This window comes from Stenotrophomonas sp. C9D9, from assembly GCF_056491205.1.
In genome coordinates, this window is the sequence record NZ_JBSZIF010000003.1 from 1 (window position 1) to 53,334 (window position 53,334).

General features: G+C 65.3%; 66 protein-coding genes and 1 tRNA gene (1 of these 67 only partly in view). 14 read left to right on the top strand and 53 right to left on the bottom strand.

Features of this window, described 5'->3' with window-relative positions; genetic code table 11:
* From ACXI0D_RS01915 to ACXI0D_RS02145, 47 genes are all read right to left on the bottom strand, one after another.
* Positions 1 to 651: hypothetical protein (locus ACXI0D_RS01915; protein WP_479642210.1), on the bottom strand; the 651-nt coding region annotated here is incomplete at its 3' end.
* Complete coding sequence (locus ACXI0D_RS01920) at positions 644 to 1,927, bottom strand: hypothetical protein (protein WP_479642211.1); 1,284 nt, start codon at positions 1,925 to 1,927, stop codon at positions 644 to 646. The genes ACXI0D_RS01920 and ACXI0D_RS01915, both read right to left, overlap by 8 nt.
* Positions 1,924 to 2,613: a hypothetical protein gene (locus ACXI0D_RS01925; RefSeq protein WP_479642212.1), complete on the bottom strand. Its 690-nt coding sequence runs from the start codon at positions 2,611 to 2,613 to the stop codon at positions 1,924 to 1,926. The genes ACXI0D_RS01920 and ACXI0D_RS01925 overlap by 4 nt, the downstream gene beginning before the upstream one ends.
* Entirely contained in the window at positions 2,603 to 3,355 is a 753-nt protein-coding gene (locus ACXI0D_RS01930; RefSeq protein WP_479642213.1) for a hypothetical protein, read from the bottom strand. The genes ACXI0D_RS01925 and ACXI0D_RS01930 overlap by 11 nt, the downstream gene beginning before the upstream one ends.
* Positions 3,356 to 3,365: 10 nt before the next feature.
* A complete protein-coding gene (locus ACXI0D_RS01935) occupies positions 3,366 to 4,004 on the bottom strand; it encodes a hypothetical protein (protein WP_479642214.1) in 639 nt (212 codons plus the stop codon).
* A gap of 93 nt (positions 4,005 to 4,097) precedes the next feature.
* Entirely contained in the window at positions 4,098 to 5,267 is a 1,170-nt protein-coding gene (locus tag ACXI0D_RS01940) for a hypothetical protein (RefSeq protein ID WP_479642215.1), read from the bottom strand.
* Positions 5,264 to 8,566 (bottom strand): hypothetical protein, encoded by a 3,303-nt coding sequence (locus ACXI0D_RS01945; RefSeq protein WP_479642216.1) that lies wholly within the window; start codon positions 8,564 to 8,566, stop codon positions 5,264 to 5,266. Before ACXI0D_RS01945 ends, ACXI0D_RS01940 begins: the two co-directional genes overlap by 4 nt.
* A 2-nt stretch (positions 8,567 to 8,568) precedes the next feature.
* Complete coding sequence (locus ACXI0D_RS01950; protein WP_479642217.1) at positions 8,569 to 9,423, bottom strand: carboxypeptidase-like regulatory domain-containing protein; 855 nt, start codon at positions 9,421 to 9,423, stop codon at positions 8,569 to 8,571.
* Between the two features lie 15 nt (positions 9,424 to 9,438).
* Entirely contained in the window at positions 9,439 to 9,738 is a 300-nt protein-coding gene (locus ACXI0D_RS01955) for a hypothetical protein (RefSeq protein ID WP_479642218.1), read from the bottom strand.
* 10 nt (positions 9,739 to 9,748) lie between these two features.
* Complete coding sequence (locus ACXI0D_RS01960) at positions 9,749 to 10,162, bottom strand: hypothetical protein (RefSeq protein ID WP_479642219.1); 414 nt, start codon at positions 10,160 to 10,162, stop codon at positions 9,749 to 9,751.
* A 15-nt stretch (positions 10,163 to 10,177) separates the two neighbouring features.
* Positions 10,178 to 10,852 (bottom strand): phage adaptor protein, encoded by a 675-nt coding sequence (locus ACXI0D_RS01965; protein WP_479642220.1) that lies wholly within the window; start codon positions 10,850 to 10,852, stop codon positions 10,178 to 10,180.
* A 3-nt stretch (positions 10,853 to 10,855) separates the two neighbouring features.
* Positions 10,856 to 11,356: a hypothetical protein gene (locus ACXI0D_RS01970; RefSeq protein ID WP_479642221.1), complete on the bottom strand. Its 501-nt coding sequence runs from the start codon at positions 11,354 to 11,356 to the stop codon at positions 10,856 to 10,858.
* A 53-nt stretch (positions 11,357 to 11,409) separates the two neighbouring features.
* A complete protein-coding gene (locus ACXI0D_RS01975) occupies positions 11,410 to 11,793 on the bottom strand; it encodes a hypothetical protein (RefSeq protein WP_201116952.1) in 384 nt (127 codons plus the stop codon).
* A gap of 75 nt (positions 11,794 to 11,868) precedes the next feature.
* Positions 11,869 to 12,000: a hypothetical protein gene (locus tag ACXI0D_RS01980; RefSeq protein ID WP_479642222.1), complete on the bottom strand. Its 132-nt coding sequence runs from the start codon at positions 11,998 to 12,000 to the stop codon at positions 11,869 to 11,871.
* Entirely contained in the window at positions 11,946 to 12,986 is a 1,041-nt protein-coding gene (locus ACXI0D_RS01985) for a phage capsid family protein (protein ID WP_479642223.1), read from the bottom strand. Before ACXI0D_RS01985 ends, ACXI0D_RS01980 begins: the two co-directional genes overlap by 55 nt.
* Before the next feature lie 217 nt (positions 12,987 to 13,203).
* Entirely contained in the window at positions 13,204 to 14,328 is a 1,125-nt protein-coding gene (locus ACXI0D_RS01990) for a hypothetical protein (protein ID WP_479642224.1), read from the bottom strand.
* Between the two features lie 18 nt (positions 14,329 to 14,346).
* The gene (locus ACXI0D_RS01995) at positions 14,347 to 16,437 is read right to left on the bottom strand and encodes a portal protein (RefSeq protein ID WP_479642225.1); all 2,091 of its coding nucleotides are present in this window, start codon (positions 16,435 to 16,437) and stop codon (positions 14,347 to 14,349) included.
* A 3-nt stretch (positions 16,438 to 16,440) separates the two neighbouring features.
* A complete protein-coding gene (locus tag ACXI0D_RS02000; RefSeq protein WP_479642226.1) occupies positions 16,441 to 17,877 on the bottom strand; it encodes a terminase large subunit domain-containing protein in 1,437 nt (478 codons plus the stop codon).
* Positions 17,878 to 17,880: 3 nt separating this feature from the next.
* Complete coding sequence (locus ACXI0D_RS02005; RefSeq protein WP_008268771.1) at positions 17,881 to 18,576, bottom strand: terminase small subunit; 696 nt, start codon at positions 18,574 to 18,576, stop codon at positions 17,881 to 17,883.
* Between the two features lie 16 nt (positions 18,577 to 18,592).
* Positions 18,593 to 19,174: a head fiber protein gene (locus ACXI0D_RS02010; protein WP_479642227.1), complete on the bottom strand. Its 582-nt coding sequence runs from the start codon at positions 19,172 to 19,174 to the stop codon at positions 18,593 to 18,595.
* 9 nt (positions 19,175 to 19,183) lie between these two features.
* Positions 19,184 to 19,477, bottom strand: a complete 294-nt coding sequence (locus tag ACXI0D_RS02015) for a hypothetical protein (RefSeq protein ID WP_164085148.1) — start codon at positions 19,475 to 19,477, stop codon at positions 19,184 to 19,186.
* Positions 19,478 to 19,480: 3 nt separating this feature from the next.
* The gene (locus tag ACXI0D_RS02020; protein WP_479642228.1) at positions 19,481 to 19,783 is read right to left on the bottom strand and encodes a hypothetical protein; all 303 of its coding nucleotides are present in this window, start codon (positions 19,781 to 19,783) and stop codon (positions 19,481 to 19,483) included.
* Positions 19,780 to 20,463, bottom strand: a complete 684-nt coding sequence (locus tag ACXI0D_RS02025; RefSeq protein WP_479642229.1) for a Gp49 family protein — start codon at positions 20,461 to 20,463, stop codon at positions 19,780 to 19,782. Before ACXI0D_RS02025 ends, ACXI0D_RS02020 begins: the two co-directional genes overlap by 4 nt.
* On the bottom strand, positions 20,460 to 20,639 hold the full coding sequence (locus ACXI0D_RS02030) for a hypothetical protein (protein ID WP_479642230.1): 180 nt from the start codon (positions 20,637 to 20,639) through the stop codon (positions 20,460 to 20,462). Before ACXI0D_RS02030 ends, ACXI0D_RS02025 begins: the two co-directional genes overlap by 4 nt.
* Positions 20,636 to 21,010, bottom strand: a complete 375-nt coding sequence (locus tag ACXI0D_RS02035; RefSeq protein WP_479642231.1) for a hypothetical protein — start codon at positions 21,008 to 21,010, stop codon at positions 20,636 to 20,638. Before ACXI0D_RS02035 ends, ACXI0D_RS02030 begins: the two co-directional genes overlap by 4 nt.
* The gene (locus ACXI0D_RS02040) at positions 21,007 to 21,234 is read right to left on the bottom strand and encodes a hypothetical protein (protein ID WP_157635931.1); all 228 of its coding nucleotides are present in this window, start codon (positions 21,232 to 21,234) and stop codon (positions 21,007 to 21,009) included. Before ACXI0D_RS02040 ends, ACXI0D_RS02035 begins: the two co-directional genes overlap by 4 nt.
* 5 nt (positions 21,235 to 21,239) lie before the next feature.
* Complete coding sequence (locus tag ACXI0D_RS02045; RefSeq protein ID WP_479642232.1) at positions 21,240 to 21,992, bottom strand: lysozyme family protein; 753 nt, start codon at positions 21,990 to 21,992, stop codon at positions 21,240 to 21,242.
* The gene (locus ACXI0D_RS02050; protein WP_479642233.1) at positions 21,956 to 22,312 is read right to left on the bottom strand and encodes a hypothetical protein; all 357 of its coding nucleotides are present in this window, start codon (positions 22,310 to 22,312) and stop codon (positions 21,956 to 21,958) included. The genes ACXI0D_RS02045 and ACXI0D_RS02050 overlap by 37 nt, the downstream gene beginning before the upstream one ends.
* 166 nt (positions 22,313 to 22,478) lie before the next feature.
* Positions 22,479 to 22,555 (bottom strand) — tRNA-Met (locus ACXI0D_RS02055).
* Positions 22,556 to 22,676: 121 nt separating this feature from the next.
* On the bottom strand, positions 22,677 to 22,964 hold the full coding sequence (locus ACXI0D_RS02060) for a hypothetical protein (protein ID WP_479642234.1): 288 nt from the start codon (positions 22,962 to 22,964) through the stop codon (positions 22,677 to 22,679).
* A complete protein-coding gene (locus ACXI0D_RS02065) occupies positions 22,951 to 23,145 on the bottom strand; it encodes a hypothetical protein (RefSeq protein ID WP_479642235.1) in 195 nt (64 codons plus the stop codon). Before ACXI0D_RS02065 ends, ACXI0D_RS02060 begins: the two co-directional genes overlap by 14 nt.
* Before the next feature lie 267 nt (positions 23,146 to 23,412).
* Positions 23,413 to 23,847 carry a hypothetical protein gene (locus ACXI0D_RS02070; RefSeq protein ID WP_479642236.1) on the bottom strand — a complete coding sequence of 145 codons (435 nt, stop codon included), beginning with the start codon at positions 23,845 to 23,847 and terminating at the stop codon, positions 23,413 to 23,415.
* The gene (locus ACXI0D_RS02075; protein WP_479642237.1) at positions 23,844 to 24,041 is read right to left on the bottom strand and encodes a hypothetical protein; all 198 of its coding nucleotides are present in this window, start codon (positions 24,039 to 24,041) and stop codon (positions 23,844 to 23,846) included. The genes ACXI0D_RS02070 and ACXI0D_RS02075 overlap by 4 nt, the downstream gene beginning before the upstream one ends.
* A complete protein-coding gene (locus tag ACXI0D_RS02080) occupies positions 24,041 to 24,226 on the bottom strand; it encodes a hypothetical protein (protein WP_479642238.1) in 186 nt (61 codons plus the stop codon). Before ACXI0D_RS02080 ends, ACXI0D_RS02075 begins: the two co-directional genes overlap by 1 nt.
* A complete protein-coding gene (locus ACXI0D_RS02085; RefSeq protein WP_479642239.1) occupies positions 24,219 to 24,917 on the bottom strand; it encodes a hypothetical protein in 699 nt (232 codons plus the stop codon). Before ACXI0D_RS02085 ends, ACXI0D_RS02080 begins: the two co-directional genes overlap by 8 nt.
* Complete coding sequence (locus ACXI0D_RS02090; RefSeq protein ID WP_479642240.1) at positions 24,914 to 25,330, bottom strand: hypothetical protein; 417 nt, start codon at positions 25,328 to 25,330, stop codon at positions 24,914 to 24,916. The genes ACXI0D_RS02085 and ACXI0D_RS02090 overlap by 4 nt, the downstream gene beginning before the upstream one ends.
* Entirely contained in the window at positions 25,327 to 25,716 is a 390-nt protein-coding gene (locus ACXI0D_RS02095) for a hypothetical protein (RefSeq protein WP_479642241.1), read from the bottom strand. Before ACXI0D_RS02095 ends, ACXI0D_RS02090 begins: the two co-directional genes overlap by 4 nt.
* 155 nt (positions 25,717 to 25,871) lie before the next feature.
* The gene (locus ACXI0D_RS02100) at positions 25,872 to 25,997 is read right to left on the bottom strand and encodes a hypothetical protein (RefSeq protein WP_479642242.1); all 126 of its coding nucleotides are present in this window, start codon (positions 25,995 to 25,997) and stop codon (positions 25,872 to 25,874) included.
* Entirely contained in the window at positions 25,997 to 26,347 is a 351-nt protein-coding gene (locus tag ACXI0D_RS02105) for a hypothetical protein (RefSeq protein ID WP_479642243.1), read from the bottom strand. The genes ACXI0D_RS02100 and ACXI0D_RS02105 overlap by 1 nt, the downstream gene beginning before the upstream one ends.
* On the bottom strand, positions 26,347 to 26,835 hold the full coding sequence (locus ACXI0D_RS02110) for a hypothetical protein (protein WP_479642244.1): 489 nt from the start codon (positions 26,833 to 26,835) through the stop codon (positions 26,347 to 26,349). The genes ACXI0D_RS02105 and ACXI0D_RS02110 overlap by 1 nt, the downstream gene beginning before the upstream one ends.
* A gap of 115 nt (positions 26,836 to 26,950) precedes the next feature.
* On the bottom strand, positions 26,951 to 27,694 hold the full coding sequence (locus tag ACXI0D_RS02115) for a hypothetical protein (protein ID WP_479642245.1): 744 nt from the start codon (positions 27,692 to 27,694) through the stop codon (positions 26,951 to 26,953).
* Positions 27,691 to 28,080 (bottom strand): Ref family recombination enhancement nuclease, encoded by a 390-nt coding sequence (locus tag ACXI0D_RS02120; RefSeq protein ID WP_236494369.1) that lies wholly within the window; start codon positions 28,078 to 28,080, stop codon positions 27,691 to 27,693. The genes ACXI0D_RS02115 and ACXI0D_RS02120 overlap by 4 nt, the downstream gene beginning before the upstream one ends.
* A 28-nt stretch (positions 28,081 to 28,108) precedes the next feature.
* Entirely contained in the window at positions 28,109 to 28,456 is a 348-nt protein-coding gene (locus ACXI0D_RS02125; protein WP_479642246.1) for a VRR-NUC domain-containing protein, read from the bottom strand.
* A 71-nt stretch (positions 28,457 to 28,527) separates the two neighbouring features.
* Positions 28,528 to 28,809: a hypothetical protein gene (locus ACXI0D_RS02130; protein WP_040007336.1), complete on the bottom strand. Its 282-nt coding sequence runs from the start codon at positions 28,807 to 28,809 to the stop codon at positions 28,528 to 28,530.
* 67 nt (positions 28,810 to 28,876) lie between these two features.
* On the bottom strand, positions 28,877 to 29,440 hold the full coding sequence (locus ACXI0D_RS02135; RefSeq protein WP_479642247.1) for a hypothetical protein: 564 nt from the start codon (positions 29,438 to 29,440) through the stop codon (positions 28,877 to 28,879).
* Between the two features lie 25 nt (positions 29,441 to 29,465).
* The gene (locus ACXI0D_RS02140; RefSeq protein WP_157635924.1) at positions 29,466 to 30,275 is read right to left on the bottom strand and encodes a hypothetical protein; all 810 of its coding nucleotides are present in this window, start codon (positions 30,273 to 30,275) and stop codon (positions 29,466 to 29,468) included.
* A gap of 237 nt (positions 30,276 to 30,512) precedes the next feature.
* Positions 30,513 to 30,806: a Cro/CI family transcriptional regulator gene (locus tag ACXI0D_RS02145; RefSeq protein WP_040007332.1), complete on the bottom strand. Its 294-nt coding sequence runs from the start codon at positions 30,804 to 30,806 to the stop codon at positions 30,513 to 30,515.
* Between the two features lie 32 nt (positions 30,807 to 30,838).
* Here ACXI0D_RS02145 and ACXI0D_RS02150 point away from each other — a divergent pair, with 32 nt between their 5' ends.
* From ACXI0D_RS02150 to ACXI0D_RS02215, 14 genes are all read left to right on the top strand, one after another.
* Positions 30,839 to 31,306, top strand: coding sequence for a helix-turn-helix domain-containing protein (locus tag ACXI0D_RS02150; RefSeq protein ID WP_479642248.1), 468 nt, complete (start codon positions 30,839 to 30,841; stop codon positions 31,304 to 31,306).
* 157 nt (positions 31,307 to 31,463) lie between these two features.
* The gene (locus ACXI0D_RS02155) at positions 31,464 to 32,279 is read left to right on the top strand and encodes a PD-(D/E)XK nuclease-like domain-containing protein (RefSeq protein ID WP_479642249.1); all 816 of its coding nucleotides are present in this window, start codon (positions 31,464 to 31,466) and stop codon (positions 32,277 to 32,279) included.
* Positions 32,276 to 33,160: a hypothetical protein gene (locus ACXI0D_RS02160; RefSeq protein ID WP_479642250.1), complete on the top strand. Its 885-nt coding sequence runs from the start codon at positions 32,276 to 32,278 to the stop codon at positions 33,158 to 33,160. Before ACXI0D_RS02155 ends, ACXI0D_RS02160 begins: the two co-directional genes overlap by 4 nt.
* Positions 33,161 to 33,210: 50 nt before the next feature.
* Positions 33,211 to 34,878: an AAA family ATPase gene (locus ACXI0D_RS02165; protein WP_479642251.1), complete on the top strand. Its 1,668-nt coding sequence runs from the start codon at positions 33,211 to 33,213 to the stop codon at positions 34,876 to 34,878.
* 27 nt (positions 34,879 to 34,905) lie between these two features.
* The gene (locus ACXI0D_RS02170; RefSeq protein WP_157635919.1) at positions 34,906 to 35,262 is read left to right on the top strand and encodes a hypothetical protein; all 357 of its coding nucleotides are present in this window, start codon (positions 34,906 to 34,908) and stop codon (positions 35,260 to 35,262) included.
* A gap of 13 nt (positions 35,263 to 35,275) precedes the next feature.
* A complete protein-coding gene (locus ACXI0D_RS02175) occupies positions 35,276 to 35,842 on the top strand; it encodes a 3'-5' exonuclease (RefSeq protein ID WP_479642252.1) in 567 nt (188 codons plus the stop codon).
* 21 nt (positions 35,843 to 35,863) lie between these two features.
* Positions 35,864 to 36,766, top strand: coding sequence for a recombination-associated protein RdgC (locus ACXI0D_RS02180; protein ID WP_479642253.1), 903 nt, complete (start codon positions 35,864 to 35,866; stop codon positions 36,764 to 36,766).
* A gap of 48 nt (positions 36,767 to 36,814) precedes the next feature.
* Positions 36,815 to 36,982 carry a carbon storage regulator gene (locus tag ACXI0D_RS02185; protein WP_479642254.1) on the top strand — a complete coding sequence of 56 codons (168 nt, stop codon included), beginning with the start codon at positions 36,815 to 36,817 and terminating at the stop codon, positions 36,980 to 36,982.
* Positions 36,979 to 38,172, top strand: a complete 1,194-nt coding sequence (locus ACXI0D_RS02190) for a phiTE_072 family protein (RefSeq protein ID WP_479642255.1) — start codon at positions 36,979 to 36,981, stop codon at positions 38,170 to 38,172. Before ACXI0D_RS02185 ends, ACXI0D_RS02190 begins: the two co-directional genes overlap by 4 nt.
* Positions 38,173 to 38,291: 119 nt before the next feature.
* Positions 38,292 to 38,609: a hypothetical protein gene (locus ACXI0D_RS02195; RefSeq protein WP_479642256.1), complete on the top strand. Its 318-nt coding sequence runs from the start codon at positions 38,292 to 38,294 to the stop codon at positions 38,607 to 38,609.
* Entirely contained in the window at positions 38,602 to 38,850 is a 249-nt protein-coding gene (locus tag ACXI0D_RS02200; RefSeq protein WP_479642257.1) for a hypothetical protein, read from the top strand. The genes ACXI0D_RS02195 and ACXI0D_RS02200 overlap by 8 nt, the downstream gene beginning before the upstream one ends.
* Complete coding sequence (locus tag ACXI0D_RS02205) at positions 38,843 to 39,352, top strand: SAM-dependent methyltransferase (protein ID WP_479642258.1); 510 nt, start codon at positions 38,843 to 38,845, stop codon at positions 39,350 to 39,352. Before ACXI0D_RS02200 ends, ACXI0D_RS02205 begins: the two co-directional genes overlap by 8 nt.
* Positions 39,345 to 41,264: a DNA cytosine methyltransferase gene (locus tag ACXI0D_RS02210; protein ID WP_479642259.1), complete on the top strand. Its 1,920-nt coding sequence runs from the start codon at positions 39,345 to 39,347 to the stop codon at positions 41,262 to 41,264. The genes ACXI0D_RS02205 and ACXI0D_RS02210 overlap by 8 nt, the downstream gene beginning before the upstream one ends.
* Positions 41,261 to 41,503: a hypothetical protein gene (locus ACXI0D_RS02215; RefSeq protein WP_479642260.1), complete on the top strand. Its 243-nt coding sequence runs from the start codon at positions 41,261 to 41,263 to the stop codon at positions 41,501 to 41,503. Before ACXI0D_RS02210 ends, ACXI0D_RS02215 begins: the two co-directional genes overlap by 4 nt.
* 268 nt (positions 41,504 to 41,771) lie before the next feature.
* On the opposite strand, the gene ACXI0D_RS02220 is transcribed toward ACXI0D_RS02215, so the two are convergent.
* The 6 genes from ACXI0D_RS02220 to ACXI0D_RS02245 form a co-directional block, all read right to left on the bottom strand.
* Entirely contained in the window at positions 41,772 to 41,987 is a 216-nt protein-coding gene (locus tag ACXI0D_RS02220; protein WP_049445590.1) for a hypothetical protein, read from the bottom strand.
* Positions 41,988 to 42,076: 89 nt separating this feature from the next.
* Complete coding sequence (locus ACXI0D_RS02225; RefSeq protein ID WP_479642261.1) at positions 42,077 to 50,365, bottom strand: host specificity factor TipJ family phage tail protein; 8,289 nt, start codon at positions 50,363 to 50,365, stop codon at positions 42,077 to 42,079.
* Positions 50,356 to 50,751: a hypothetical protein gene (locus ACXI0D_RS02230; protein WP_049445594.1), complete on the bottom strand. Its 396-nt coding sequence runs from the start codon at positions 50,749 to 50,751 to the stop codon at positions 50,356 to 50,358. The genes ACXI0D_RS02225 and ACXI0D_RS02230 overlap by 10 nt, the downstream gene beginning before the upstream one ends.
* Positions 50,751 to 51,212, bottom strand: coding sequence for a DUF1833 family protein (locus ACXI0D_RS02235; protein ID WP_014037987.1), 462 nt, complete (start codon positions 51,210 to 51,212; stop codon positions 50,751 to 50,753). Before ACXI0D_RS02235 ends, ACXI0D_RS02230 begins: the two co-directional genes overlap by 1 nt.
* Positions 51,209 to 51,562, bottom strand: a complete 354-nt coding sequence (locus ACXI0D_RS02240; protein WP_014037988.1) for a hypothetical protein — start codon at positions 51,560 to 51,562, stop codon at positions 51,209 to 51,211. The genes ACXI0D_RS02235 and ACXI0D_RS02240 overlap by 4 nt, the downstream gene beginning before the upstream one ends.
* Positions 51,559 to 53,334, bottom strand: partial view of a phage tail tape measure protein gene (locus ACXI0D_RS02245; RefSeq protein ID WP_233490794.1) — the 3' portion only. Its footprint extends 600 nt past the window's final position; only the last 1,776 of its 2,376 coding nucleotides appear in the window; its start codon lies beyond the right edge, outside the window; it ends in the stop codon at positions 51,559 to 51,561. Before ACXI0D_RS02245 ends, ACXI0D_RS02240 begins: the two co-directional genes overlap by 4 nt.

Sequence of the window (53,334 nt, forward strand, 5' to 3'; positions counted from 1 at the left end):
ATCCACCAGCGTTCCGCGAGGCCGTCCAATTCCCGTGAACTGGTCAGCCAACACGCCGCGCTCGCGGATGAACACGATCGCATTGGCCTCCGCCGAGAGGATCTCACCGAGTCGCCCAGCATCGGCCAGAAGCGCGCTACGCGTTGCAGTGAAGAGCTCGTCCCAATGACCAAGCTCGGCCAAGCCTCCGGTGCGGGCGCTTGAGTACCGCTCTACCCCCTTGGCGATGTCCGCAAGCATTGCGGACGGCGATCCGGTCGGCATGTATTGCTCGGAAAATGCACCGCGCTCCTGCATCGCCAGCCGGCTGTTGCCGCCGTACGATTCTCCCCAGGCACCGGCGTCCGACATCGTGACCGACCGCCGCGTCGTCCACCGCTCGCCGATCCTTCCACGGTCCAGCAGCACAGCTTCGGGCAAGGCGACCGGTCGGTAGACCTCCTGCCACGTCCCGGCCTCAGCAAGCCCCAGAGTTCGAATTCCAATGTAGCTCTCGAGCACCAAGGCAGAGTCGCGCAGCGACACGGACAGGCCGAAAGAGTATGCCTCTACCACGCTCCCAGCGTCGGCCAGCAAGTCATTCCTCGCGATCAGCCACTGCTCGGAATGGTAGATCCCGTCTTCCAGCATGAGGCACTGATGTTCAGCCACCGTCGATTACTCCGATGTAGGTGAGGGGGCGGCTCTCCATGCCTGGGTACTGCGGTACACCCACCGCTCGGCTTCCGCCGTTGAGATTCAGGCCATACCGCGCAGACGTGGCCTCGCCCAGGCAGTTGTAGGTCGCTTCGATGTACTGGGTCAGGTTGGTATCCACCGTCGGTGACGGGGTAGCCCAAAGGCCGAACCCCAGCTCCTCCTCGCGGTGCGTGCGTATCTGCCCCAAAGTCGAGCTGCTGATCCACCACACCTCGTACTCGCCTCCCGGCGGTGACAACTCCCTAACCGGCGCGGGGAGCGGGGGTTCAGGGACGGAGTACGCCAGTGAAGTCGCATGCTCGCCGCCCGAAAGCCACGGTCCCTCATCGGCGGCATCGCCGCAGTCGTAGGGGCTGTAGCTGTTGCCGTCGTGCCAGGCCGTGCCGGCGAGCCAGTTGTAGTGCGCGTGGCGGACGCCGGGCGTGCACACAGTGCGCTGAGTCACCGGGCCGTAGCCGGTTGGATGCTGTTCGAGGCGTATCCAGTAGCTGGTACCGGGTTCCTCACCCTCGCTCGGTGGCCAGCCTACGCCGCTTGACCACTCTCCGCCCGACCACGGAGCGCGGTTCCGCCAGTGCTCGTAGTGGTGTGGGTCAAGCAAATAGCGATACTCGTGCTGAACCTCACGCTCGGTGCCGGCGTGGCTGCGGCGCCAGGCGTAGTAGTAGCTCTCGCGATCGCCGAAGGGTACCGCCACGCCGCTACCGAGGTCCGGCGATGAAACCCGCCTCACATCGGTACGGCGAAGGAATCGTTTGGTACGCGTCACTGTGCCCTCATTCGCGTAGGGCGGCCCGAAATCAATCACGTCGACGCTCGAGTAGCCAAGATCCTTGCTCACGATGTCGGTGTCTGCGGTCCCGGCAGGCAGCTCGTCGCGGTGGTCGAAATCATTCGTGTAGAACATCATCGGAACACGCCGCGTGCCCACCTCGTCGTGCGCACTCCACTGACCGACGTACATGCAGTCTTCAAGGTCGCTGGTGTTCTGTGCAGGAGCGTTTGAGTCCCGCACCCAGTAGAACTTGACCCATTTCAGGTCATTTCCGGCGAAGAAGACGTGCATGGTCGTGTGGCAGAGGGCCGGCTGCTCCGCCAACCGCGACGCAGGCTGCATGGAGTGGGAGACCAGGTGGCCCAGCAGCGTTTCGGGGAACCTGATGATGTTCCCGTTGTCCTGTTTGGCCGCCGGGGAGAACCACAGGAAGCCCTCGCTTACCCTGCTCACTCGAGCGCCCCCACGGCGATCGGCTCCAACACCAATGCGTCGACATAGCGGAACACCGCCTCATCGGTACCTGTCGCCAAGGCACGCTGCTTTGCCGTCATACGCGCAGCCTTCCAGATTGCCGCGTCGATTCCATCTGGGAACAAGCCAGCGTCGCGCATGCGCTCGAGGCGCTTCAACAACAGACTGTCGGCAGTCTCTATGACTGGCCGAACAGCGCCGATCTGCAGGCTGATCGCGTAGTGCACGCCCCGCTGCAGATCATCATCCCCAAAGCGCCATGCTGTGTTGTGCGCTTCGTCGCCACGCAGATTGAACGCCCAGCCCATGTCCGATGAGTAGGGACTGTGACGATAGAAGTCAGCGAGGTCCGCTCGCGCCGCGAGGCGCACAACTCGCCCCGCGCGGATCCATGATTCCAATGATCCTGCTTTTGGAAACGGCTCGCCTGTCGGGAAGCCTCCGAACTGCTCGAGGAGGTGGAGCGCGTCAACGTCTCCGCGCTGCTCGAGCAGCTCACGGAAGGTGCTGCTCAACGTGGCGTCATGCAGCGGCAGCGGCATCGCGATCACTCCCGCACTGCCACTGATCTCCACCAACCACCAGCGGCCATCCGCTGCCCGCGTCAGACCGTGCGTGCGGTAGAACTTCCAATCGTAGCGAACCTGCAGCCCCTCATTGGCCACCTCCCTGAGGTATGTGGACTTGGAGCGGGATGATGGCGGGGTACCGCCGTCCACGTCGGTCTGCGCTGGCTCGCTGCGGATCTCCTCGTACAGGCTGACTTCCCGCCCGCGTGCCTGTCCCTCTTTTCGCGGGCGGCTGACGGCGCTGGCGGCCGAAGCCCATCAGTGCCTGCACAAGCCCCCGCATCGCACCGGAGTACATCGTCGGACGCAGCAGCGTGTACTGCGAATAGACGCGCTCGGCCGCCTGTCCGCTTGTTGTAGGGTTGCGCAGTTCGGGAAAGCCCTGCAGGGGCTCCACAGCCAGGCGCTCGAGCTCCTGATAACCGTAGGAAGGAACCTCCACCTTCTTCCCCCACAGGCTGTAGGTTTCCGCGCAACGGAAGGTGGGATGAAATTGAGAGAGCACCTGTCGACTGTCACCCTCCCAGCGCGAAGCGGACTCGATGTACCCGTTGCGAATGACCCCGGAAACGAAGTCCGGGATGACATTGCGCTCCACCTCGACTTCGCCCACCGAGGGTGCGTACCCGGCGACGATATGCACTGCGGCCATGCCGCCGCCCAGTATCACGTAGCAGTAGCTGTCGTCGTCCAGAACCTGGTAATCGCGCAGGACGTTCAATCCACCCAGCCGCTGGCGCTCCTGGGCATTGCGCAGGAGCTGCAGGCCCTTCGGCAGAAAGGCCTGCGCACGTTCCTTGTCGCCGCTGTACACGACGCGGGCGGGCCCGTAGCGCATGGGGATCACATCAACCGGTCAGGCTGGTCTGGTAGCCCAGTTCGAACACCTCGCCGTTGTACAGCTCGCGCTCGTTGCTGAATCGCGCCGCCGACCACAACGTGCCATCAGTTCCGCCCCGTACATCGCTGGAAACGAGCATGCCGCACGTGACCTTGATGCTGGTCGCGCAAACGATGTTGAACTGTGCCTTGTTGGCCACGTTGCTGATGACGTTCGCGGCCGGCGCAGCAGGGTTCCACTTCGGTCGAGTGGTATTGCTCCAGCCTTCCGTCGTGGAGGTGATCTCGCCCAGTGTCGAGGCGAAGTTGGCAGCGGTCAGGCCCGCACCCGGATTGGCCGCGCCGTTGCCCATGGTCAGATACCAGGCCGGAATTTTGGCATCGGTGAAGAACATGACACCCAGCGCCTTCATGATTCCCTGATCAACAAGCAGGTTGTGGTCAACCGTGTAGTCGTCATCACGCCCTACAACCCGATGGAAGTAGGCGTTACACAGCACCTTGTCATCGAAGACCACGATGCCCTCGGGCGTGACACGGAAGTTGCCCTGGCGCAGAGCGTCGGCAAGGTGGCGATCCCAGCGCCGCAGCCAGTTGCGCATCTTCTTGGTGGCGGTATGGATCAACGGTTCGAGCTTGGAAGTCATGGCGGTTTCCTTGGTGGATTGATGGTGTTACATGTGGAACCTTGCAGCCACAACAATGGCCGGGCCTATGCCCAGCCATCGACTGCAATCGTACTACGCGACTGCGGCGACGACGCGCCGTCCGTGAACGCACAGGGCGCCCCCAGCGTGGATCAGACCGGTAATCCGATCTGCCTGCAGCTCGATCACGGTCCCATCCTCAGTGCCGAGCACGTAGCCGTTGGGCGCCAGCCACACGGCCATCCGTTGGCCTGGCTGCTCAGTGCGTAGTGCCCCGGACGCGACGACAGCAACAGCGCCCTCGATCGGCGCCAGCGCGCCCGTCATGTCCTGGGACCACTCGCGAGGGCGGGGCCCTCGCAGGACTATGACACCTGCGCGCGTCCCTACAAACACGGCCCTCCCGACGGCAGCAAGCATCGTGATTCGGTGCGGGAATTGCACGAAACCGTGCCGCGGCGAATGCAGGCCGTAGCGGAGGGGTTCGCTGAACCGGAGCACGTTTCCGTGCGCTACCAGCAGATAGCCTTGGAACGAGGCGACATGCTGCCCTGGGGGCATGCGACGCAGGTTTCGGGTGTCTGCGGCGGCGTCCAGCCCCCCGTTGCCCAAGTGGTAGCGGGGGAAGCCGAGAGGGATCTCAGCCGCTCGGTACAGCTCCTCGCCGTTCGGATGGGTCCGGTAGATGCGCAGGGCCGTAGCATCGCCCGCAGTCGGCAGCGCGGTCAGGATGATTCCGCCTCCGTCGGGCACGTCTACGAACCGCAGCGATGAAAGGCCCCCCTCACCCTGATCGGAGACAAAAGCCACAGCGACGCCGTAGCGCCCCATGCGCATGCCTCCGCCCTCACCTGCAGAAGCTGCCGGCGGAGGCGCATCAGGGACGCCGAGGGGCGCTGCGCGGCCGTTTTTGACGCGCAGCAATGTCGTCCGATTTCCCACAATCACCTCCCCATTGACCTCTGCATAGGTACATGGGTCGGCACTGTTCAGCAGCGCGATCGGTTGCAGGTCGGGGGCAGAAAGTAGCTCTGCCCCAGCGGCCGCGAACGCCCCGGCGTTTCCGGACCAGATGCTGTGGAGGTCCGCGCGCGCATGCACCAAGCGTGCGCCGCGGCGCCGCCCAGGCCTGCCGTCTCGGTCAATGTCGACATTCGCGGCATCGGCCAGCGCAACCTGCCGCCCCTCCTCGTCTCGCTTGAGCGTGCTGGACGCGCTCACGTTGTCCATCCCCAGCGGCCACGGGCCGAGCGGAGTAGTCATGGGCTCACCTGTCCTGTGTCAATTCTCGGAATCCCTACTCGGCCGTGTGCGCTTCCCTGCGCGGCCATTGCTTTGTTGCCGCACCAGCGTGCGACGGCGGTCGGCACCCCCACTGCGTCGGCCCGGAATGTGTGCGGCGCGACGGGACGGCCAACTCTCGGCGCGCCGACCGTCCCGGCAAACCCGGCGGTGCGCACCCCGCGCAGAATGATCGCGTTCCCGCTCGCTCCCATATCGGTACCGTGCACCTTGGCGCGTCCGGCCTCCCACCGATCGATGTCTCCGAATTCGCCGGCCTGCAATCCACTCGGGCGCAGAATGGAGGTGCTCGCCAGCAGCGGAACCCCGCTTCCACCTGCCGCCAGCGCTCGGGGCCAGACGTAGCGTGTACCCATGCTTATCGACGGCCAACCCGCGCTGCCGGCAGGCCCGACCGAAGCGCCGACAACCCGCCCGGTACGGCGCACACGCATGCGCGCCGCGAAGTGGCCTGGCGTGTACTCAGCTACCGCCCCGTCTCCAAATCCGGCTGGCGAAACGGAGCGAATCGCGTTGCTGACCCATGGCAATCCGTAAACCGCCATGTCCGCGCCCTGCGCGTTGAACGGCGGGTATGCGTGGCTTACCCAGTGCGACCTCCGCGGCCATGATGGCTCCGCCGGCGAGCTGATCGTGAAGCTGTCCCAGCCGCGCGCCAGCAGTTGGCGATGGAAGAGCTGGACTTCGGAAAGCCCGAAGCTGAGCCCGTCGATCCCAGACGGCTTGGCCGTTCGCGGCCCATAGTCGGCCTCGATGATGATGGCCCTGCCAAACTCTGCCTGGTCCTTGCCAACGGCTTCCACGACACCACCCGCGTTCACCTTCGGGAATCCGAAACGCTGGAATCGGCTGCCCTCCATCCGGATGTACTGGGGATTGACCCGAAGCGCTGGGAATCCCAGCGCCCCCGCATTGACACCTACAGCAGTGACCGCCCGATGGAAATGGCTCACGCCAGCCTGGCCCCACACCGGACGCTCCGTGGTGAGCTGGCCGTTGGCATTGAAAAGACTGTAGAAATCCATGATGTGGCCCAGCTCGTTCCAATAGCCGGTGTTATAGGGATAGCCGCGCGGAGCCCACACGTAGCGCGGCCCAACGTCTGCAACAGGAGGAACCGGCGCGACCACACCCACCGGCGCGATGGTCCGCCAGGCATTGAGGGAAGGAGTTCCGAACTGGTTACCACCGATTTCGCGCGGCGGTGGGATGCCAATGGGCGCTATGCCCATGTACTCGAGCAGTTGCATACCGTGCTGGGTAGCGATGAAGCCCTCCGGCCGGATCGCATTTTCGCGCACGATCGGCGTACCTACCTTGCGCTCACCGCTGTCCCACCCAACCACACCGAGCGTTCTCGTTGCAGGTGGATCCGGAAGCACATTGCGGACAGCATGCGTTTGCGAAATCGGCCGCGGTGCAATACCACCGGGTAACACTGGCTGCCGCCGGTCCTTTACGACATGCGTACCGAAGGCCTGGGCGTTGAATCCCTGCATGTCGAAGGAACGCCACCGGTGATAGACCCGTGCGTCGCCCCAAAGAGTGGCCACTGCCCCCATCTGTTTCAGCTCTGGGGTGACGTTGCGCACGGTATTGCTGCCCATCTGGTTTGCCGGCGGCAGAACTGCCCAGGCAGCGATGATGTTGAAGCGCTGATGCAGCGTGGCCAACCCGTGACGGAACGACGCCCAGCCTTCAGCCTTCAACGTTCGCTGTAGGTGCTGCACAACCGTCGCTCCGAAAGGCGGCGGGTTGGGCAGTGAAAATGCGGCGACAGCACGAACCCGGAACGACACCATTCCCCTGCCGAACGCGGATTGGTCTACGCCCATGTGGCGGAACCACTGGCGGTTGCTCCACACCGGCCCGTGCTGACCGAAGGCCTCAGACCGCCAGCCTGCAGGAGCTATCACGCGCGCCGCGTTGTAGACGATGTTGCCCAGCGGGCTGCCCCACGCCAGAGAATCCCCACCTCGCGGCCTAACACTGCGGATCCGGTCCGCTACCAGCGTCACGCCCCACCGCGCCATGTCCTGATCCGGCAGGGTCCGGACGACCCGCGCCTTGTTGACCACCGAGGGTCCACCCATCACCGCGTGATTGCGCCCCTCCGTGCGCACGAGCTTGTTCCGGTTGTCCACGCGCGTGAAGGATCCGAACACTCCACCATCGCTGGGGGAAGGCGCGAAGAGCTGCAGGATCAACTGCAGCCTGTTGATGACCTCGCCGCGGCCGAAGCGTTCCGGTTCACTGGGGCCGCCATCCATCCAACCGATCGGCTGCGCACGCTGGACGAAGTTGTCCAACCGGTGCATCGGAATGGGTGGCGGCGCCATACCTCGTCCAGCAATGTCCACGATCACGCGGGGGACGTGCACCTCGTGGTTTCCCACGCTGCCGGGCACGATCCCTTCGGGGATCACGTCGTGGTTGAAATCCAATCGTGCATTGCCATACCGCGTCGCAACAAACCACAGCGGAAACACCTGCCGCTCGAAGAACCAGGCAACTGCACTGCCAAACGCAGCCGAATTGATACCGCGATTGGAAAGGTCGATCCAACGCACCCCACCCGCGAAGGCATGCGTGCCCCACAGCGTGGCCACCAGCCCCGCCGGTGTGACCCGTCGAATGCCCAAGCTGACCCAGTGCTCACCGAACCCACGGAAGGCGCTCAGGCCAGCCGGTCGCACCTCTTGATTGAAGTTGAATACCGTCGGCCTACCGGTGCCGCTCGGCGGGATGCCTACCGGAAATGCCTGCGGGAAGCCGTTGACTACCAACGGCCGGCCGTAGCGGGCCTGATCTGCGCCTGCAGGTCGCACATAGGTCAGATGGTTCCGCACCACACCAGTGCCGACAGCGCCTGCGAGGAACCCTGCAGGGCCTACGTGCATCTGCTGGTTGCGCACCAGCGGCTGCCCCAACACGGTGAAGACCTCACCGCCAGGGAAGATCCCCAGGTCTACCCCACCGATGGGCTGGAACGACAGCGGAACGTCGGTGCTGGGCGGACCGATGTAGCCGGGCAGCGTAGTGCCGAAGTCGAGATCAACTCGAACCTTCGGATCCGGTAGGACCGTACGCACCACAGTCGCGCCACTCGGCAGCGGCAGTCGCCCAATACCCCACGGGGAGACTGTGCCAGGCGGCGGATTCGCCAGCGGGCCGCCGCCACCGAGATCGAGCACACGGCTATCCGCCGGGATGTACCCGGTCGGCAGCCTGTCAAATCGGAGTTCGACCTCGGTGGGCATGGCTACTGCAGCACGACGCGATCAGCGATCACTGCGTTGGTCAGAGGCGCCACCTCATCGTCCAGTGCAATCACATACATCACCTTTCCAGGCAGGAGCGAAACGTCGATCGAGTAGCGGCCATCCGCGCCGCTCATTCCTCGACCAACGACGCCCCCGGTCTCGCGATCATGTATCACTACCCGGCGCGCCGCTGGCGCACCGGCCTGGTCAACGACCGTACCGGACACGGTTCCGCCCCGAGTCGTCACTTGAATCAGATAGCGTGAGCCTCGAGGGATCGTGCCAACGTTCACCACTGAAACAACGGTGGTTCCATCAAACACAATGGCCTTCACTGTGACCCCAGCAGCGGCAGCAGTGTTGTCAACCGCAATCTCCATTCGCTGACCACGTACCACTCGCGCAACGAACTTGACGCCCTCTCCGGTGCGGTTGTGGGCGCCACGGAACAGCGCCGCGCCGGAATTGTGAATGCCAGAGAATTCGGAAAGACCTGAGTCGACACCTACGGGGTGATAGATCAGCGCAAGCCTGCGCCCGGTGTTCATGCTCTGGTATCGGTCAATGCCGTTTGAGGCAAGGTTCGGCGTGAACGACGAGCTCGAGCCAAAGTACAGCGGGGTAATCTCGATGCCCCCTTCGTACGCAACAGCGATGGTATCTCGACCGCCCGACCACAGTGCCGGAGCATCTACCAACGCAATGCCGTCGTCGCCGCCCACCGCAGGATACGGAGTCGTCGGCTCCACCACATCCACCGCCCACTGGCCATAGATGGCGTCCAGCGTGCGCTCTTCGGTCTTGAAGTCGACCATCGTGAAATGCTCGTCGCTGATGGACACCACCACGGCCATAATCAGTCTCCTCTATCACGTCAAGCCGAACGGACTTTCGCCCCACCAGCAGCCTTTCTCCGCATGCCAGGCAACATAGCGATCCAGCCACCAGTGCAACTCCCCCCGAGCCTGCGCGTGTGCGGTGCGATCCAGGGCGTAGCGCTCCGCGTCTGCGCCTGCGTGATTCGGCTCCCGCTCGGCCACGTACATCTGATATGGCGGCAACCGGCAAAGGGCCGCCAGATCAATCGCAGGAGCATGCTCTGTTCCCATTGCGCCAAAGGCGGCGATGCCGCCTGGCGCGAGTGACTGGGTTTGGGGTTTCTGGCTCATCGCCGAACCCTCACAGCTTGAAGATGCGGTTAGTACCGTTATCCCAGGTAACAATGATGTCGCCACCGTTGGGGGTGATGGGCAGGCCGGTGGCGGTGTCGATGTAGGCGATCAGGGGGCTGGTGCCTTCGGTACCGGTGTCGGAGTAGAGCACCAGCGCCTCAATGCTCGGACCGGTCACACTGGAGAACGTGATGTCCGCCGCATCTGCCGCACCACCGGTAGTGGTCTTGCTCGTCAGCGTCACGCCGCTGGCGGTGCCTACACGCGCCGAGGTCGGGATGTCCGACAGGAACTCATGCGTGGTGAAGTTTGCGGTGTATGCGCCGGTGTCCACCAAGATGCACTTGATGGTGTCGCTCAGCCAGTTGAACTGGCCTTCGAGGAAACGCTGCCGGCCCTTGTCGTAAAGGGTATTTGCCATGGTGATGCTCCAGGTTTAGCGGATGCCGCCGTAGGTAGTGGTTACGCGCTTGCGTTCGCGGTGCTTGCGCATCACGTCCGCAGTGTCTCGGGTACCGAATGTGCGCTCGAACTGTGCGAGCGCCAGGCCGGCCTTCTGCTGGTCTTCGGCGTCCGCCTCCGGCCGCGACCACTGCCGATAGAGCATCCAGTCCACCAGTCCCGCGTGATGGATAGTGCTGATCTCAGGAGTGTCATCGTCGGCTGCCATTTCCTTCACCGGGAAACGGTAGACCGCGAGCTGCAGCGTTCCTTCGCCGCTGGGGGTGGGCCACATACGCAGGCGATCGCGCCCGTCATCAGCCAGCACCTTCGGCCGGCTCGCCGATTTCCGTCGCCAATCAGGGTGGGCACGGATCCAATCCAATCCGGTCAGGTCAAGCTCGAACTCGCGGCCGTCCGCGCGGATGAAACTGGCCGCATCAATCCAGTGCACCAGCTCGCCCAGCTCCACCCGCTCCTGTCCGGGCTGAACGTCGTAAGTGGTCACGCCGGGCCGCGGCGCGTCATCGAACAGGAGGCGCGCGCGAACGCATGCCTCCCGCACGGCCTCGTTGGCGTATCCGATCAGGGTGGCGCCCTCCGCGAAGAAGGGCGCCACCTCGTCATCGGCCCGCCGCCGGTATTCGGCGATCAAGGCAGCCAGGTTCATGGCTTACTGGCCAGCGCCCGGCGCGCCGTCGGCACCAGCATCAGCTTCACCCTGCTGGCCAACCTGCGCAACACTGCCGTCCGGGCCTGCAACACCGGCCGCCTCCGCAGCCTTGCGCGCAGCTTCTTCCTGCTGGGCCTCTTCCACCATGGAATTCCATTCCTCGAGCACGAGGCCCTTGTCCGCGCGGAAGCCGCATTCCTTGCTGACGATGTTGATGTTCGGGGCGCCGCTGCCGGTGAAGTCGCCCTCGCCGTTGCGCTCCACCATCAGGATCAACGCCTTCCGGATCTTGGCGCGCTCATCCAGCGGGGTGACGGCATTCGGACCGGCGACCGCCGGCTCGAGGGTTCGCGTCCGGATCGTGGTCTGGTCGCATTCGCAGCCCTTCGTCAGCGCTTCCTGGTGGAACATCTCCTGCAGGGGCTGCCAGTCGGGACCGACAAGGGTGACGTGTCCGCTGGACAAGGCCAGGCGCACGCCATCGGGGTGACGGAATTTCATGGTGGTGACTCCGAAGTGATAAAGAGAGGGCCGCCCGAAGGCGGCCCCGTGGATCAGCCGTAGATTTCGTCGCCGCCGCCGACGACGACGTACTCGGCGATGGCGAGTGCGCGGCCAGCGGTGGCAGCGGTACCGGTCTGCGCCAGCGAGAAGGTCAGCGTGCCGCCTTCTGCGTAGTGCTTCGGAGCGTTGGCGGTCGTTTCGCTGCCGATGGACTTCACGTCCACGGCATCAGCGAACTTGGTCGTGCCGTCGCTGATGGTGGCCGTCGCGGTGGTGCCGCTGTTGAACGCGACCACGGTCAGCAGCGCCACCGCGGTGATGATCGCGCCCTGCGGCAGCTTGACGGTGATCTCGTTGCCGGCGCCGATGTTCTTGACGCCCAGGTCGATCACGACCTTGCGCCCGAACTGGGTGTCGCTCTGCGTCTTGCTCATTGGATGTACCTCTCAGACGTTGGGATGAAGCATCGGCCCTTGCGGGCCGATGGTGTCTCATGTGGAACCTTCAGATCACAGCGCGTGGTCGATCGCCATGATGCCGAAGTCCTCGACGCTGCCGCCGTCGTAGGAGCTGGGGAACTGCGGCTTCAGCCAGCCACCCATCTTGGCGATGGAGATACCCTGGCGATTGCCGTAGTCCATGGTCTCCTCGTCCAGTCCGGTGCACCCAGGTCGGCCAATGCCAGGCCCTGCGCGCCCAGCAGCAGCGAGCGGGTACCGTCGACAGTGCCCGAGCTACCCCACTTGTTGCTGTTGGCTGCACCGGTGGTGCTGAAGGTGCGGGTGTACGGGTGGATCACCAGCCCGTTCATGGTCACGACGGCGCCCGAGAAAATCTTGTTGGCCTCGCCGCGCACGTCGCCACCGACCAGGCACTGGCGGAAGTCGGCATCACGGTACAGGTGCGCCATCGTCTCTTCGTGCACCAGCAGGATGTAGTAGTCCTTGCCACCGATGTTCAGAGGGGTGATGCGCTTCATCTTGGCCTTGGCCTTGATGGACGGCAGCATGGCGTAGGCCGGCTTGTCGTCGGCCACGATCGCGCTGGTATCGCCAGCCACCAGGCCCAGCGTCTTCGAGTAGCGGAAGTGGCGGTTCTTGCTCGGCGGGCGGATGTCGGCCGCATAGTCCAGGTCGGTCCACGGATCCTGGCCTTCCGGGGTGACACGCGGGCTGCCATCGGTGTTCAGGCCGTAGCTGATACCGGAAGCGGTCAGGATGGCCTGGTCTTCCCACGAATCGGCCAGCCACTCGGACAGCGAGCGACGCGCCGGGCGGCGGAACTGGATCACCGACTTCTGTTCGGCCAGCTTGCCCTTGTTGACCACACCATTACGGATCTGGTCGAAGTTCACACGCTGCCAGTGGGCCTCGAGGGTGCGCTCGCGACCCTTCAGGCGGTTGTCACCGACGGTACCGCCGCCGGTCATGCGCGAGATCAGGTGGAAGAACGCGCCGGCCTCACCCTTGCTGTTCTTGGACAGCTCGGTGATGTGCTCGATCGCGCCCGAGCCTTCCTTGCCAAGCAGCTTGGTGAAGAAGAACTTGTCGGTCATCTCCTCGTACGCCTTCAGGCGGTACGCGAGCTTCTTTTGCGGCTCCATCGAGCCAAAGTCAGTTGCACCCATGGTGGGTTCTCCCTGCGGGGTTCATCAGTCGGAATGGGGAAATGTCTGGACTGACCTGTTCGCCGGTCGCCGCGAAGCGCAGCCATGGATCGGGGCTGCGAGCCGTGGGGTACCCACCCTGGGGACGCGATTGGTAACGCAGCTCGCGTGCTGCGAAGCACCTGCTCGGTGAGCGAGCCGCGCGTGGGGCGCGGCGCCCTTCTTCCACTGCTGAACCCTACAGCTCGCCGTCCAGCAGCTCGGCACGCTGAGCTGCAGACAACTTTTTGAACTCCCCCGGCTTCAACTCTTCCAGATTAACCTTGCCGGCCAGCGCGCCGCTACCCATACCGCCGGCCGGCAGAGGCGGCGTCCCCGATGCAGCCGCCGCGGCTCGCGCAGCAGCGACTGCGCGAGGGTCGACGCTGGCCGCGCCAGCGCCTGCGGAACTGCCAGCACCGCCTGCGCCGGCCGGGGCCCAGTTGAATGCCTCGTGCGCCTGCTTGCGCACGGTATCCAGCAGTGCATCGTCGCTGAGGCGCTTCGTCGGATCCTGTTCGGCATCGAGCTGGGCCATCAATGAGGCCACCGCCTGACGACGGATCGGGTTGGCCAGGAAATCCGAATTTTCGGCCTCCCACTTCTGCACCTTACCGTTCCAGGACTGCAGATCAGCTTCCTGCTGCTGGCGGATCGTGTCCTGTCGCTGCGCTTCCTGCAGCTCATGGAAACGCAGGGTGGCGCGGTGCTCGGCCTCGGCGACCACCAACGCGTCACGCTGCTCGTTGTACTCGTCCGTGTCGATGTCACCGGCATCCCACTTCTCCCGCAGGCCCTGCTTCTCCACAGCGAAGTCGCGATCTGCCGGCCGCTGGCCGACGGATGGTTTCTGCGCCTTGAGCTGCTTGAGTTCTTCGCGTGTCTCGCGAAGATCCTTCAACACACCGTTGAAGGCCGCGCGGTCGACCGGCTTCGAGTCGTCCTCCTGACCGGCAGCGCTGGCGTCGCCGCCTTCACCGCCACCGGCACCGGCACCGCCCTCGGCGCCTCCGGCAGCCGCACCTGCGGCGGCGCCGGAACCGGCCTCCCCGCCACTGCCTTCGGCACCGGCTGCGCCGGCTGCTGCATCGCCACCACCAGCGCCCTCGCCGCTGGTAACGCCAGCAGCGGCGGCGGCCGCCGCCGCCTCGGGGTCACCAGCGCCAGTACCGGCAGCGCCGGCGGCGCCTTCGGTCCCTGCAGCGGTCTGGCCGGCGTCGTCGGTATCGCCTGCGTCGTCATCGATGGAGGCCAACAGGTTCTGGCGGGTAGCCTCGTCCATGTTGTTCGGGTGAGTGCTGTCGTCGGGGATCTGCGTGCTCATAGGGTGGTGACTCCTGGGTTACTGGATCGGCTGCTGGGACTGCATGCCGGCGGTGATGCCCGCCTCCGGGTTGTCCGGGGTGAGCGGATGGGTGGATGCCGGCGGCAGCGCCTCGGGCTCAGGCAGGGCGCCCGGCGCCGGCTGCGGCACGATCGGCGCCGCGTCCTGGTCTTTGAAGCCGCTGGAACGCAGCAGCGCATCGGCAATCTCGGCGGTCTGCGGGATCGCAGTGATGATCTCGGCAGTTCGCAGCGCGCTGAACTGCGCCTCGACGGCCTTGCCAACAGCCGTGTTGTCGGCCAGGCGCGCCTGCGCCCGCTTCAGCTCGGCCTCGGCCTCGGCAACTGGATCCGCCTTGCCCTGCGCCTCGCGCAGAGCGTTGGCGATCTCGGTCTTGTCCGCCAGTGTGGACGCCTTGAGGATGAACTGCGGTGGGATCTGGACGCCCATCTTCGACACGATCCGCTCCATCTGCTCGAGCTGCCCATTGTCGAAGGTGACCGCATAGGGCTGCTCGCTGACCTCTACGTCGTACTCGCCGATGGTCAGGTCGTTGAGGATTGAGCCGTCGTCCTGCGGCATGTTCAGCATCAGCGGGATTCGGCGTTCCACACCGTATTCGTCGGGCTCCGCGATCCGGATGACACGCGGCGCGGTGTAGAAGCGCTGGACCAGTTTGAGAGCGCGCTCGGCCAGCATCTGCCGGGTGCGGCTCAGGTTGTCCAGGGCAATACCGAGCGCCTGCTGTGCGGCGAATTGGCGCGACTGGATGGCGATGCCGCTCATATCCGCGCTGCCCTGCCCCATCGCAGACTCATTGACCGCCGTGACCGTCTGCATGTTCCGCTGCAGGAAGTCGATCATGTTCTCGATGCCGCGCGGCGGCTGGTTGGGCTCGATCTTCTGGAACGGCTGTGTTCCTTGCTTCCGCAGCAGGACCAGGCCCGTTTCGCCGCCGCGCGCGGTGAACTCATCGTCGGTCATGTTCTCGAGCGAGTTGGCCTCGCCCTGCCAGCCACCATTGGCGCTGGCGTTGACGATGTGCGCGTACTGGCTCACGAACTTGTTGATGAGATCCTGCACCTGCGCGGCGTTGTCGAGCATGCCGACCGTCTTGCCCCGACGGAAATAGGGGAAGTACGGGATCACCGTGAAGTGGTCGTAGGGCGACAGCTTGTCGTAGACGCACACCTCTGGTGCACATACCTGCCACCGCACACGGCGGATGCGCCGGCGCATCACGTGCACGCCCTGCTCGATCAGCCAGCCGATCAGTTCGGGCTCGAAGCCTTCGATGATGCGAAGGTCACCGGTCGCTGGCCACTTCGCCACCAGCGTCTGCTGGTACTCATGGCTCTGGCGGTCCACAACCCTGTAGCGGCGCCAGGTTCCCTCCTCGCCGTACCAGCCCATGTTCATCGCGTAACTCGGCGGCATGTTGCCGAACGCGTCGCGCATCATCCCCTGCTCATCGCCCCAGTTGTTGTGGACGTAGGCCATGGATGAGTCGCGGATCTCGTCCGCCGCGTCCTTGCCGTAGTTCTGCTCGATCTGCGAGTGCGTGAGCCAACGCGTGATGCTGCAATCGGCCCAACTGTCCGGGTCGTAGGACGTTGCATCAGGATCCGGCAGCACGTCGCGCGGATCGAAGGTGGTCAGACTGACCTCGCCCTCGTCGTTGTCGTCGTAGTTCATGCGCAGGTCCAGGTACCCGCGCTGCTGGATCAGACCGTCGAGGAACGAGTCTGTCTCGTGGAACCGGTACTTGGTATTGCCCAGCGCGTGCTTGATGACCTTCGAAATCACCTTGGCGCGCTGCTCATCGGCCTGGCCGCCCTTGGGCAGGTAGGCCATGTCCACACGGTTCTGGATCTGGTAGCCGACGGCGGCGTTCACCGCCTGCATGCACATGTTGACCTCAACTGCAGGCCGGCCATCGGCCTCGACCTCCTGCCGGATGGCTTGATCCCACTGCCGCCCCGCGCCGAGGTAGTAGTCGTCCAGCCGCGTTGCGGTGGCCATGAAGTCCTCATGCCCGCGCTTGTAGCACTCGTCCAGCCGCCAGAACACGTCGCGGGCGGTGTCGCGGTTCGTCGTTACGTCGCTCATCGGTCAGCGGCTCATGTAGCTGCGGCCCTTGGTCTTGGCCGCGAGTAGGCGCCGCTTCCAGTCGCCCGAATCCTTCGTGATGAGCGCCGCAGGGTTGTAGCCCTGCGCGTACTGACGGAAGGCGTCGGAGTAGTTGGAATGGCTGTCGTGGATCGGCTCGTCGGTGAACGCGCCGATGGCTTTGTTGAAGCGCTTCCGGTATGCCGCCAGCGAGGCCAGGCCATCGGCGCATTCCTCCTCATCGAACCAGCAGCCCGCGAACGCGGCGCGGGTCTGGTTGATGCCGACCAGAACGTGGTCAACGCGCGGCACGATCTCGAAGCTCTGCCCGGCCATCTGCTCGCGCAAGAGCTGAATCATGGTTTTGCCCGTCTGCAGCGAGGTGTTGGCCGCGTCGTGGGGCACGTAATGCTTGCCGTAGACGTACCCGCGCTCGGTGCCCAGCGCCTGTAGGTACCGGGTGTAGTGCGAGATGTCGTAGCCGCTGTTCTGGTACGCGTGGATGAAGCGGTTGGTCAGCCCGATCTGCTGGTGGAACCAGATCGAATTGAAGTCGTTGTAGCCGAGATCCCAGAACGTGTTGACCGGAACGCCTGGTACGAACGGCACCTTGCCGATGCGCTGCTGCGCGCGTGCTGCCTGCAGCTCGCGGAAGTAGAAAGCACCTTCGACGCGGTTTCCGCTCCACCGACCGGCCAGCAGCGCATCGCGCTCCTCCGGCGGCAGCATCATCAGCGTCTCGCGGTAGCCGGTGCCGCGCAGGTGCTTGTTGTCGGCCAGCTTCGCCGGGATGAATCGACGGGTGAAGGTTCTCGGCACCTCGCGGTAGCCGCCCTCGCCGTCCTCCTCTTCGAACATCATGGAGACCGGCAGGCACGTCGGCCCGCCGTCCTCCTCGATACCCCACCGTTCCATCACCCAGCGCTGGCCCACGCCATCGGGGTTGGTGGTGCCACGCATGTACCTGGGCAGATCCCGCGCCGTGGTGCGGTTGCGGCTCATCAGGTAGAGGTAGCAGGTCGCGGTTGGCCACAGCGTCAGCTCATCGAACCCGATGTAGTTCCACGCGCGGCCTCGATACTTGAACCGGTCGTTGTCGGCGTTGAGATAGCCGAACTCGACCATGCCGCCCCACGGCGTCTTCCAGCGGTGCTCGATCTTGTCGTAGTAAGCGCCCTCGATGAACTGCGGGTACAGCTCGTGTGACCGGTCGATGAGGTCTTTCAGCTCCGGGAAGCTGCGGCGGAACAGGATGCCGCGGTGCTGCGGGTGCTGGGGGCCGTTCCAGGGCAGGCACCATGCGTCGATCAGCAGCGAATCCGACTTGCCGCCACCGGCAGCGCCGCCGTACAGCACCTCGTAGTCGTCGCAGGCCAGAAAATCGGACTGCTTTGGCGTGGGCTGCCACACGATGTCCTCGGCGGGGTAGTCGAGGCTCACGGCTCAGCCCTGCTGTGCCAGCGACTGCACCCGGCGAACCATGAACGCCGGCGCGTTGCCCTTGCGCTGCGGCTGCTCGAGGCGCTGCGCGGAGCCCTCGATCGCATCCTGCAGGCCTGCCGACTGGCCCTGCCCCGTCTTCGCCGGCACCACCACCACGCCGACGCGGTGGGTGTGCTCCACCTTCTTCTTCTTGTCCGGGAATGCATCGATGAGCTGCAGCGCTGTGCGCAGCGCCGCATGCTTGTCGGCGAACTTGATCTTGTTGGTGACGCCGATCTTCTCGCGCGCGTCGCCCACGCCGGCGTACAGGTCGATCTGCTGCACCTCCGCGATCATCGCGCCCGCATCCTTGGGCCACTCGTGGGGCGGCAGCAGCGCGCCATCCTCACCGAACAGCGCTGCAGGGTCGCCGAATGCCAGCTTGGCCAGCTCCGCCATGCAGCGCTCGAAGGTGATCTCCGCCGTCCGCACCACGGAGCCGACCAGGTAATCGTGCACGATCCGGACATCCGGGTTCGCGGCGAACTGCGAAGCGTTGGCCTTGGCCGTCTTCTCGGCATACCCGGCCTTCAATGCTGCCTCCGTCTGGCTCCCTGCCATCGGCAAGGCGAGCGCGAACGCCTTGAGCTTCCCGCCCAGCCGCTTGTACGCCTCGATCACCTGCGCAGGTGCACCGGCCAGTACGTCCGTGCTCACGTCGATCCTATGCCGATCAGGTCGCCAGCGCGCCCGACCCACGCAGAGACGCCATCAAGGCCTTGACCTGCGCCACGACATCCGTCTCGCTCGTGGGATCAGCAACAGCCACGCCCTGCTTTACGCCGCCGATGGCTGCGCCTGCAGCCGGCAGTGAGTAGGCGTTGGCATTCGCTGCGATGCCATCCAGCTTGGCCTTGTCGGCGCCGGACATGAAGCCGGCAGCAGCGGTGGTGGCGGCACCATGGGTGTGGTTGCCAGCCGCTGCAGTGGTCGCAGTCGCGCCGATAGCCAGGTTGGACGTGCCGGTACCCGCACCAATGGCCGTGCGCGCTGCGGCCTGGTCGGCGGCCGTCAACACCTGCTTGCCGACCAAGCTGGCGTCGGTGATGTTGTCGGCAGTGATCGGCAGAGTGGCACCTCCACCGCCGCCACCAGCAACGTCGCCCTTCACCATGGCCTGGGCGAAGTGCTTCTGGCTCACGTCAACGGCAATGCTGCCGAACGGCAGCAATCCGGCGGCCGCAGCGCCCTTCACCTTGGCGGCCAAGCCCTCGGGGGTGTCCGATACCAGGATCGTGTAGTCGTCAAGCGCCATGGGGTGTCCTCATTTCAGGTGGATGATTCCGGCCTTGTCCAGCCGCTGCAGGCACTGGACGCATGCGCCGCGGCGGACCTCGCAGGTCTGCAGCTTTCCGATCAGGGTGGGCACAACCTCCCCACCCAGCTCGTCCCACGCCTCGGCGTTGTTGGGGTCTGCCTCCCACCGCACACCGGCGTCACCGTTAACCGTGCACGGCAGGAGGCAGATTTCGTTGCACTGCGCCGGCACCGGGCGCGTGATCCGGCCGCAGCCGGCCAGCAGCGCCGCGACGGCGATGGCGATAAGCGCAGTGCGCATGGCTCAGCCCTGGCTCTCGCCGGTGGCACCGGCGGTGATGATCGGGGTGATGGTGGCCACCTGCCGGTCGATCTCGGCCAACACGTCCTGACCGAGCATGCTGATGCTGATTTCGTCGGGCTCGTCGCCCTCCTCCACCCAGCCAAGGTCCGCCAAGCGCTGCACCTGCTGGGCGCTGAGCGTGGTTTCCCCGCTCTCGGCGAACTGGGCGTCCAGCGTCACCAGCGCTACTACGTCCTCACGGCCGGCGCTGATGCCGGCGGCTGCGAGGGATGGCGGCGCGCACGGCGGCGAGGGAGCGCTCACGCGTCACCTGCCTTCTTGGCCTGGCCAACCTGGTAAGGCATCCACTCGGCGCGGTGGCCGGCGGCGCAGCACTCGTCGCCCGGCTGCATCATCTGCACGGCACGGACGGGGAAGGCATGGCCGGCGTGGTCGATCACGCGCAGGTTCACCAGCCGGTCGCCGTGGACGTAGACGATGGTTGCATCCATGGGCTGCTGCCGGCCGGCGTCGTAATCGCTGGTCGGGAACGCCTGCATGCCGGCCGGCCACATGCCGCCGCCTGGGTAGAACCACACCTTGCGGCCCACGGTCGGCTTGATGACCTTCGGCATATCAACGTCGCCGGAGAAGCTGTAGCCGGCGCCAGCAGCAGCCATCGTGCCCGCTGCGAGCGCAGCACTGCGGACAGAGGTGAGTTGATCGCGTCGACGGAACCCCAGCAGCGGCCAGCACTGGTCGATGGCCTCCTCGCGCGCCGCTGCGCGCCCGATCTCTGCATCAAAGTCCGCCGGATCGATGGCCCCGTAGTTCACGCCGATCACCTTGCATCCGTTGCGAAGGATCAGCACGCACAGCGTTACCTGGTTGAGCGCACTGTAGTGCTCCTTCGCCAGGTAGTTGTTGCTGAAAGCGCCGGCGCCGCTGGCGTAGAACTCGCCAACGATCTCGGCCTCGATCTCGGCCAAGGTGATGCGGCTCACAGCAGCACCTCGAGTGCCAGCACGAAGGCCAGCAGTGCGAGGGAGCGATAGAACCATGCCTTTGCCTTGGCTTCCTTTGCCTGCGCGGCCAGGTTGGCAACGCTGGCTTCCGTGCGGGCGATTTCCAGTTCCTGCTCGAGGTATTGGGGTTGGAACTGACGGGTCTTCGGGGTCACGGTGACGACTCCTGGTTGGTTGCGCCGCTGAGGGCGCGGTTGATCGCGTCCACACGCTGCTGGCCGGGAGCGCACTGCTCCGGCAGCGGCTGCTTGGCTGCGATGGATCGGTACTCGATGCGGATGCGCTGGCCTCGATCAGCGATGCGCTCGAGGTCGGCCATCAGCTTCGCGTCGTCGCGTGTGCGCTGTTCGGCAATGCCGGTGACAGCGCGCAGGCTGGCCGATAACGCCTCGTTCTCGAACCGCATCGGTGCCGTCACGGCGCGGTAGGCCTGCCAGACGTTGAGCGAGGCCAGCACCAGACTCAGCGCGGCGAGGATCGCCACCCACTTCCATGCAGCCCACCAGGCCTCGAGGCGCGCAATCATTTGCTGAACACCGTGGCGATCTTGAACAGCAGGCCGGTGATGAACGACGACAGGCCGCCGACCATCAGCAGCGTCTTCCAGCTCCCGCGCGCCTCGGTGAGCACGTCGTGGATCTCCTGCACCTGGGCCTGCATTTCCTTCTGCTGCTGCACCAGCGTCGTGATCTGCTCTCCCTGAGCCTTGATCGTCGCTTCCATTCGGCCCATGTCGCGGTGGATCTGCATGTCGCTCATCGGGCGCGGCCCTCTGCAAGCCGGGCCGCATCTTCATAGCGGTTGCACAGCCCGGTTTCGTTGACGGTCCCACGCCACAGGCGGCACATGGAGCGGTATTGGCGCGCCATGCAGGCCACGTCGGCCGCAGGCACGCACACGTCGCGCAGTGCGCGCATTTCGCTGCGGCGGCTGCCGGCCATGCTGGCGCCACGGTTGTAGACGGTTGCCGTCAGGCTGCCTTGCGCGTCCGGCGGCAGCCGATCCCAGCCGTTGGAGAACGTCCGCTTCGCCAGCCGGTGGTACGCCGGCAGCGTCACCGCGCGGAACACCTGCTCGCAGTAGCTGTACGGCGTGGTGATGTCGCGGTAGCGCGGCAGGACAGCCCGTGCATCCTGGCCGGTGATGCCGGCGGTGGTGCTCAGGCGCTGCACCGCGTAGTGCTTTGCCCAGTCGCGGCCGATCACTGCCGGTGTCTGGTGGCCGCCGTCGTAGCCCACGCACCAGGTGATGCCAGACGCACCGCCCGGCCACACCGGCCAGCGCAGGCGCTGCTCGTAGTGACGTGCGCTGGTGATCTCCCAGCGGATTATGTGGGCCACGGCCGCGTCGGACACCTGCTCCGGCACCAGCGGCGCCGGCGGGACGATGGACTGCACCGCTTCCCGCGCACGGACCATGGCCGATGGCACCTCATCGAGCACCCGCTGCGCGCCGTGCGCGCTGCCCAGGCTCAGGGCGAGAAGAAGTGCAGCAGCAGAACGACGCATGCGATCCACACGATGGTGTCGGTGATGTAGACGATCAGCGGACCGCGACGGCCGGCGACGATGCCGGCCCACAGCTCCTGGCCTTCTTCCTTGGTGAGCTGGCGGCGCTGGCGGCGGCGAGCCAGCCAGGCCAGCCCGAGCGCAGCGATCGCGTACGCGGTCTGGATCGGAAGCTCGATCAAGCGAGCTACGACATCGACGGTGGAGGCCGGGTCCAGTGCGCCCAGCACCACCCATGCAGCGATAGCGATCACGGCCAAGGCCGGCAGCCAGACGACCGGCTCCTGCCAGCGCCGCAGCCAGGTTGCGATGGATTTCATGTGGACCTCGAGGAAGTTCGGCCAGCGCCCGGCACGGTCCGCTGCGTCAGCGGAGCTGTGCATCACCTTGCGAGTGGAGAGAGGCTGGACCCACGCGGCGCGTCTCACGACGGCCAATGCGCGGGTATCGCCGCGACCGTGACTACCGGGCGCTGGCCGAAGAACGTGGTAGCGGGAGGTGGATTCGAGCCACCGACCTACGGCGTATGAAACCGTCGAGCTGCCGGGCTGCTCTATCCCGCTAATAGAAAAACCCCCGGCCAGCGCAGACTGACCGAGGGTTGGGGAAGCTGGCAGCAGGGGGAACTACGCCAGCGTGGGGAAACGTAATGGATAGGGGTGCGCCAGGTCAAGCATGTTGAACCTACCGGCCAAGCAAACCGGCCAGCGGGTGCGCCTTGCGGGCCGGTGCGCCCTTGGGCAAGCGTGCTGCCTTCTTCGGCTTGGCGACGCGGCGGTCGGCCAGACACTCGAGCAGGTAGTGCTCGGGATACGGGATGGACCCGCCTTGCCCCGCCCATCGCTCGAGCGACCGCACGCTGCAACCGAGGCGCTGTGCCACCGCTGCGTAGGTGAGGCCCGTCCGCTGGATCAGGTCGCGAGTGTGAGCGCTGCTCGAGTCGTAGCCTTGGCGGGCGTCAGGCTTGTTCATCGGCGGCCTCCTCGCGCACACGTGAGGTGGGCACCAACGGTTTACCTGTGTCGGCGCGCGCCGGGGCGAGCGGCATCACCATTGGAATCCCGTCAAAGAGTCGGGCGCCATTGGTCAAAGCTCCAATGAAATCAACGTCGTCGGCATCCTGTAGCGGTACACCAAGGGTGGTCTTACCCATAGCGAGCGGCCTCCGCTACTCGGTCCAAGAGGGCCGGATGAACTACTACGGTGTCAGGGGAGGACAGCACCCCCACCTGGTGGGAAGCCACCATGTAGAGACACGGCACCTGCTTGGTACCGAACCGCTTGAGCCACTTCTTGCTGATGCGTCGGTGGTAGCTGGGCGAGTGCTTCCCCTTCATGTGCGGACGGACTGGCTCGGTCTTCGTCGCCAAGTGGGACACCAGCACCGGCATTCCCATGTACGTGAGCTGCAGCCCGGCCATCACAGCGCCCCCCTGTAGCTGGGCAGGGCCGCACGCAAATCCCTGTATGCCTTGTCGCGTGCGGGGCCGCTGCCGTTGCTGGCGAGGTAGGCCTTGGCTTGCTCAGCGGCCAGGGCCAGACGGTCGGCATCGGTGATGGCATTGCGCACCAACTGGGTGGCGGGTGCATCTGCACCATGGGCCTTGGCCATCCCGTTGAGCATCGCCTGCAGCACCCCACGGATGGACACAGGGGACGCGTCCGGTTCGGATGCGGACGGCGATGCGGACGGATTCGGGACGCCGTTGAGATCGGCCAGCAGTCGCTCGGCATGGGGCAGCAGCTCGTCACCGTGGACGTGTGCACAGACAATGCCGCCAGCCGAGGTGATCGTGTGCGTCGCCCTGCCGAGTGAGGCGTATGGCTTGGTCGTGAGCTTGTAGTGACCGCTCATGGCGTCTTCCTTTCCGGCAGCGGGCCGGCGTAGTGGGTGATGGGGATAGCGCGCATGCCATCGCGCCACTGGGTCAGGCCTTGGCTGGCGTACCTGACAATGGGCTTCTGCCCATAGCCCCACGTCACGTACCAGCCACCCTCGGGCACGGGCCGGGCCGCCTCGTACAGCGGCAGGTTGATCTCGCGGTCCATCAGCTCACCTCCACGTGGCGCCGCAGCGCCTGTTGCCGGCGGCGGCGGGCCACCGGTATCTGGCCCACGGCTTGGTGCGTGTGCGTTGGTCGGCGCGGGCGGGTGGTCCACAGGTGGTACAGCAGCGCGCCGGCAGCGGCCGGGCCGATCACCACCGCGATCAGCAGCAGGGCCGACTCAACCATGGCCGGCCTCCTTTGCTGGGTTCACCTGGTGCTGGTAGTGATCGTGGGCGCGGGCCAGCTCCGACCGCAGGTAGTCGAGCCACCACGCGGTGTCACCCCCTCCCACGTCGCTCAGCAGGCCGGCGTCGTAGCGTTCGAGCACCATGGCCTGCGCGGCCGGGCCGGCGTAGAGCTTCATCGGAGCCAACGGCTTGCCATCGTAGAACTCGATCTGCAGGCCCCCTTCGCCGGAATAGACGATTTCGCCGATGGGCTGCCCCACCTGCTGACGCGGGCCAAGGCCTTCGCAGGCTCTGCCCAAGTCGCAGTCCGGGCAGAAGATGTTGCGGCCCTCATCGTTCTGGCGGATACCAGTTCGATCACATGCGTCGCAGCCTTGCGGCACAGTGGCCACGGACTGCGCGGCCTGCCAGGCCTCCCACATATTCTCGATGCGGTTGAATCCGTAGCTGCTATAGCAGCCCGCAGACTTCATCCACGCATCGAACTGCGCGCGATCCGCCTGTAAGGCTGGGGAGGCCGTGGCCAACAGTTCAGTACCGTTGGCCTGTTCGCTCAACATCGGCAGGGCCGCCTCGACGGCGGTGGTCAAATTCCGGCGCAGCCTGGTGCCGGTGACCTCGCGGAACCCACCCTCCTCGAGGTCCGAAGCGATGGCGTTGACGAAGCGCTCGATGTTCGGGCCACTCATGGCTCACCTGCCTTCGTGATCTGTGCTTCGACCCACTCACGCATCCGGGTCCACCGGGCCTCGGGCGTCTCTTTGTCCCTGCGCCACTCACCATCATCGTTCTCGTGGACGATCTCCGCCGCCATCGCCTCCGCTATCCCGAAGGCCTGGCTCACTGCGGCGCGGTCGGATGGATCCAGCCCGGTCATGTCCAGGCCACGCTTGGCGCCGATGACACCGAGCGTGCAGTGGCAGCCGCTGGCATCCTGCAGCTCCTCGGCAATGACGCGCTTCTCGGGCATCGCGTCCAGCGCGTCACGCAGCTCGATCAGGAACTGCTGCCCGCGCCTGCCCCGCAACGCCGAAGCAACGGCGCCGCGCCAGCAGATCAGCGGCCAGGTGTCGCAGTCGTCGCTGTATCCGCTGCGGCTCATGCGGCACCGCCCTGGGCAGCGACGCCCGCCTTTGCCACCTCGTAGTCGCTAATGCGCTTGACCATGCTCTCGAGCGATTCGAGCTGGTGGGCCACGAGCTGGTAGCAATGCCTGCCGATGCGCACATAGCGGTGGAAGAGTCCACCGCTGTAAGGCTCGCGCGGGGTGAACGTCTCGATGTTCTCCACGTCCAGCACCACGTGCCGGGCTGGCTGCATCACATTGAGCTGGTCTTTCCAGCGCTGCGCGTCGATTTCCTGCACGTCGATGTCGACGCCGGCGGCGCCGGCGCGCAGCAGTTCCAGCTCCGGCGAGTGGGCCACTTCGAAGGCGCGGAATGGTGCAACGTCGCCTTCACGGTGGGATTGATCGATGGCTCGTGCCAAGCCGGCCTCAAGGTTGGCCAACCTGGTCGCCTGAGCGAGCGTCAACGCGGGAGGGTGTCGCATATTGAACCTCATGGGCGTGTGATGGTGGGTCCGGGCCGGTGCCCGGCGAGGTGAAGCGATCCCGGCGGCGCCGGGTGGTGGTGGTGGGGGTGTCATCGAGCCCCCCCTATTGCCCAGCCGAGCACGAAGCCCAGGCCAAGGCCGATCAGGCCGAATACCGCGGCCATCTCCCACACGTACCGCGTGATCCAGGTCGCAGCCTTCGAGTCATCCGTCATCACGGATCTCCGTGGGAGGCGCGGAACGCGTCGAGTGCGTCCACGAGGTTGCCGGCCGCATCGCATTCGTCCCCAAGGTCGCCGCCATCGGGGTCATGCAACACCTCATGCAGCCGGTCGCGTGCCGCCATGATCGTCTGCCAGTTGTCGTCACCCATGTTCAGGTGCTCACACAGGTCATCGATGCCTTCGTCATCCAGCGAGGTAAGGCCTTCATCGCCACCGGTGGCGATCTCGTGGATCTCGTCGCTACGGTTCTCCGGGCTGCCTTGGCCATGCTTCTGGTAGTAACGCAGCGCGGCGAGGATGGTGGCGGTCTCTTCCGCATGCAGGTAGACGGCGATGCCCATCACAGCGTCTCCCCGAGTGCATCAGCAAGATCGCCCGCGCCAGTCAGCGCGTCGCCCAGGTTGGTCGTGTAGTCGCTCATCACGTCCCAGCCATCGTTGCCGTAGACAAGGTGGACCCAGCCCGCGCGGGTCATCTTGGGCGCATACGCCGGGCCTTCGATGTTCAGCAGGTACAGGCGATCCTCATCGGTCTGCATGATCGCCGCCATCACCGTGCCCACGTCACGGGTGCCGGTCACCGCGAGTTCTTCACCGTTGTGAACCTGAATCGCGTAACCCTCGGCGATCAGGTCCGACACCGCCTTACGGATCACTGCGCGCTCGATCAGGATCCGCTCACGGATCTGGTACTTCCCCGCTGCGGTGAGATCGCGCTCTGCCATGAAGGCGGCGTCGTCGGCGTGCTGGAAGTGATTGGTGGTGGCCTGTGAGCGGATGCTTGCCAGCAGTTCCGCAGCGGCAGTCGGGGAAGCCTCATGGTTCGACATGTTAAACCTCATGGTCTGTTAAAACCCGCCTCCGTGGCGGGCTTGCTGCGCAGACTACGCCGCCTTTTTGGCGGTGTCAACATGTTAAACCTAATTTTCTTTATCGCACGCGCATTCAGTCATCGCGGAGCTTTGCATTAACCATGCGCGCCCCTCTGTGCTCGAGTTCTCGCAACAATGCCAAAGCGCCCTCATGCAGCGGATTCAACTCGTCGCGGAACGTAGCCTCCCGGATCTGCACGGCCTTGGCCCGGCGATGCTTTCCCCAGGGCTGCACGCCTGTGCCCTCGCAGTCTTCGCACAGATGCCACTCGAAACCGACCACCTTGCCCTCCTGCAATACCGGCTTCGCTACCTCACCTGGTCGGCCGAAGTCGCGACACACCGGGCAATGATGCGGGTTCCTGTACTCATCGATGACCGCCCTCGCCCATCGTTGGAGAAACGCGGGCTCCCCCACCTTGGCAAGGGTCTTGGGCGCCAGCACCTTGCGCGCACGACCGGACAGTGCCCGCGCCAGTAGCGATGCGATGCCAAGGAATGCCTGTGTTTCGCTGGGCTTCTCTACCGGCATTCGCTCGATGTAGAAGCGGGGCTTGCCGTCGACTGGTGGCAGTGGTCGCTTCACCTCTCGATGGCCGACCACGCGCATAGGCCCTTCGATCCTCGCAGGCCACCACCGCAGGCACAGCACATCCACTGCCAGTGCTTTCCGGTGATCGCCGCCGGCAACTGCCAGCGCGTTCGCGATGTCGATGGCGGTCAGTTCCGGCTGGCCCGTACCGCGTGACCCGGCCACCTGCAGCGGCAGACTGCGTGGGCTGAGCCTCGCCATGGTCTTTCCGACATTCCTGCTCACGCCGCCTCTCCCGTCAACAGCGCCGTCTGGCGCGCGATGAGGTAGTCGTCGCTGCCGAATGTCTGGTGGAACGTGCGTGACCCTTCGGCCAGACTCGGGCCGAAATGCTCGCGCATCCGGGCGTGCGTCCAACCATCCACTTCGATGCGCCCGCGATGATGCCAGAGGCATCCGGCGTAACCGTGCGCATGGCTGATGCGGATGTTCCCCGACTTCACGTGGTTGTAGTCGCTGCAGGTGGCCACGTGCTCAAACGGCATGCGCCCCATTTCCGCCCAGATCAAGCACGGAATGCACACCGTCACTTTTGCCTCATCGACGCGTGCAGCCTCCGACTTTCTCATCGCCCTGTTGCCAGGGCGCCGCTTCTTCTTGAAATTCCGCATGATCCCCACTCGCTATAGGTGCTGCATGTTAAACCTCGAGGGCTAAATAAAAGAGCAGCTCCTCCCGTGCTGCCAACCAGCCTTCGCATACCACTGCCCGGTACCCCTGCTGCTGCAACCTGGTCAACCAACTTCGCTGCACCGCTGAGACCTCGGGCTTTCTTCCCAGGTCCGCTCGCGTCGCCTTCAACTCGATGCGCAAACCGTGATACCCACCTCGCGCCACATCGAGAACCAGATCGGGGTAGCCGGCGCGAACGCCTTGTGCTTTCAACCTGACCGCCTCGAGCTTCCCTCGCCGTCCGCCGTTCGGAACGTGCATCAGGTACTGCAGGTCAGGTAGCTGTGCGCTCGCCGCCGCGACCCAATCGAACAACGCTTTCTGATGCGCATCTTCCGGGTGACGCGGGCGAGTGCCCGCGCCTCCTCGCATCGTGTTTCCACCGATCAACTACTGATCTCCAACGCGGTAGCGGCTGCGCGGATACGCCCCGCGATGCGCTCATTGCTCGATGCCGCGCTGACCGTGCACACGAAGCCAGGAGCTGTCAGGAGCTGGCTGTAGTCAGGGTGGTCCGGGCCCACGGCCTCCAACATGCCATCCGCGTCAATCGTCACCACCATGGGCGCCCCGCCCCCGAGATCCGCAGCAGTGCGGGCGAGGTTGGCCGCGACCAGCCAGATATTGCCGAGCTTGAACGATGGTGGGTGCTCAATTGCGTTGTTCATACGGTACTACCCCTGTCTGTTGGTTCCTTGGAATTTGCCGTGCGCAGTGGCACCGACCGAGCAGTGCTCAGTCAGAATCACCACGCGAATCGCCGGCACGCAATAATCCATCTTTGCCCATGCTTTCAGCTTCGCTCGGCGACAGGCCAAGCGTGGCGCTGATGTCAGCAAGGTGCTTGCGCATCTGCTCTCTGGTTGCCGGCTTGTGCGGCCGGCCTTTCGGCGCTTCCAATTCGCCCACCACGTGCGGCAGGGGTTCGCCCCGCATTACCGCTTCCTTCGCCACGTCGTATGCGTCACGCAGCATCCGCTCGGCGTCACGTGCCGATGCAGCGCGGTAGGCATAGACATCCAGGTACCGCCAAACCGCGCGAGTGAACGCGGAGCGGAATTTGAATTGCTTCGACAACTCGAACTTCACCCGCCCCAGGCTGGGCACGCCCAGGCACATCGCGCGGAATCGCGGTGCGGACGGGGGGAAGTCACTTCCTTCAACCCGGCAGGCCTCCAAGCCAGCATCGATCTGCTGCCGCGACATACCGGCGAGAGTCAGCCCCCACTCACGCCCGGCCGATGACCGAGGGTTGGCGCCGTAATCTCGCTCCCAGGTTGCGCCGTACAGGCCGCCCATTCGGAGCCACAGGTAGTCAACGAGGTCATTCGATACGGTCGGCGCGGCCTTCGATGTAGCCGTCTGCGCCCCAGCCTCGCTGCTGATCTCCCTCGCGTCCCGCGCGAACTGCCGCCTCGATCCGTTCGACGGCACTACCTCTCCGATTCGTTGCATGGCTCACTCCCTGTGGAGGTGGATTCTGGCGTTCGGCGTTCTCACGCCGTGCGATAGCGACTACATAGGTCGCTGGCTTCCCGCGGCACTCAGCCCACCCGGCGATTTCCAGAACGTGCTCGACCGTGACACCTTCGGCAGCCGCTGCGATCAGGTCGGGTGTGTAGCTGGTGCATCGGAAGCCAAGCCGGTTGAGCGCGATGGCCATCGGCGCCGCAGGGCTTAGAACGGGGGCCTGGTCTTCCGCGTGCCCTTCGAAGTAGCCCTCGCGTGGCGGTGGTGGTGGCGGATCGTCCAGCCCCCCAAGGGGTAGCTGGTTACCATCTGGAGTAGAAGAATCTCCTCTCCTCTTTTCTCCTCTGGTCCGCTTTCCGTCCGCACCGCCTGCGGACTCTCTCCGCTCGGCGCGCTTCCGGTCGGCGTCCTGCGCTCGGCGCCGGGCCGATGCGCCGTTGTGCGTGTCGAACTCAGGCAGCACAAGGCATCCCGGCTTGCTGTCGTCCAGCCAACGGACATCCAACATGGCACCAGCCATGCCGGGTAGGCCGATCAGCTCATCCACCAGCTCCAACGTGTAGCCCTCGAGCACGCCATCGGTGGTGTGTTCGTCAAACAGGCACCACACCGCATGCAGCCCGCCAACTACCCGCAACCTGTCCGTTTTCAATGCGGACGCCATGCGGACAACCTTGGGATGCCTTCCAAGCCCGGTGCGTACCTTGATCCAGTCGCCAGCCATGTCATTCCGCTCGCACAACTGCGTGGATGTTCAGGGCAGCCAGCAGCGCGGCGAACTGGTCGATACCCTGCAGCATTCGGCCGACCGTGGCAGCCGAACACCCGAGTTGGCGCGCTACGGCACGCTGGGACACGTCGCGGACTCGGCGACGGATCAACAATGCGTTGCTCACTGCGTTCACTTCCCCGCAACCGGGGTTCCGAGGCGGTCCTGCATCGCTTCCATGCGGGTCCGCCCCGTATCTGGGTCCAGCACTGCTGCCTGCAGGTCCGGGTGCTTTTCGAGGAGCTGCCGCGCCCGCAACTCGGGCACGAACTCGCCCCACTGCCGAATGGCCTGGCGGGTCAAGGGTGGAGAGAAGGCGCGCGCGACTTCGCCGCGATTGCCGCCGAAGTAAGCGAGCACATTTGAGGTGCGAAGGATCGTTGACATGCCGGAAAGGAAAGCACGCTTGTCGCTAGGTGTCAACATGTCGCACCTTACCCGGCGTATCGTTGCTACCTATGACCACGAGCCGACCCCTGCGCACCGCTGCGCCGTCGAATCCCCGCACCCAAGGGGAACGCATACGCTTCGCCCGTATCAACGCCAACCTGTCCCAGGAGCAACTGGGTATGCAGGTGAACAAGGCAGGCGGGTCCAGCGTTACGAAGTCGCTGGTCAGCCAGTGGGAACGCGATGGCGTGAAGAACCCCACCAACGACAACCTGTTCGCCATCGAGGCGGTTACTGGCTTCTCGGCCCAGTGGATTTCGAGCGGACGCGGACCGCAGAAGGCGAAGGTTGCCTCCACCGTTCGACTGGATACGCATGCGCTCGAGCGCGCGCTCGCCGCCGCGCTACCGGACAGCGGCAAGCACGCCGACCTGGCCCAGGTAGTGGCCGGCCTGTATGACGTGTTGATGGACACCCCGGACGTATCCGACAAGACCCTCGCCAGCTTCGCCTCGGCACTGGCGCGTCGGATCTGATTTAGAAAAATCGAGCCGGGGGGTTGACGCCTCGGCGGAAAGCTGTATTGTCGCAGGTGTCACATGTTGAACCTTGCGAACCATGACGCCACCAATCGAGGGCGCTCGTCTCATTCCTGACGAGGCGCCAAGCACGTATTACGCACGTAGCCTGGACGTGGCCAACCACACCGGCCTGTGCCATATCGGGCGCTCCCCCGCCCACTTCCGGTACTGGGTAGAAAACCCTCAGTCCGATGCCGACACCAAGGACTTCGCGTTCGGTAGAGCATTCCACTGCGCGACGCTGGAGCCGGACGTGTTCAATCGCACCTATGCGGTGATCCCTGCAGGCGCACCCGCCCGCCCCACTTCGCGGCAACTCAATGCGAAGTCGCCCGGTCGCGAAAGCCGCGCTGCGCTCGACTGGTGGGCGATGTTTCTCGCCGGCAACGAAGGCCGCACGTTGGTCAGCGTTGATGACTACGACCGCTGCCAGCGCATGGCCGAGAGCATTCGCTCCCACTCTGATGAAGTGGCAGGCCTACTGGTTGGCGGGATTCGCGAGGCGACATTGCGGTGGCAGGACGATGACACTGGCCTCGCGTGCAAGGCGCGTATCGACAACTACGAGCCAGGCCTGTTCATGCTCGACCTCAAGAAAACCCGTGACGCCAGCGAGGAGGCCTTTGCACGCTCCATCGCCAACTATCAGTACGACCAACAGGCCGCTCACTACTGCGCGGGAGGTTCCGCATGCGGCACCCCAGTGAAGCATTTCATCTTTCTGGCCTGCGAAGACACCCCGCCGTACGTGTGCCAGCCCTACTACCTCGATCCCATGGCCGAGCAGCGCGGCATGGGGTTGCGTAGGCGACGCATGCGCGTCCAGGCCGAGTGTCTGCGTACCGACCGCTGGCCGGGCTATGCCACCAGCTTCCGACAGATTTCCCTCCCCAGCTACGCCTACTACGGCACCGACGAGGCAGCATGACCGATTCCACACAATCCACTGCGCTTTCCCCAGCCCGAGAAGCCGCCAGCATCGAGCGTGGTTTGGCCATGGACGCCACCAGCTTCGAAGGTGTGCACACCGTCTTCAGCCACGGCAACGCATTCAACCTGGCCGTGAAGATGGCAAGCATGCTGTCGGATTCCACGGTGATCCCAGCCCCGTATCAGGGCAATCCCTCCAACTGCCTGATCGCCATCGACTACGCCGCACGTCTGCGCGTGTCGCCGGTGATGCTGATGCAGAACATGGACGTGGTGAAAGGCCGGCCGGGACTGCGCGGCGCATTCCTGATCGGCCTCATCAACGCGTGCCCCCTGTTCAGTCGAATCAAGTTCGAGTGGCGCGGCTCCCCCGACGACGGCACCGGGCAGCCTACTGGCGACTACGGCTGCCGTGCCTACGCGACCGAGATCGAAACCGGCGATGTCCTGCAGGGCACGTGGGTGGACTGGGCGATGGTCATCGGCGAAGGCTGGGACCGCGATAACGGCAGCCAGAAATCGAAGTGGAACACGCTCCGCGACCAGATGTTCCAGTATCGCGCCGCTTCCTTCTGGTCCCGCACGAACGCCAGCGACGTGACGCTCGGTCTGCACACGGTCGAGGAGCTGGACTATCTCGAGAATGCTCCGGGTTACGCACGCGAATCCCCCTCTCCTGTCATCGAACACGACCACGACCGGGGCATGCCCGGCCTGCTTGATGAACTTGCGGATCGTGCACGCAGCGCTGCCGCGCACATTGATCTTGCGGAGCCAAGATCGCCCGCCGAAGACGAGTCTTCGGCGCCTCCGACCGACACAGCGCCAACCAACGATGCACAGCCGAAAGCGCGCAGAACACGACGAATCATTGAGTAACTGCGCCCACAAGGTTTCACATATTCAACCTACAAAATGCAGGAGCAATTATGCGCATCACCGGAATTACCGTATCCAACTTCCTTGGCCTGCCCCACTTTCAGCACTCGCTTACTGAGCCTGTCTTGTTCGTCGCTGGCGGGAATGGCGACGGCAAGTCCAGCTTGCTTCAGGCCGTACGCTTCGCCTTGACCGGCGCAATGCCCCGAGGCGTCACCAAGGTTGCGGACCGCAACCTGCTGCTGACCGAGGGTGCCAGCAAGGGCTATGTCCAGGTGGAGGTCGACGGAAACCCGGTGCGCCGCACCGTGTCCACGGCAAAGCTCACGGGCGATGCTCCGGAAAGCCCGCACCTCGACCTCTGCCTCGAGGCCTCACAGTTCGCACGACTGGATGACAAAGATCGCCGGAAGTTGCTCTTTGCCATCGCCGGGGTAAAGGCAAATGGCGAAGCTGTCTCCGAGCAGATGAAGGCTCAGGGCATTCGTGCTGACATCATTCAAGACCTGTTGCCACGCCTCCGCGCCGGGTTCGAGGCGGCGGCGGCTCACGCGCGGGACAAGGCAACTGAAGCGCGCGGCGCCTGGCGTGCGGTGAGCGGTGAGAACTATGGTTCCACCAAGGCAGATGGCTGGACCGCAGCGGTTGAGGTCGAGGAGCCCAACCAGGCTGCCATTGACGAGCACGCCACTGCCATCGCTGATCTCCGGGCGCGCGTGGCTCCGCTGCATGCTGCGATTGCCAAGGTGGAAGCCATGCTGCCACCGGACAAGCTGGCGGAGTTGCAGGCGCAGGCAGACGGTCAGGGCAAGGCCGAGGGCGACCTCGCCATGGCCCAGCAGGCGTACGACGATGCTGCTGAGGAGGTTGCAAAGCTGCAGGCCCAACTGCAGGCCGGTGCTACTGGCGGCATCCCATGCCCATGCTGCGGAAAGTCGGTCCGGATCGATGGGCAGCGCCTCGTCGTCGCCAGCGAGCCCGACGGCACCGACACGCAGAAGGTGCTCAACAACCTCGCCGCCGCCAAGGTGCGGGCCCACGACGCCAACACACAACTGCAGGTTGCCCGCCGGGCACTCGCCTGCGCACAGGCCGCCGCGTCCACGCTGGCCAACCTTCCAGAAGCTCCCACCGACGAGGAGCTGCGCGCACCGGATCTGCTGGCTGATGTGAACCAGTTGCTGCAACAGCACGAACGCGCACACCGCGCCCTCCTCGATGCTCGGGCACAGCACGAGCGCGCGAAGCACCGCACTGAACAGGCCGCGCGCCATCACCTCGATGCGGCCGCATGGAAGTTGGCCGAGGAGAACCTGGCGCCCGAAGGCATTCCCTCGATCCTGCTGGCTCGAGCGCTGGACCCGGTGAACGCCACTCTTGCCGCGGCCGCTTCCGTCGCCGGCTGGCGACCCGCAGCGGTCACCCGCGACATCACCCTGACCTACGGCGGCCGCCCCTACGCGCTGGTTTCCGAATCTGAGCAATGGCGAGCTGACGCCATGTTCGCAGCCGCCATCGCGCAGCTCGCCGGTGCCCGCATCCTGATGCTCGACCGCTTCGACGTGCTTTCACCACTGGCGCGCGGGGACGCGTTGGATTGGATGGATCATCTGGTGACGGAAGGCCATGTCGACACGGTGATCGTCGCAGGCACGTTGAAAGAGCGCCCCGACCTCGGCAAAGGCGTCGATGTTGTCTGGCTCGGTGCCACCGCATAGCCCCTTCCTGCGCACACGAGGTATCACATGCGAAACCACGAACCAGCGTGCCGACAGCTCGCGATTGATTTCACTCCAGCGCTTGAACGCGCGCAGCTCGGGATGGAACGCGCGGTCAACCACGCCAACCGGGTTGAAAGCGAGTGGAGCGGGCAGGCACTGGGATTGCTGGTCGCGTTCGCCCGCCAGCACGCCGAGCCCTTCCTCATCGAGGAGGCGAGGCGCTGGGCAGAAGCAAACGGGCTGCCGCCGCCACCAGACGCACGGAGCTGGGGCGCCGTGACCAAGCGCGCATCGATCAAGAAGCGCATCGAGAAAGCCGGCGCAGCCCCGGCGGCCTCATCCAACTGTTCCCTCAAACCCCTTTGGCGCTTCCGCGCCTGATTGGAGATCAACGATGTCCCTGATTTTCTTCTACGACACTGAAACCACCGGCCTCCCAGCGTTCAGCGAGCCGTCCGACGCTCCTCACCAGCCGCACCTGGTGCAGGTCGCGGCATCGCTGGTGGATGCGACCAGCCGGAGGGTGATCTCGTCCATCGATGTGCTCGTGAAGCCCGACGGTTGGGCCATCCCCGACGAAGTAACCCAAATCCACGGGATCACGACCGAACAGGCCGAGCAGTGTGGCCTGGACGAAAGCCTTGTGACCGAGCTGGTGCTCGACATGTGGCGGTTGGCGGATGTCCGCATTGGCCATGTCGAATCGTTCGATGCCCGGATCATGCGCATCGCCCTGAAGCGCTACGCAACCGCAGAAGTCGCGGACGAGTGGAAGGCCGGCCCCGCGCAGTGCACCGCCAAGGTGGCCAAAGCGCTGATGGGCATGACCAGGAATCCGAAGCTGATCGACGCGCACCGGCATTTCCTGGGGCGCGAGTTCGATAGCGCACATACAGCCCACGCCGACATGGTGGCGTGCCGAGACATCCACTGGGCCATGGCCGACCACGAAAACGCCTGATGGGGCGAGAAGGAGAAGCGCATGTTCTTTCGTAATTTGACCATGTTCCGCGCACCGCAGATCACGATGTTCGAGCTGCAGGATGGCCTCGAGGCATCGGCCCTCAAGCCGGTCGGCCCGCTGGAGTACAACTCCGCTGGCTTCGTCTCGCCTTTCGGCCGCGCCGATGGCGAGCCGATTTCCCACGAAGTTGCTGGCGCGCTGTGGCTGACCATCGGGGAGGAGGAGAAGATCCTTCCGGCAGCCGTCATCAATCAGATGCTCGAGCGTAGGCTCGCGGAGATCGAAGAAAGCGAGGGGCGCCGCCCCGGCGGCCGCGAGCGGAAGCGCATCAAGGACGATCTGCTGCACGAGCTGCTGCCCAAGGCGTTCGTGACCTACCGGCGGAACGACATGTACCTCGACCACGCGCGCGGCGTCGTGTTTGTAGACACGTCCAGCCGCAAGACCGGCGAGAACATGATGTCCGCCATCCGGGGTGCTCTGGGCACCTTCCCCGCGATGCCGCTGAACGCTGAGGTCTCCCCCCGTGCCGTGATGACTGGCTGGATCGCCGGCGAGCCGCTGCCCGACGGAATGACCCTCGGCGAGGAAGCGGAGCTGCGCGATCCGGTGCAGGGCGGCGCGGTTGTGAAGTGCAACAACCAGGAGCTGCGCTGCGACGAGATCGACAAGCACCTGGACGCGGGGAAGCAGGTCACGAAACTGGGGCTCGTGTTCAGAGATCGGCTGTCGTTCCTCCTCGGTGAGGATCTGACGGTTCGCAAGCTGCGCTTCCTCGAGGGAGCTGTGGATCAGCTCGATGTCACTGACGTGGACAGCCGGCGCGCAGAGATCGACGCCCGATTCGTGCTGCAGGTCGGCGAGGTTGGTGCACTGTTCGACGCCCTCGAGCAGGCATTCCGTCTGACCCGCTACGTCTGACACGCCGGCCGCACCGGCGGCCGGCTCCATGGAATTTGGAGAACCCACATGCTCATCCTCACGCGCCGCCCCGGCGAATCCATCGTCATCGGCGAGAACATCCGCATCGTTGTCGCCGAAATCAGGAACGGCCAGGTACGCCTGGCGTTCGAGGCACCGGCGGAAATCGAGATCGATCGCACCGAGATCCGCACCAAAAAGGAGGCGGCACGATGAACGCTGCCAACCTCATTGATACGCTGCTTGGGCGCCTGCAAGCGCGCTGGTTCCGCGACACGGAGAGCGGCGGATCGGCCCTTGCTACCGGGATCGTCGTCGCACCGAAAGAGCTGCAGGTGCTGCAGGCCGCCCTCTCCGCCCAGCCCTCCCCGGGTGGTCAGGGGGAACTGCCGCGTGCACTCGAAGATTTGCGCGACGCCTTGCAGCACGTGATCGACTGCGCAGACGGCGGCGATGACTACAACTGCGGCCGTCCGATGATCGATGCGATGACCACGCTGGGCCTGATGAGGAAGACTGGCCGTGGGCTGTGGTCGGTGAACGTCCATGACGCTCAGGCTGTGGTTGAAGCACTCGCCGCCCGCCATCCGGTGGGGGAGCCGGTCGTGTACGAACCCGGCCTGTATGAGTACGCGCCGTACTTCGAGTGCACCCCTGAGCAATGGGAGCGCCACACCAAGGGCATGACCGACAGCGGAAAGCATCTGCTGGCGAACATGCTGGCTCACCACTGCCTGCTGGCTCGCCGTGATGATCGTGGTTGGATCATCACACGCTTCGACCTGATCCGCAGCGGCAAACCGTGGTGGCACGTGTCGAACGATGGCGTGCTGACCTATGACTATGACCCCGAGACGAAGGCGCGCGCGGTCCCCGCCCCGCCCGCGCGGGCCGTGGACCTGGGCGCTGTCGCCGACGTGCTGCGCGAGCTACTGACCGAGCGGCAGCACCGCACGGATGGCAGCCTGATGCAACTGGCCGAGCGTTGTCGGCACCTGTCGCGCGGTGACCGCGATTGCATCGCATTGCGCGGAGCCCTCATCACGGAGCTGAAAGCGCAGGCCGTGGACCTCGGGCAACTTCCCCATGGCATCCGCCTGATCGAGATTCCAGGCCGCAACAACCTCGATCCGATCAACGTGTTCGTGCAGGACTACGAGTTGGGCCGCGGCCGCATCGTCGTCACCTGCTACGGGCAGGCATGGTGCGGGTTCTGGGGTGCCATGGGCGACCGCACGGTGATGCAGTTTGTAGCTGCATGCGACGCGGACTACGTGGCCGGCAACATGCTCAGCGGGCGACATGAGCACGTGAAAAAGCATGAGCGCTCCTACGTGGAGCGCATCGCCACCGAAGTGATCACCGAGTTCCGCACCCTGCTTGCTCCCAAGGCGGTGTCGCTGTGATTCAGCTCATCTCACCGAAACGGCCGAAGGCCGGAGCTGGTTGGATCCAGCAACCCTCCCCCCCGGCCTGGGTGTCCCTCGGATATGACGCGCTGGCCTTCCGCCATCCGGCGAGAGGCTTGACGGTGTTCTCTGCTGTCGAAGTGGCTACCGATCCCGGCGACATCTCCAAGGGGCCCGAGTATCACATCAGCATCAGTCGCGACGGGAAGCGCTGCAGCGCTGCTGACGCGCGGCAGGTGATCGCTGATTTCGACATGGATGGCGCGGAGGAAGACAACCATGTGCCCAACGGCATCGTCCGCAACTGGTGGCGCCCCGTCGCTGAGCATCTGGTCGGCATCGAATGCCACTGCAAAGAGAGCGAGCCCAAGATGGTCGAGGACAAAGGCGATTACATCTGGCGCGGTGTACCGGGAGGCGGCAGCCATGGGTAAGTTCTACGGACACATCCATCTGGACGTGCGCGGTGCGCTGAAGAACATGACGAGGCGAGAGCTGGCTGCGATGTTCACCGAGTCCAGCACCGGCAGGAAGCTCAACGCCGATGAAGCGAAGGACGTGCTGTTGAATCACCTCGAGGCGGGCCACAAGGTCATCCCGCTCGGCCCCGCCTGCGAGGGCTTCGACTACTCCGGCGGCGGTTGCCCTGGCCACGAGGAGCCGAGCGATGACTGACAACGCGCCTCTGGTCCTGGACCCATGCTGTGGCGGCCGCATGATGTGGTTTGACCCCAGCGACCAGCGATGCCTATTCGGCGATCTTCGGCACGAAACAATCACGGTAGTTGATCGGACGCATCACACACACGGTACCCGCGTCCTGTCGATTCACCCTGACTGCCTGTTGGACTTCCGCGCTCTGCCATTCGCTGACAACACATTCCCGCTGGTGGTGTTCGATCCGCCGCACTTGGTGCGTGCTGGCCGAGAGAGTTGGTTGGCAGCCAAGTACGGGAAGCTCGGCAAGGACTGGCGTGCAGACCTGCGCGCGGGCTTTGCGGAATGCTTCCGCGTGCTCCGCCCCGAGGGCGTTCTGATCTTCAAATGGTCCGAAGTCCAGGTGGCCACGCGGGACGTGCTGGCGCTGACCGATGCAATTCCTCTTTTCGGACACCCATCCGGCAAGCGCGCCGGCACGCACTGGATCTGCTTTATGAAGGAACCTGCCAATGGCTGACGGCTCCCGCTCGCCCGACATTCGCGTCACGCGGACCAAGACACGAACCCGGCCTGCCCTCATCGGCGACCTGTTCTGCGGTGCTGGTGGCCTGTCGAATGGCGCCAAGCGCGCCATGCGACAGCTCAATCGCCCGGTGAAGCTTATCGGCGTGAATCACTGGCCGGTCGCCATCGAGACGAACCGCCGCAACCATCGGGAGGATGCTGACCGCATCCACTGCGCGGATCTGGAATCCGCCCTGCCGCTCTCGCTGGTGCCCGAGGGGCGCCTCGACCTGCTCATCGCTGCGCCCTCATGCGTGTTCCACAGCAGGGCCCGCGGCGGCCGTCCTGTGCACGATCAGCAGCGCATGGATCCATGGCACGTGGTCCGCTGGTGCACCGAGCTGCGTGTCGCGCGCATCCTGGTGGAGAACGTGCCGGAGTTCATGGACTGGGGCCCGTGCAGCCTGGTTACCGGCCGGCCCATCCCGAGCCGCAAGGGCGAATACTTCCGCGCTTGGGTAGCGGCGCTGGAAGCGGTGGGCTTCAAGGTCGACTGGAAGGTGGTCTGCTGCGCCGACTATGGCGACCCGACCACCCGCCGTCGCTTCTTCCTGATCGGTCGGAGCGACGGGAAACGCCTGACGTGGCCCGAGTTCACTCACGACCGCGTGGGCGGTACCGACCTGTTCGGTACCCGCCAGCGGTGGCGCGGTGCACGTGAGGTTATCGACTGGACCATGACCGGCAAGAGCATCTTCCACCGTAAGAAGGCGCTGAAGCCGAATACCCTTCGCCGCATCCTCGCGGGCTCCGTGAAGTACAACTGGCCCCAGCCCTACGTCGACGCCGTGCAGGCGCTCCTCGACGGCAGGCAGCCGCGCCTGGTGTTCACCCGGCAAGAGGCCGCCGACCTGGGCTTGATCCACGCCGACTCGATGCTGCTGAACCTGCGCGGCACCAGCGAGCAACACCTGCAGTCCGCATCCCGGTCCACGGACGAGCCCGTGCCGACCCTCACGGCCGGCGGTACGCATGTGGGGCTGGTGCTGGCGACCAGCAGCGGCGGCGTAGCCCGCGACCTGGACCAGCCGTTGCCGACCATCACAACCGGCGGTGCGGGCAGCCAGCGCCCCGGCTGTGCCCGGCCGCAACTGGTGGAACCCATCATCGTCCCGACTTCGAACACCAGCAGCGCGGGCGTGCCCCGCTCGGTGGCCGAGCCGATCCGCACGGTGACCACCGCCAAGGGCGGCGACCAGGCGGTGGCCATGCCGCTGGTGGCGCCGTACTACGGTGGCGGATCGGGGCTCACCACGTCCTCGATCGCCGAGCCCGTGCCGGCGGTAACGACCAAGGCACGGTTCGGCTTGGCTGAGCCGGTGCTGATGCGCGCAGGTCACGGGGACAGCGATGGCCGCGATCCTGCCAGCAGGATCCTTGACGCCAGTGATCCGGTACCGGCGCTCACTGGCTCCAACGAGGTCGCGCTCGCGGAACCCATCGTGATGCGCGGCAACGTTGGTGCGGGCCGGACACGGGACATGAGGGCCGTCAGCGAACCGCTGGCGACGATCACCACGTCGGAGTCGCTGGCACTGGCGGAGCCGTTCGCCCTGCCTGTCACGCATCACGGCGATGTCCGGACGCATGGCATGGACGAACCGTTGCCCACCATCACCGGCGCCAACCGTGGTGAGCTGGGGTTGGCACGGCCGGCCGCCGAGCTGGCCGATGAGGTGGTGATCGACATCAACTACCGGATGTTGCACTGGCGCGAACTGGCCCGTGCCACGTCGTTCGATGACGAAGGCGAGGTCTACGACTTCGCCGGTACCGCCACCGAGATCACCAAGCAGATCGGCAACGCGGTACCGAACCGCACGGCGAAGGCCCTGGTGATGAGCTTGATGAGGGATGCGGCATGAAGTGCGACAACGAACAGGGCCCACCAGTCATTTCTGCGGTGGTGTTCGAGGGCATTACGGTGATGGGCTCCGACGGCCGACCTGCATCGTTGGCGGTGGTGGACGCAGATGGTCGGGTGCTGGCTGCAGGCCCGGAGGTGGCGAAGGCAGCGTGGGAAGCGTCGGTACTGGCCTACCGAAACTTCCTGATCGGCGAGGGCCATATGCGGGTGCTGCAGAAGCCGGGTGCGAAGAAGTGACCCGGCAGCAGGAGTATATTTCAGCGATCTTTAGGGCAGCCAAGGCTGACGAAGCCGACTTTGGGGTTCAGCTGGGACATGGAATCGCGGGACTCTGGGGGCCTGGGCCCCTGCCGGCATGGCAGGGGGTCCTGGGGGCCGGGGCCTGAAAGGGCGCCAGTATACCGGGGTTCGGGGCGGGGCCCTGAATCGCTGCTCCCGCCGGCGGACCCTGGCCCGTGAAGGGTCAGTACCCGGTCACGTCCAGCACCACCGCGACCGCCCGGTCTCAGCCAGCGGCTGATTCAATGGGCAGCGCTTCTTCCACCTCGATCGCCTCGAACCGGTACAGCGCGCCAAACTTCAAGGCGTACGCATCCAGCGGCGATACCGGGATCACCATCTGCGGAAGAAGGTTGTCGCCCTCCGGCCGGAAATGCAGATTGACCACCCCCGACTGCTCCACAGCGCGGGTCAGCAGGACGAGACGTGCGTTGAACTTCATGTTGGATCTCCAAAAAAAATGGGCCGCATCCACCGGCGGCCCGAACGGTTTTCATGCAAGGCACTCACCGCGACGGGCAGGCGCGCGGTTCACCACACGCCCATGCGCACACGCAGGCGTCCGGCTTCGTCATAGACCCGCCAGTTGCCATCGCTGTACTCGGTGCGGCGCCCGCCACCGGGCGCACTGACACTGAACGCATCCGCCACCACATCGAAACGCGAGACCTGGCCACTGGACGCCAGCTGCACGCCGCCTACCCGGCCGTCGGCACGAACGTTCACCGACCATTGCGCGGAAGACTCGGTGCCTCCGGCCGACCAGGTGGGGGGGACGGTGGCCGACGCATCCACCTGGCTCAGCATTGGGCGGAACATCCAGAAGTACGGCGTGTCTCCACCGGTACCGATCACGATCACGCGGAAGCGAGCGAAGGACGCTGTGGCGGGCGCTTTGGTGATCAGGAACGTCCGCGTCAAGCGGTCGAGCGTGATCGGCGTTCCGGTATCGCTCCTCACGCCAGGGCTGTGCACCAGCCCCAGATGGTTGCCGGCCGCATCGAAGAACGTCATCTCCAGCTTGGCTTCCACGCGATGAGTGTTGATCCAGGCGGACGCGCAATAGGTCTTGCCGCCCTCGATGGCGATGTCGTACTCGGTTCCCCACCACGCCATTTCGCCTGCCGCGACGACGCCGGGTGTCACCGCGCCCAGTCCGAATATCCCCTTCGGATGCCAGCTGTCATTGCCGGTGGGGTTGCCCAGCTCGGACCAGCGGGCGTTCGGGTTGCTTCCCCACCCCCACCCCGAGCGCTGCCAGAAGGGGAATGTGGTGTTCATCAGCAGGTTGCCGCCTGCGCCGAGGTTCTTGACCTGCGCCTGCATGCTGGTCACCACGGCAGCGTCCGCCTTGCCGCCCAGTGAGGCCTGCACGCCGTCGACCCGCCCGGACAGTGCGGTCAGCTGCGTACCCTGCTGGCTGACCTGGCTCTTCAGCTGCGAGAAGCCGCTGGCCGAGACGTCGCCCACCTGGGTCTTGAGCTGGGTCAGGTCACGCGCCGTGGTGTCCAGCTTGCTGCCCTGCTGGCCTACCGAGGTGCTCAGCCCACTGATGGCCGAGGCATTGGCATCGTTGGCCACCTGGTCGGTGATGTCATAGACCTGGACGCTGTCCACCCGTACCTGGCCGTTGTCGGGGTGAGCATAGATGTTCAAACGCCAGGCATCGATGCCGCTGTTGAAGGCATCGAAGTCGAACGATCGGGTCTCGAACGCCTCTACTGCGAACACCGCACGCAGATCCTGGTAGGACTGCTGGCCGGCCGCATTCTTGCGATAGATCCGCACCAGCAGATTGTTGGCACCGCCGGCACCGCAGGCGCGGACGATCACCCGCAGGCGGCGCGCGCCGTTGATCGGCACCCATTTGCCACCATTGGCCTGCAGGGTCGGATTCACGTTCGTGTAGCGGTTGAGCAGCACACCTGGGCGTCCATCACCGTTGACCGTGCTCCACACCGCGCCATTGGCGGCCGCCGATGCCGTCCAGCCACCCAGCCCTTCGGCGAAGTCGGGATTGGGCAGCAGGCCGCTGCCGGTGTTGAGTACGCCCTTCAGCCCACTGGACAGGTCGGTGATCTGCTGAGCCTGCGCATCGACCTTCGTCCCCTGCTGATCAACCTTGGTGGTCAGCGCGGTCACTGCAGTGGCCGTTGCAGCGGCGCTCTGCTGCGCGGCGTAGGCGTCGGTGACATCGATCATGCGGATGTCGTCCACCTGCACGCGCACGCCCACTTCGCGCGCACCGCTTCCTCCCGGGATGCTGACCAGCATCCGCCACTTCGCCGCAGACGCGGCGGTATTCATGTAGCCGCTGACCTTGGTCCAGCCGTCCTTGCGCAGGGAGGCCAGTGCGTAAGCCTGCAAGGGCCACGAATTCTCCGCGTTGGCTTCGTTCGTGGTCTGCCAGCCCACCCGGATCGAGCCACTGGTCGGCTGGATGCTGTCTGGATGCAGGCGTGCGTAGTACTCCACGTAGATGCGGCGATTGCCGGTGATGGGGGTCCACTGGCCGAAGTACATGTCCGCATTGGTGTTGGGGCTGGTGTTGGCCGCAACGTTCACATCCAGACCACGCTCACCGGTCCGGCGAGCATCGGCGCGGGCGGTGTAGATCGTGCCCGCCGCACTGCCCAGCAGCTGGCCGTCCTGGAACGTTTCGAACCCACCCAGCGGGAACAGGCTGTCGCTGCCATTGAGGACCGATTGCACGTCCGACTGCAGCTTGACCACATTGGACGCACTACTGGTGACACGATCGCCAAGCTGCACCACGTCGCTGCGCAGGTTGGCGATGGCCGTCGCGTTGCCGGCGATGTCCTGCGCATCGGTGATGTCGTAGAGCTCGACCCGGTCGAACAGCACCTTGCCGCCCGCGTTGGTCAGATGCACCTGCGGCATGATCTCGTTGCGATCCTGCGCGGCAGACCATTCGGCCGTGTAGGTTTTCCAGGCTGCATCGGACAGGTTCAGCGTCACGTCGGCATGGCTTTCGCCCCCTCCGCTGGTCCGCACGCGCAGCCGGCAGACCAGGGTGGCCGTCGCATTGTCGAAGGCGCGGGCGATCATCACCAGGCGGTACCGCCGCGACCTGCCGGCAACCACCGGCAACCACCGCGCATCATTGGCCGTGATGAAGGGGTTCTGCCCGGCCTGGGGACCATGCGTCATCAACAGTGCGTCACCACTCTGGCCCGATGCCTTCACCCACTCCACGGTGTTGGCCGACACGGTGCGGGTCAACGTCCACCAGGCGGCACTGCCAGCGAAGGAGCTGTTGCGCAGCACGTTGTCGCTGCTGGTCACCGAGGTCTCCACACGCGCGGCCAGGCTGGTCAGGCTGTCGGCGGCGGACACCAGGTCGGTACCGAGCTTGCTGACGTCGGTGCGCAGCCCGGTCAATGCTTCCGCATTGCTCCGCGCCGCGCGATCGAGCATCGACGAATCCTGCGTTCCGGTCGGCACGCCATTCAGCACGGCGACGGTCATTTCCACCCACATGCCGGTACGGCCGGTCTCCGGCAAGGGCGACAGGATCTGCCTGCCACCGCCGGCCCCGCTCCTGCGCCGCCCGATCATCACCAGCATCCGCGACCCCGACAGGGCCGCCAGGTTCTCCTGTGACAGGCCCGCATCCAACAGGCGGGTGCGCAGGCCGCCGGTGTCAGCGTTGCTGGCGCTGCTGATCGCCCCGACTGCGTCGGATGTGTAGGCAATGAAGTACTGGTTGTCCTTCAGCGTCTGGTCGTACCAGGTGTTGAAACGGGCCGACTCGCTCTGCAGGTTGCCATGGGTATCGAACACCGCCGTATCGGTGATGCTGTTGTCCGCATTAATGATGCCGACCCGTAGCCCCCGGTTGGCGCCCATGCCCGGCACGATACTGCCATTGGCGCGGTATACACCCGATGCGCGGGGGCCACCTGTAGGCGAGGAAGCGATATGTGCGTTGGCGATGATGTTGTAAGCCACCATGTTGCCAATGCCCGAGGCCAGCCGCGTGACGTTCTCAGCGGCACTGGCCAGCTTGCCATCGATCTGTTCCACCTTGGTCGACAGGCCGCTGACCGCCGCAGCGTTCGCGTCGACATCGGTTACATCCTCCACCCACAGATCGTCCAGCCACAACGTGCCGGCCGTGCCATTGCGATTGATCGTGACCTTGATGCCCTGCACCGTTCCCGTGGGCGGCAACGTCACAAAGGTCTCGGTCTTGACCCAGTCGGCCGATTTCGGGAACGACTGCGTTGCGCCGCCCATCAGGTTGCCGTTGTGGTCGGCGACGCGCAGCTTGGTGTTGTCGGCGGTGCCGTCGAAGTCCTCGCTGGTCCGCGTCCAGCACGACACGCGATAGCGACGGCCGGCGGTCAGGGTGATGACGCGCCCCTCATTGACTGCGGCGCTGACCACCGTATTGCTTCCCGCTGCGTAGGGCTCCGCCTTCCAGCACAGGCTGTTGCCGCGCCCCTCGCGCACCACCGATGCTGCGGTGGTGTTGAAGAACGTCCAGCCGGTGCCAGCGCCCAGGTTGAAGTCGCCATTGAGCGCGAGGTTGCTGCCCGCGCCCATCACCGCTTCCATGCGACTCTTCAGTTGCACCAGATCCTGGCTGCTGCTGGTAACCCTGCCATCGAGCTGCCCGACTTCGGTCTTCAACGCATTGAAGGCGCTGGATCCGATCTTGTCCCCCATCGTGGCATCGAGGCTGTCCACGCGCCGCCCCAGTGCCGTGTCAGCGGTCACCATCGCCTGCTGCAGGCTGCTGACACTGGCACTGGTGGCCAGCGCGCCGGTGCCTGCCGGCATGCGTGCCTGGAGTGCCTGGATCGACTGCGCGTTGACCTGGTCACCACTCAACCGTGCGGTCTTCTCCGCCGCAATCAGGCCCTGGCTGACCCCCGCCAGGTCACCGCCCTCGTAGCTGCCCCGCATCTGCACGGCCAGCGATTCGCGCCGGCCCGCTTCGCTGCTGTCTGCCGCGACGCGTGCAGTGGCTTCGTCCTGCAGCATGGCCACCGACGCACCCGGCGTCGGGCGACCGATCGCCACCCAGTCCAGCAGGAAGTAGTGGGCGTCGGTCTGCGCCTTGGACAGGTCCAGGCGGATCTGGTCGACGACGGTCCCGTTCCACGGAATGTTGTCCACATCCAGCGTCGCGATGCCGTTGCTGTCATAGCTTGGCTCCGCGAACTGCACCATGCGTGCGTTGTCCCACGACTGGCCGGGACCGTTCCACAGCAGGCGCCCGTCCCAGGCAGGACTGCCCACCTTGCGGATGCGCAGCTTGACGAAGCGATGCGCCGCGCCTTGGACATCCTGGCCGCGCGGGCTCGTCACGAAGGCATCGCTGGCATGGTTGGCCGGGCGCAGCCAGCCCTCCACCAGCGTTGGACTGCCACCGTTTGCCCCCCACCCTTCGACGCTGCTGTCGAAGTACCAGATGCGCTTGCTGTCGAACTGCACGCCACTGCCCGCCGACAGCTGGCTTACCATGCGGGTGAGGTTCTCCACATCCGACCGGCGTTCGCTGGTTTCGCGGGTCACCGCTGTACTCAGCTCGGTGCGGGTATTCAGGTCGCCGGCGGCACGATCCAGCACTTCGCGTGCCAGGCCATCGGTGTTGGCCTTGAGCGCCTGCGCCTGCTGGTCCAGCCGTTCGGCCTGGCCGGCAAGCCGTTGGGCGCTGGCGGTGATCTGATCCTGCAGGCGCAGCGATTCGCTACGCAGCGCCTCGGCGGCACGGGTGGCGGCGGCCAGGTCGCTGTCGATGCGGGCGTTGATTTCCTTGCCCAGGTCCTGCTTGACCGATTCAACCACACCGCCGATTCCCTCCAGCGCCTGCCCGGTATTGCGCCCCAGCGAGCGCCGCAGGTAGCGGGCACCGACGGACAGCACGCCAGCGGTGTTGCGACTGCGGCAGGCAAACGTCCAGCTGCCCGCCGCTGGCAGTACGGCTTCGATTGCGGAGGTGAAGAAGCCACCGGCATCGCCCAGCGGGGTCATGTGCTCCCACAGCGGATTGTCGATGCTGCCGGCGGTATAGCGGATCTCCACGCCAGCGAAATCAGCCGACTGCACGGTGTCGCTGGAGAAGCCCCACACATAGCGGCGCACGCCACCGCTGAGCTCTTCGATGTCGAACAGATCGACCAGCACCGGCGGCGCATCAGCGCCCAGCGTGGTGTACTGGGTAGACACGGCAACGCCGGCACGGCCATCGGGGCTGTATGGACGAACGACCACCGGATAGGTGCCCGCTCCGGGAATCGCCCAGCTCGCCGACCGCGTGCTGGTGCGTGCCACTTCCTCCAGCGCAGCATTGCCGTCTGGATCGGACAGGACCCGCGTTTCGCCGGCCGGGCCACTGATATCGAAGCTGGCCTGCAGTTCGGTGTGCATGCTGCCACCGCGGCTGACCTGGCGCTCGACCACCTTCAGATTGCTGGCCACCGGCCGGGTCTGCAGCGAGGATTCATTCGACGGCGGCACATATTGGCCGGTCCGCACGTAGTGCCAGAACTCGGGCCCCTCCTGCACCACCTCCACGGCAGCGCCCTTCAGGTCGCCCTCCGGGCGTATGCCGGTCACCCGCACGCGGGTACCCGGCGTCTGCTTGAAGTCGTAGATCCAGATCGTGTCGTGTGCAGGATTGCCGTCGTCGTGGCCCGGCAGCGGTGCATCTGCCGGCCACGGATCGGCCAGCACCAGCCTGTCACTCGGCTCCGTGCCCGGAACCACGCGCAGTACGCGGTAGACACGCTCGCCCGGAATGCGCAGGCCGATGAACGCACTGCCCAGCGAGGGTGCCGGGACCGTCTCGTCCAGTTGCAGCGTGGCAACGCCTGCAGCGTCGACCGCGGCACCGATCAGGCGGCCACCGAAGCCCCACTGGGTCAGGTCGTGCTGCAACGCCAGCACCGACAACCGCGAGTAGGCCAGGTGCTCGATGTCGGTGCTGTAGCTGATCGACTTGTACTGATAGACGCTCTGCGCCAGATGCCAACGCGCCAGCATCGCGGCATGGGCTTCGGAACTGACGCCCTCACCGGTGATCTTGGCCGGATTGAGCATCACCTCCACGCCCGGTGCCGGCACGCGCAGCGTCGCCGCCTTCCAGGTTCGGCGGTCCAGGTAGCTGTACTCGATGCCGTCGGCAGCGTTGGCCAGGGTGTAGTCAACCTGGAACTGGCCCTTCTTGATCGTGGCCATGTTGACCACGCCGGAAAGGGGTTGCTCGTCGGCCGCCCAGGCCACGCCCAGCCGGCCCTTGGCCCAGGTCACCTGGCCGAAGCCGGCCAGCGCGATGGCGTCGAGCACGGCCTGGTGGCTGCGCACCTCGGTGAGCCAGTAGTCGTAGCCCAGCGCGTTGTCCGCGCAGTGCAGCATGAAGGCTTTCAGGCTTTCAATGTCGATGCGCCGGTCGGCCATGCCCAGGCCGGCGATACGCTTGCCGTTCTCATCATGGATGCCACGCGCATAGGCCAGGATCTGCGCGCCGGGGTTGCTGGTTTCCTCGGTCACCCAACCGGCCGCATCGCCCTTCCACACCGGAATCGGTCGCGCATGGGCCACGCAGCGGATCTCATCCGGGGTGCCATTGAGCTGGCCGGACGCCTTCATCTGCAGCCCGATGGCAGGAATGCCGGCATGGCTGGCGTCGTCGCGCTGCACGCTGACCAGCGTGGTCCAGGTGAAATTCGCCTGCGCGCCACTGCCATCGGTGTTCTGCCCTGCCACGCGTACGCGCACGTCGTACTGGCCCAGCTCCACGTCGCGACCGTAGCTGACGCGGCGCGCCTTCTGCGTGCGTCCCACGACGCTGTAATTGCCGAACGACTGCCATGCATCGGAGCCGACCGGCCGGTACTGGATCTGGATCTGCTCGCGGTTGTCCTTGTCCTTGCCCTTGGACGTGGTATCCCACAGCCGGAACTCGATGTTCACCTGCAGGCGCAGAGTGTCAGCGGAGCTGGTGCGTTCCACCCACGGGCTGGCCATGTGCTTGGCATCGCTACCGGTATCGAGCAGCTGTGCACCTTCAATCACATCGGCGTTGCTGTACAGCGGAATCGCTTCGTCGGGCATCTGCGGGAAGCCGCGGAACCAGGTGCGCACGCCCTCGTAGCTGGACAGCGCCGAATCACCGTTCTGCAAGGCCTCTACACGGCCAACGTTGATGCCCGGGCTGAGGGTCAGGCCGACATACTGCTCATCGCCCTCGAACCAGGTATAGGGGCGGCTGATCAGGTCCGGCGCGAGGCGAGTGGAACCGAACAGCAGGCCCAGCGGTTCATAGGCGCGCACACGGTTGCGCGGCGCTGCCAGGGAGTACGCAGTGTCGGCGACACCGCCACCACCCCCTGCACGGGGAGGCTTCGGGCCCAGCACCTTGTTGATCAGCACGCTGCCGGCCACGTAGACCGCCGACGCCAGCGCAGTACCGTAGGTGGCGCTGAGCCCCGCGACGGCGCCCGCGCCCCAGGCGGAACCGGCCACCAGCGTGCCGATGCCGAAGGTGAAATAGGTCAGCGCGATCATCGCCACCAGCGGAATCACTGCCTTGCCCACCACGCTGCGCACTTCAATAAGCTGGCCATGGCGCGGTCGTACCTGCATCCACTGCTCGCGCGGCACCTCCAGCCCGTCCACGCAGACCTGCCATGCGCGGCCATCGAGCCCGTCCACATGGCGCATGAGGAACGCGTACAGGCTTTCACCCGGGCGCAGGTCGACCGGCACGTTGCGTTGGCCATCCAGCAGCACCGGGTGCGGGGTGATGATGAGGCGGCCGTCGACCGCCGGTTGTGGTGTCAATTCCATGCGTAGTATCCCTCGATCCTCAGCCCAAATCCGGGCAGGTCACGAACGCGGTGCAGCACGCTGCAGCCGTTCGTTTCGTTGCTGTGCAAGACCCAGCCCTCATGGGCCAGGAAAAAGAAAACCCCGGCGTGGCCGGGGTTGTGTTGTCCGCGTTCGATCATCAGTACCAGGTCGCCGTCCTGTGGAGGGCCCTCGCGGGGTACCGCCTGCGCACGCGACAATGCGCCCAGCTCGGCCGAGCCGCGCCGCCCGCGCGGCCGGCGTCCGGGCAGTGCCACTTCACGGGCGAACAGCGCCCGCTGCACCTGCATCACCAGGTCGGCGCAGTCGTACGCCGCTTCGTCATAGGGGATGCCCACCCATCGCTCGACGTCGACCAGGCGCATCAGAAGATTCCCGGCAACGTGAATGGATTGGCATGCAGCAGCACGGCCTGCTGGCGCATCAGGAAGTCGACACCACACTGGGCACTGACCGTGCGCGTGTTGACCGACACCTGGGTCATCGGCAGGTCGTACTCGGCCTCGATGGCATCCGGATCGGCGCGATCAGTCAGCATCAACCGTGCGGTCACCATCTCTCCGGGGGCCAGCCCTTCCAGGTCCTCGGTGAGTGCGCGGCCGATGTTGTCGATCACCAGCTGCGCGCGCGGTGCCTGTCCACTGACATCGTCGGGAAGCTGGAAGCCGAACGGTGCGGCAATGAACTCCCTGCCGTTGCTGGTCCAGTTGACGTTGTCGTTGACGATCCGCAGCACCTCCGGCATCGACGGTGCCGACACTTCCAGCAGCATCAGCGGTCCCTGGGTGTCGGCCAGGCGCTGGCGGCGCTCATGGAACGAACTCATCGCATGTACTCCAGTACAAGATCACGCTTGGAGAAACGGAACCGGGTGTTCAGTGGCACCAGGCGGCCGATGCCCTGCGGGAAGCGGGCACTGATCGGCTGCCCGGTCCGCGGGTGCTCCATCGTGAACCAGCCGACGCGACCGACATCGTGCAGGTACCACTCTTCGAATGCCTCGGCGTCAGCCGCGGTGCGGAACTGCACCGAGGCGTATACGTTCTTCATCACCCGGCTGTTGAGCGCGCGCATCTTGCTGGGGCCGCGCTCCATCTCGGTCCGCTCTTCCGAGGCAACGATCTCCTCGCCGTAATCCGCAAAGCGGATTTCTGCATACTCTGGCCAACTGCTCATCCCACTGCCTCCGTCCATCCGTATCGGGCCCGTCCAATGGCGCCCAGCTCACCACCGTTGAGGCTGTCGCCCACGATGTCGATCACCAGTCGCCGCACTTCGCTGCCATCGGGCATGCGCTGCCGCTCTTCCCGGGTATTGACCCGGCTTTCGCCGTAGTTGTTGATTTCCACATTCATCCCACCCTCGCCGGCGTGGGCGATCGGCACCTGCACATAGCCCCCGCTGTCACCACCGGACAGGCCATTGCCGGTTCGCAGCGAAGCGCGCAGGGCAAAGAATGCCGATGGGCCGCCGAGCGCGGCCATGTCTTCCTGGCTGAGCACGCCCTCGCCTTTGTGGACGATGCCGGCCGGCTCGTACTTGCCCCCCGGGCCGGTGTAGCCGCCGATGGAAAAGCCGGTGATCTTCGGCCCGAACATCTGCCCGATCGAACTGATCAGCCCACTGACCATCTGTTTGGCTGCCACGCGCGCCAGATCGGCGATGATCGAGTCGGCGAGGTCGGAGAAGGACAGCTTTCCGGTCTGGGCAAACTTGACCAGACTGTCTTCCAACCCGCCCAGTGCATTGCTGAAGACGCCGTGGCTCAACTCGGCGGCATTGGCTGCGGCATCGGCATAGTCCTCGAACGCCCGCATCGCGCCGTTCTTCCAATCGGACTGGTATGCCTTCTTGTTTTCCTGGAACTCGGCCTCGCGTTGCAGTGACTGTTCATGGAATGCATCGAGCTCGGCCAGCTGGGCCCTGTAGCGCTCCGACTCGATGACCTTGCCGTCTTCACCACGTGACTCGTCGTCCAGCGCACGCTTTCGATTGTCCCGGTCCTCATCCAGTGCGGAACGGCGCTGCATGCGATCCACGCTCGCTGCGCCATGGCCGATGGCGAACAGCTCCTGGTCGTGTCCGCGCTGCTGTGCCTGCGCCGCCTGTTGGAGCTCCCGCTGCAGCTTGAACAGGTCCTGCTGGGCTTTCTTCGACGCTTCAGCGGCCGCCGCCTCCTTGGCCAGGGCCACCGCGGCGTCCAGCGAGGCCTTCACCCGCAGTTGTTTCTGCTCGCCGAGCTTCTTCTCGGCATGCTCCATCTCGTCAAGGAGGGTGACCTGCAGCTTTTCCGCCTCTGTCATCCCCTCCTTCAGCTTCTGGCGCACCCGGTCCTGGGCGATCTGCTTCTCGATGCGATCCATCAGCCCGGCGTACGCATCAGCCTGCTCGTTCAGGCCCCTGACCGACTGCTGGGCGGCCTGCTGCTGTTCGCGGAACTGGGCCTTGCGTTCGATGTCGGCCTTCTTGCGCGCGGCGTCCCTGTTGAACTCGGCACGCTGGGCCGGGTCCATCTTGTCCGGGCCACCTCTGGCGTTGATCTCCGCGCCGCGTTCGGCCATCCAGGCGGCATATTCGCCACGGGTCAGCCGGATCCACTCGACTTCGTCCCGCCACGCTTCTCCGCGCATGGCGCCCAGCATGCCGTTGAAGGCATCGGTTGCCTTCAATGCGTTCCATTCCGTCGCACCCAGAGACGCGATGAGCTGGTCAAGCGTCTGGTTGTCCACGTTCTGGATGGCCGTGGCAATCGCATTGAACAACTTCTCGTCAAGGGAGCCCCGGATCGTTTCTTTCAGGCCCCGGAACTTCTCCTGGACCGGCGCGACCTCCGCCTGGAACGCTTCCAGGTTCGCCCTGGCCTTCTCCAGCTCAGCGTAATCCGAGGCCGCACTCAGGCCCGCACCTTCGCGTCCCGATCGCTGGCCATTACTCACTCGACCTTCCCA

Bases quoted from the DNA above. Each gene is read 5' to 3' on its own strand.
- ACXI0D_RS02100 (WP_479642242.1), bottom strand. From the start codon at position 25,997: ATGACGGATGACTCGAAGGCTGCGACCTGGATCACGCGGTACGTGTGG.
- ACXI0D_RS02200 (WP_479642257.1), top strand. From the start codon at position 38,602: ATGGGTAAGTTCTACGGACACATCCATCTGGACGTGCGCGGTGCGCTG.
- ACXI0D_RS02010 (WP_479642227.1), bottom strand. From the start codon at position 19,174: ATGGCGCTTGACGACTACACGATCCTGGTATCGGACACCCCCGAGGGC.
- ACXI0D_RS02210 (WP_479642259.1), top strand. From the start codon at position 39,345: ATGGCTGACGGCTCCCGCTCGCCCGACATTCGCGTCACGCGGACCAAG.
- ACXI0D_RS02080 (WP_479642238.1), bottom strand. From the start codon at position 24,226: ATGGTTGAGTCGGCCCTGCTGCTGATCGCGGTGGTGATCGGCCCGGCC.
- ACXI0D_RS02045 (WP_479642232.1), bottom strand. From the start codon at position 21,992: ATGCGTCGTTCTGCTGCTGCACTTCTTCTCGCCCTGAGCCTGGGCAGC.
- ACXI0D_RS01985 (WP_479642223.1), bottom strand. From the start codon at position 12,986: ATGGGTGCAACTGACTTTGGCTCGATGGAGCCGCAAAAGAAGCTCGCG.
- ACXI0D_RS01945 (WP_479642216.1), bottom strand. From the start codon at position 8,566: ATGCCCACCGAGGTCGAACTCCGATTTGACAGGCTGCCGACCGGGTAC.
- ACXI0D_RS01975 (WP_201116952.1), bottom strand. From the start codon at position 11,793: ATGAGCAAGACGCAGAGCGACACCCAGTTCGGGCGCAAGGTCGTGATC.
- ACXI0D_RS02205 (WP_479642258.1), top strand. From the start codon at position 38,843: ATGACTGACAACGCGCCTCTGGTCCTGGACCCATGCTGTGGCGGCCGC.
- ACXI0D_RS02015 (WP_164085148.1), bottom strand. From the start codon at position 19,477: ATGCGCACTGCGCTTATCGCCATCGCCGTCGCGGCGCTGCTGGCCGGC.
- ACXI0D_RS01955 (WP_479642218.1), bottom strand. From the start codon at position 9,738: ATGAGCCAGAAACCCCAAACCCAGTCACTCGCGCCAGGCGGCATCGCC.
- ACXI0D_RS02105 (WP_479642243.1), bottom strand. From the start codon at position 26,347: ATGGGCATCGCCGTCTACCTGCATGCGGAAGAGACCGCCACCATCCTC.
- ACXI0D_RS01965 (WP_479642220.1), bottom strand. From the start codon at position 10,852: ATGAACCTGGCTGCCTTGATCGCCGAATACCGGCGGCGGGCCGATGAC.
- ACXI0D_RS01980 (WP_479642222.1), bottom strand. From the start codon at position 12,000: ATGGACTACGGCAATCGCCAGGGTATCTCCATCGCCAAGATGGGTGGC.
- ACXI0D_RS02035 (WP_479642231.1), bottom strand. From the start codon at position 21,010: ATGATTGCGCGCCTCGAGGCCTGGTGGGCTGCATGGAAGTGGGTGGCG.
- ACXI0D_RS02135 (WP_479642247.1), bottom strand. From the start codon at position 29,440: ATGGGCGGCCTGTACGGCGCAACCTGGGAGCGAGATTACGGCGCCAAC.
- ACXI0D_RS02145 (WP_040007332.1), bottom strand. From the start codon at position 30,806: ATGTTGACACCTAGCGACAAGCGTGCTTTCCTTTCCGGCATGTCAACG.
- ACXI0D_RS02040 (WP_157635931.1), bottom strand. From the start codon at position 21,234: ATGCAGATCCACCGCGACATGGGCCGAATGGAAGCGACGATCAAGGCT.
- ACXI0D_RS01995 (WP_479642225.1), bottom strand. From the start codon at position 16,437: ATGAGCGACGTAACGACGAACCGCGACACCGCCCGCGACGTGTTCTGG.
- ACXI0D_RS02130 (WP_040007336.1), bottom strand. From the start codon at position 28,809: ATGAACAACGCAATTGAGCACCCACCATCGTTCAAGCTCGGCAATATC.
- ACXI0D_RS01930 (WP_479642213.1), bottom strand. From the start codon at position 3,355: ATGCGCTACGGGCCCGCCCGCGTCGTGTACAGCGGCGACAAGGAACGT.
- ACXI0D_RS02160 (WP_479642250.1), top strand. From the start codon at position 32,276: ATGACCGATTCCACACAATCCACTGCGCTTTCCCCAGCCCGAGAAGCC.
- ACXI0D_RS02240 (WP_014037988.1), bottom strand. From the start codon at position 51,562: ATGAGCAGTTGGCCAGAGTATGCAGAAATCCGCTTTGCGGATTACGGC.
- ACXI0D_RS02075 (WP_479642237.1), bottom strand. From the start codon at position 24,041: ATGGACCGCGAGATCAACCTGCCGCTGTACGAGGCGGCCCGGCCCGTG.
- ACXI0D_RS01990 (WP_479642224.1), bottom strand. From the start codon at position 14,328: ATGAGCACGCAGATCCCCGACGACAGCACTCACCCGAACAACATGGAC.
- ACXI0D_RS02235 (WP_014037987.1), bottom strand. From the start codon at position 51,212: ATGAGTTCGTTCCATGAGCGCCGCCAGCGCCTGGCCGACACCCAGGGA.
- ACXI0D_RS02090 (WP_479642240.1), bottom strand. From the start codon at position 25,330: ATGAGCCGCAGCGGATACAGCGACGACTGCGACACCTGGCCGCTGATC.
- ACXI0D_RS02190 (WP_479642255.1), top strand. From the start codon at position 36,979: ATGAACGCTGCCAACCTCATTGATACGCTGCTTGGGCGCCTGCAAGCG.
- ACXI0D_RS02220 (WP_049445590.1), bottom strand. From the start codon at position 41,987: ATGAAGTTCAACGCACGTCTCGTCCTGCTGACCCGCGCTGTGGAGCAG.
- ACXI0D_RS02070 (WP_479642236.1), bottom strand. From the start codon at position 23,847: ATGAGCGGTCACTACAAGCTCACGACCAAGCCATACGCCTCACTCGGC.
- ACXI0D_RS01940 (WP_479642215.1), bottom strand. From the start codon at position 5,267: ATGACTACTCCGCTCGGCCCGTGGCCGCTGGGGATGGACAACGTGAGC.
- ACXI0D_RS02230 (WP_049445594.1), bottom strand. From the start codon at position 50,751: ATGCGCCTGGTCGACGTCGAGCGATGGGTGGGCATCCCCTATGACGAA.
- ACXI0D_RS02185 (WP_479642254.1), top strand. From the start codon at position 36,815: ATGCTCATCCTCACGCGCCGCCCCGGCGAATCCATCGTCATCGGCGAG.
- ACXI0D_RS02050 (WP_479642233.1), bottom strand. From the start codon at position 22,312: ATGAAATCCATCGCAACCTGGCTGCGGCGCTGGCAGGAGCCGGTCGTC.
- ACXI0D_RS02215 (WP_479642260.1), top strand. From the start codon at position 41,261: ATGAAGTGCGACAACGAACAGGGCCCACCAGTCATTTCTGCGGTGGTG.
- ACXI0D_RS02150 (WP_479642248.1), top strand. From the start codon at position 30,839: ATGACCACGAGCCGACCCCTGCGCACCGCTGCGCCGTCGAATCCCCGC.
- ACXI0D_RS01935 (WP_479642214.1), bottom strand. From the start codon at position 4,004: ATGACTTCCAAGCTCGAACCGTTGATCCATACCGCCACCAAGAAGATG.
- ACXI0D_RS02110 (WP_479642244.1), bottom strand. From the start codon at position 26,835: ATGTCGAACCATGAGGCTTCCCCGACTGCCGCTGCGGAACTGCTGGCA.
- ACXI0D_RS02180 (WP_479642253.1), top strand. From the start codon at position 35,864: ATGTTCTTTCGTAATTTGACCATGTTCCGCGCACCGCAGATCACGATG.
- ACXI0D_RS02140 (WP_157635924.1), bottom strand. From the start codon at position 30,275: ATGGCGTCCGCATTGAAAACGGACAGGTTGCGGGTAGTTGGCGGGCTG.
- ACXI0D_RS02175 (WP_479642252.1), top strand. From the start codon at position 35,276: ATGTCCCTGATTTTCTTCTACGACACTGAAACCACCGGCCTCCCAGCG.
- ACXI0D_RS02085 (WP_479642239.1), bottom strand. From the start codon at position 24,917: ATGAGTGGCCCGAACATCGAGCGCTTCGTCAACGCCATCGCTTCGGAC.
- ACXI0D_RS02120 (WP_236494369.1), bottom strand. From the start codon at position 28,080: ATGCGGAATTTCAAGAAGAAGCGGCGCCCTGGCAACAGGGCGATGAGA.
- ACXI0D_RS01970 (WP_479642221.1), bottom strand. From the start codon at position 11,356: ATGAAATTCCGTCACCCCGATGGCGTGCGCCTGGCCTTGTCCAGCGGA.
- ACXI0D_RS02065 (WP_479642235.1), bottom strand. From the start codon at position 23,145: ATGGGTAAGACCACCCTTGGTGTACCGCTACAGGATGCCGACGACGTT.
- ACXI0D_RS02225 (WP_479642261.1), bottom strand. From the start codon at position 50,365: ATGGAATTGACACCACAACCGGCGGTCGACGGCCGCCTCATCATCACC.
- ACXI0D_RS01960 (WP_479642219.1), bottom strand. From the start codon at position 10,162: ATGGCAAATACCCTTTACGACAAGGGCCGGCAGCGTTTCCTCGAAGGC.
- ACXI0D_RS01950 (WP_479642217.1), bottom strand. From the start codon at position 9,423: ATGGCCGTGGTGGTGTCCATCAGCGACGAGCATTTCACGATGGTCGAC.
- ACXI0D_RS02060 (WP_479642234.1), bottom strand. From the start codon at position 22,964: ATGAACAAGCCTGACGCCCGCCAAGGCTACGACTCGAGCAGCGCTCAC.
- ACXI0D_RS02165 (WP_479642251.1), top strand. From the start codon at position 33,211: ATGCGCATCACCGGAATTACCGTATCCAACTTCCTTGGCCTGCCCCAC.
- ACXI0D_RS02170 (WP_157635919.1), top strand. From the start codon at position 34,906: ATGCGAAACCACGAACCAGCGTGCCGACAGCTCGCGATTGATTTCACT.